Source organism: Desulfuromonas sp. (genome assembly GCF_002868845.1).
Classification (GTDB): domain Bacteria; phylum Desulfobacterota; class Desulfuromonadia; order Desulfuromonadales; family BM501; genus BM501.
In genome coordinates this window covers 230,687-281,199 of sequence record NZ_PKUB01000041.1, presented here as the reverse complement: position 1 = coordinate 281,199, position 50,513 = coordinate 230,687, and the positions used below count along the sequence as shown (strand labels likewise).

Genomic DNA, 50,513 nt, shown 5'->3' with positions numbered 1-50,513 from the left:
CAGCCGGATCGACGGCTTCGTCGAAGGTTTCGAAACCCAGGACCTGGGCTTGAAAGAAAAGGAACCCTCGCCGAGCATCCTTTCCGCCGGCGAGGGCGAGATATTGAAAGGGGCCGGGGCGAAAAAGAGGGGGACCTCCAAGGAGAATAAATGAAAAAGCACGCCCTTTCGGGCGCCTTGGGACCTTTTCCACAAAAACTGTGGAAAACTTGTGGAAAAGGGTGTTGGCTGGAGACTCCCCCCCGGTCATCAAAACCTTTCCAACAAAGTGATTATTTTTTAGGCAGAAACTTTCATCATAAAAATCAACTACTTGGAAAAACCTTCCAAACCGCCATGTCGGGCGAGCGCCCCTCGTCCCTTATCCTTGGTTTTTATTAAAAAAGAGAGCAAAAGTGTTTATAAAACTATTAGTTGTATTCATTGTAGTCCCTCTGGTGGAGTTGTTCGTCCTGCTGGAGGTTGGCTCTATGATCGGAGCATTTCCGACCATAGCATTAATCATTTTAACGGGAATTTAAGGGGCCTACCTGGCCCGAACCCAGGGATTCGATCTCCTGCGCCGAATTCAATCCGAGATGGAACAGGGGCGCCTGCCCACCGAGGATCTGCTCGATGGAGCAATGGTTCTGGCCGGCGGAATTGTTCTTCTCACCCCGGGGTTCTGCACCGACCTTCTGGGCTTCATCCTCCTGGTCCCCTTCACCCGCGCCCACGTCAAGCGCATCGCCCGCCTCTGGTTCCTGAAACAGGTGAATCGGGGCAACCTTACCATTCGGCGCTTTTAGCACCGCCTCAGCAGAGGGGACGCTCCCCCAGGGCCGGTCCAGGCTGTTGGAATGAAGTCGAAACCGGCGATCTCCTCCCGAAAAGACGCCAGCGCCTGAGCGGTGGCGTCCCACAAGAAATCGGCATGCCCCACCCTCTTGCGCTGCACGATCTTCATCGAATGGTCGACAATGGCCATGCAGCGGGTAGTCTCGGCAACGATCACAGCTCCCCCTGGCGGACCTTCTTTTGAACCAATCAAAGTGGAGGGAAGTGTCAATAAGACGATGGGAGGGGAAAGGGGCCGTGGAAAGGTCTTTCAGCCCCCCCTTCGGGTGCTGATTCCCCTGATCCCCATATCCGGAATGCCTCGGCGGAGCACTTCGGAAATCTCGCGGACCGGCAAGGGATGGCTGAACAGATAGCCCTGCATGAACTGACACCCTTCGTCCCCGAGCAGGACGGCTTGATCGTGCATCTCAACCCCCTCGGCGATGACATCGAGCTCAAGGCTATGAGCCAGGGCTACGATCGACCTTGCGATGGCTGCGTCCTTCCCCTCGGTAGCGATGTCCTTGATAAAGGCCCGATCGATCTTCAGAGTGTCGATGGGGAAGGATTTGAGATGGCTCAGGGAGGAATACCCCGTACCGAAATCGTCAACGGCGATGCGGATTCCCAAGTCCTTGAGCCTGCTCAGCAGTAATGCGGCGTCCTGCTCCTTTTTCATGACCAGGTTTTCCGAAAGTTCGATTTCCAGGACGTGGGAATCGATGCAGGACTCGCGCAGGACAGTCGAAACGGTCTCTATTATCCGTTCCAGGGCGTACTGCTCCCCCGAGAGGTTGACGGCCACGCGCTGCGGGCAGAGACCGGCTTCCTGCCAGGTCTTAATCTGGACACAGGCCGTTTGCAGAACCCATGCGTTTATGTCGAAGATCAACCCGGACTCTTCGGCGACGGAAATAAAAGCTCCGGGGGAGAGGAGCCCCCGCTCCGGATGATCCCAACGGATGAGCGCTTCTACCCCGAGAATGCTTCCGTTCAAGAAGTCGACCAGGGGCTGGTAAAAGAGTCGGAATTCATCGCCTGCGAGGCCTTTGCGAATTTCGCTCTCCAGGGTCAAGCGTCCTGCCGCGGCAAGGTTCATCGAATCGTTGAAGAACTGCAATTTGTTCCGACCCTCGTCCTTGGCCTGGTACATGGCGATATCGGCGTTCTTCATCAGGGTTTCGAGGTCCGTCCCGTCCTCGGGGAAAAGGCTGATTCCGATACTGGCGGTCACCAGGACCTCGCGCCCTTCGACGACGAGCGGCTGGGAAATCGCATCCAGGACCCTGGCTGCGACCCCTGCAGCATCCCGGGGTTGGGTTATTTCGGCCAGCAGGATGGTGAATTCATCCCCTCCCCTGCGGGACACGCAGGGCATCGCCCCTCCCCCAACGGGGCGGGAAATGGAGTCGCACTTTCTGACAACCCCCAGGATGCGCCGGGCGATTTCCGTCAGCACCGTGTCGCCAAACCGGTGCCCGAGATTGTCGTTGATCCTCTTGAAGCGGTCGAGGTCGAGAAAGAGCAGGGCCATGGACCGCTCGGACCGTTTGCAGGCGGCAATGGCCTGGTGGGTCCGATCGTTAAAGAGATGGCGATTGGCCAGTCCGGTCAAGCTGTCGTGATAGGCGAGAAACTTGACTTTTTCCTCGGCGCGCTTGAGTTCGGTGACGTCCTGCACCGTCCCGACGACGGCGCTGGGCCTCCCCCGGCCGTCGCAGACGACCTCCCCCAGGTGCTGAACGACCCTGTTGTCCGGGCCGGGGCCATTCAACCGATAAGTCAGAGAGTAGCTCTTGCGCTTTTCCAGAGCGTTTCCCATGACCCGGGTCACCATGCCCCGGTCCTCGGGGTGGGCCGACTCGAAAAAGAGACTCCAGTCCGGCGGTTCCTGCTGATCTTCGATTCCGAGGAGGGCGCCCAGCTCCGGCGAGCAATGAAAGGAGTCCCGCTCCAGGTCAAGTTCCCAACTGCCGAGTTGAGCGATGCGATGAGCTTCGGCAAGCCTGGCTTCGCTTTTGGCAAGGCGCAACATGGCTCCGTTGGCGCGCAGTACGTAGCGAGCCCGGTATCCGAGCATGGCCCAGTTGAACGGCTTGGTCAGGAAGTCGTCTGCCCCCACGTCGAAGGCCATGTGAACCGATTCGACATCCTCCAGTCCGGTCATGATGATCACAGGAGTGCGGCGGCCCCCCGGAAGTTCCTTGAGTGCCTCGCAGGTGGCAAACCCGTCCATTCCGGGCATGACCAGATCGAGGAAAACCAGGTCCGGGATGCTGCGCTCGAAGCTTTTCAGCGCCTCCCAGCCGTCCTCGGCCTCGTCCACGGCAAACCCTGCCTGCTCCAGCGATGCGCGCATCAGCAGGCGCATCGACATGTCGTCATCGACGATAAGGACTCTCGGTAGATCGCTCTTTTCGGCCTGCCGGGTCATTCCTTTGGGTTCCTAGCCTCGGTGAAGGGTGAAAGTGACGGTTGTTCCCCTGCCGGGTTCGCTCTCGACCCAGATCTTCCCATCGTGCGCCTCGACAATGTTCTTGGCGATAGTCATCCCCAGCCCGAGACCTTCGACCGCGGTGTTGGAGGCATCGGCGCGATAAAACTTTTCAAAGATTCGCGCCGCCTGGTCTGCAGACATCCCCAGCCCTTCGTCCTGCACCGCCACCTGCACGCGGTCCTCGGTGGCGTCCGCCTGAACCTTGATCGCGCCCCCCCCTGGAGAATACTTAATGGCGTTGCCGATCAGATTTTCCAAGACCTGTCCGATCTTGGCGTGGTCTGCATGCAGGGGCAGCGAGGCGTCGGGAAGTATACTCACCCACTCCCACCGGGGGTGCTGTTGTCGTAAGGGCTCGATCACGTTACGGATCAGCTCCCTCGAATCGAAGCGGGTCTTTTGAAGCAGGATCAGCTGCCCCGATTCAATGCGACTCAGGTCGAGAAGGTCGTCCACGATGCGCGAGAGTTTTTCCGCTTTCTCGTAAATACAACCCAGGTGGTCCTTCTGCTCCTGGGGGGCGAGATCCCCTCCTTCCAGAAGCAATTCCGTGAATCCCAGGACCGAGGTCAGGGGAGTCGTCAGTTCGTGGGCGGCGGTCGAGATAAATTCGCTTTTCAACTGATCGACTTCCCGCTCCCGGGTGATGTCGCGAAGAATCGTAATCGTCCCCCTGTGCCCTCCCTCGCAGTTGAGAACATCGCCGCTGCGCGCCTGAATGAACTGCTCTTTATCGCGACCCGGCAACCTGAGTTGAAATTCGAGGTCGGTTTTGCCGCCCCGCTCTTTTCGTTTTCCCAGAAGTTGATCTCGCAGGGCATCGATCCTTATCGCGTCGTTCACGCTGCAGTCGATAACGTCGCTCAGGCGCACGCCGAGCAGGTCCTCGGCCGCACGGTTCATGAGGACGATGCGGTAGCGGGCATCGGTCACCACCAGGCCGTCGACCACGGACTTCAGGATGCCGTCGATGCGATCCCGGGCCGCCTCGGCTTCGGCGAGGGCGATTTTGAGGTTAGCCTCGCTCTTCTCCAGCTCTCGGGTCATGGCGGAGGCGCGCAGCAGATAGCGCACCCGGTACCCGAGCACCGTCCAGTTGATGGGTTTGGCGATAAAATCGGTGGCGCCCACCTCGAAAGCCTGGTGAATCGCATCTATATCATCAAGCCCGGTCACCATGAGAATGGGCAGATGTTCCCCAGAATACCGTTCCCGAAGGGCCCGACAGGTGGCGAACCCGTCGAGTTCAGGCATCACGACATCGAGGACCACCAGGTCGGGACACCTCTCTTCAACGACAGCCAGTGCGACCCTGCCGTTATCAGCCTCGCACACCCGAAAACCGGCCTTTTCCAGGGCCGCAGCCATGACAAGCCTCATAGAGCTGTCATCGTCCACGATCAGAACCAGGGGGGGGGACATTTCGGGCATCTCTGTCATTGGCCGCCCTTCATCCTTCCGGATTCTCTCTGCGCTGCCCGGAGACAGCCCGGGGATCTTGATCCTTTCCGGCCATAGGCTCCAGGGCACAGCACACTCTCTCGTATTCGGTCCTGATTTCGGCGAACAGAACAGCAGCCTTGTCGATGGATCCGCTCCGCCCGCGCCCTTCCATGTCCCGACACAGGGCGGACAGTTTGAGCCCCCCCATATTGCCGCTACTCGATTTCAGGTTGTGAGCGGCCCTGTAGATTCCGTCAGCATCGCAACGGGTGACAGCCTCCTCAAGGGCCGCGAGAGTCTTGGGGCTTTCCTGGAAAAAGGCCGCGATCACCCGGCCCAGGATGTCTGGGGCCCCTTCCCTCTGCAGGGCGCGGATACTCCCGAGGACTTTGCCATCGATGGGTTCCTCCCCTTCCTTGCCCTCACCCAGATGGCCAGTTCCGGAATTCCCCCCGGTGTCGCCTGCCTGTATCGGTGGACTCCCCTTCGCTTTCCCCTGCCCCCGGGCCCAGCGCTTCAGAACCGACCGCAGGTGCCCCAACTGGAAGGGCTTGGTCAGGAAATCGTCCATTCCGGCCGACAGGCATTTTCTGCGATCTTCTTCGAGGACATGGGCGGTCAGGGCGATGATTGGCGTACGCCGGGCTTCCCCTCCTCGCGATTCCATGGTGCGCATTTGCTCCGTCGCTTCGTATCCGTCCATCTCCGGCATCTGGCAATCCATGAGGACCGTGTCGAAATGGCCGCGACCGAAAACCTGGAGAGCCTCCTTGCCGTTTCCGGCGACCTGGACCTGGCAGCCGATCTTCTCGAGCATCCCGAGGGCGACTTCCTGGTTGACGGGATTGTCTTCGACGAGAAGGACCCGGGCCGAAAGAAGATCTTCTGGCTCGTGCAGAGTGTAGCGGGTGACGAATTGGGGGCCGTCCGGATCGGTCGAGGTGCCCATAACGGTGCGCAGGCACTGAAGGAGTTCAGCCTGCCGGACCGGCTTGGTCAAATAAGCCCGGATTCCCGCCCTCCTGGCCCTCTGCGCATCCCCCCTGATACCGACGGAGGTCAGCATGATGAGACGCAGGGCGGCATAAGCGGGCTCCGACTGAATGGCCTCGGCCAACTCGATCCCGCTCATTCCCGGCATGTTGTTGTCCATAATGACCAGGTCGGGGAGGTTCCCTTCGGACGCGCTGTTTCTCAGGCAGTCGAGCGCCTCCTCGCCTCCCTTGGTCTTTTCGCAGTGAAGTTCCCAGATCTTGAGCTGGTGTTCGAGGATGGTGCGGTTGGTTTCCCTGTCGTCTACGATGAGGACCCGCAGCCCCTTCAATTCCTGGCGCGGGACAACCAGGGGCGGAACAACCGGGCTCCCCTTTTCCAGCAAAAGGCTGAACCAAAAGGTCGATCCTTTCCCGGGGACGCTCTGGAACCCGATCTCGCCCCCCATCATCTCGACAATCTCCTTGGAGATGGCCAAACCGAGTCCGGTGCCGCCGAAGTTGCGGGTGGTCGACTCGTCGGCCTGGGTGAAGGGCGTGAACAGCCGGGCCCCCTCCTCGGCGGAGATGCCGATGCCGGTATCGCGAACCGCGAAGTGAATTTTCGCCCTGTCTCCCGCGTCCTCCAGGATTTTCACCTCTACCACGACTTCACCCTCGCGGGTGAATTTGATGGCGTTGCTGAAGAGGTTGGACAGCACCTGCCTCAGGCGGCTTGGGTCGCCCTTCAGCCCGGGCGGCAGGCCGCCGGCGATGAGAACCCCGAGTTCGACGTCCTTGTCCTGAGCGTTGGCGGCGAACAGCTCGGCGACGTCTTCGACCATCTGCCGCAGGTCGAAAGGAACGCACTCGAGTTCCAGCTTCCCCGCCTCGATCTTGGAGAAATCGAGAATATCGTTGATGATGTTCAGCAGGGACTCGCCGGAGTTGCGAACCGTCTTCACCAGCTTGCGCTGCATGGAAGAGAGGTTGCTCTCAAGGAGGAGTTCCGACATGCCGAGCACCCCGTTCATGGGGGTGCGGATCTCGTGGCTCATGTTGGCCAGGAACTGGGATTTGGCCCGGCTCGCCTCCTCGGCTTGGTATGCGAGGGCATAAGCCTTGTCCATGGCCTCCTCCAGGTCCCGGGTCCGCTCCTCGACCTCCCGCTCCAGACGTTCCTGGTGCTCTTTTTCTATTCCTCGGTACTCCCTCAACTTTCCCAACATGTCGTTGAAGGTCTCGGAAAAGGAGGCGATTTCGTCCTGGCCTCGAATGTCGAGATGGTGATCCAGGGAGCCCAGGGAGACCTCGCGGGCGACGTCCTCCAGCTCCTTGATCGGGGATATGATCCGCCGGGTCATCAATACGGTCAGGCATGACCCGAGCAGCACCGCGAAGGAGGTAAAGAGCAGGGCGGAAAGGAAGTTTTTATGCAACCGGCGGTGCAAAAACTTCTGGGTCAGGCCGAGCTGCACGTACCCGAGAAACTCGGCGTCGATATCCCCCTCATCGGAAAAGAGTTCCTCTGCTTCGTCCCCCGATTGACTGAAAACGGGTGCCCAGAAATCGAAAATTTGCTCTCCGCTGTCTGGGTTCCGCAGTTCCTGGTGAAGGATTGTTTGCGAGGGTCCGGGGCCGGTCATGAGGCTCGGTCCGGGAATGAGGCCGGAGGAGGTTCCGGCCTTGGAGAAGACGAGCCGCCGGTCCTCGGTGAAGACGGCCAGGTAGGCGACCGCTTCATAGACGAACAGGCCCTCGGCGATGCTCTTCAGAGACTGGGGATCCTCCGTATAGAGGGCGTATTCGCTGTCCTGAGCAGCGGTAGCCGCAAGGGACTCCCCGAGTCCGATCAGCTCCCGAAACCCCTCTCTCCGGTCATGGTGCCGCTGGAAAAAGACAATCCCCATGGCAGTGACCAGGATGAGCAGGATGGTCAGAAGGTTGATCTTGGTGGCGAGGGTGATTCGCCATTTCCCCATGGTTTTGACCACGATTTCTCTTAAAACGTCTCTTGAGCCCCGTCGACAAGCGACGGAGGCAGTCCGATTTTCATCTTACGGGCGGTTTTCAGGTTCAGCGAATAGGTTATCTTTCGGGGCGATTCGACGGGCAGGCCCTCGGGCGCCTGCCCCTGGAGCGCCCTGAGGGCCAACTCTCCGCACTGACGGCCGATATCGCGGTAGTCGCGGTCTAGGGCGTAGAGGGCTCCGGCCTTGACCCAGGCCCGGGAGAGGCCGACAAAGGGGATCCGGTTGCGGAAGGAAAAGAGCAGGATGCTCTTGGCCGTCTGGGGGGTCAGCACCACTCGGTCGCTGATTCCCCATAGGACATCAGCCTCTTTGGCCAATCTTTCGAGCGCCTCCGGCAGATCCTGCGGATCGTCGACCTGCCGGGGAACGACCCTGAAACCATAGGTTGCGGCGATCTCGGAAGCCGCAGCCACCCCCTCCCCGTTCTCGGCGGAATTGTAAAGGACCCCGACGTTGAGCATTTTTGGGAACATCCTGCGCATCCACTCCATCTGGGTTTGAAGGGGGATATCGAGGACGACCCCGCCGACGTTGCGTTGCCGGGGGATGTCGCGCCGGTCCAAGACCATGCCGGCCACGATGGGAACATCACCACGCTGCGCGCATGCCGCGTTCAAGGCCGCCGTGCCGAGGGCGAGAATCAGGTCGGGTTTCCCCTTCTTCACCTTTGCAACGACAGCCATGGCCTCTTCTTCCGTCCCCACCAGGGTGTGGATAGACAGGTCGACTCCTCCGGCCTTCCCCTGCAGAAGTTCCCTCACCCCTTCCGTGGCCTCCCGAAAAGGCGCGCGCTCGGAGCTCACCAGCAGAGCCACCCTGGCGGGCGATGGCGAGGCGGCGAGGACAGGCGCGCTCCAGGCGAGGCAGAGCCAGGAGGCGAGCAAACCGAAGAAGATTGTTTTTCTTATCGACAGGATCATGGCCTGGGTTAAACCCTAAAAGAGATAAGTCACCTTGAAGCGGAATGTCCTCCCCTCCTGGGCGATGGCGTCCTGAATATGCTCTTCGGAGCCGGGGTCGCTATAGTCCTTGTCGAACAGGTTGTAAATGCTCGCCGAGAGTTCAAGCCCCTCAAGCACGTCCTGGCTTGAGAGGGTCAGGTTGGTCAGCGCGAAACCGCCGACCTCGCCGCCCTGCACCGTCTTCCGTGAACTGGTGTAGCGCTCCTCAACGGCGATAAAGACCTTGTCCCATACCAAGGGCAGAAGGAGGTTGAGCTTGGCCAGGTGCTTGGGGGAGTTGGAGAGAATGCTCCCTGTCTCCTTGTTTTCGGTCTCCTGGAAGGAATAGCTGATGCGCCCTTCGATCCCGTTCTCCCACTTCCCCTCGAGCTCCACCTCCGCTCCCAGGGCCCTCACCTCGTCGATATTTTCGAAGACCAGCAGGTCATCGGAAGGATCGGTCTTTAGGTTGATCAGATGATCGATCTGGTAGTAGAAGCCGCCAAGAACCCCCCGCAGGTGGTCTCCCAGGTACTGCTCCCAGACGATCTCGTAAGTGCGAATGGTCTCGGGATCCAGGTCCGGGTTGGCTTTCGTGGTCTCCCCGCCGTCGTGGTAGTAGAGTTCATAGGCGCTGGGGGCCCGAAAGGCCTCGCCGTAGAGCAGCTTGATCGCCGTCTTCTCCAAGGGGGTGAAGATGAGTGCCGTGCGGGGATTGAGAGTGCCGCCGAAGGTGCTGTAGTGGTCGTAGCGCAGGCCGACGTTCAGGCTCAGGTTGTCGAGGAGGCGCACGTCGTCCTGAGCGTAAAGAGCCCAATAATCGCTGTCCCGCCGATCGTCCAGGTAGACCTCTTCGTCGAAATTGGACTGGTCCTGACGGTAGTCTTTCTGGTACTCCCCGCCGAGAACCACCTGGTGCCGCTCCAGTACCCTCCGGGTGTACTGCGCCTCCGTCCCCACCCAGTGCCCGCCTGCATCATCCATGTTCACCACCAGGTAGGGGTCCTCTTCTTCGGTCTCCGCGTAGTCGTAGGCATAGTCGCCGTCGTAGCCGTAGTGGCCGTAGTGAACCCTGGCGTTGAGGTTGCCCCCGTCCGTGAAGGTGTGGTCGTACTGGAGAAAGAGGTAGGACTGCTCGTCGATGGTCCGGGTTCGGGGGTCGTTGAAGACCGTCTCCCAGGGTGCGGTGGGTATATCCTTGCTACTCTTGGCCAAAGCTCCCTCAAGGGTGAAATCACCCCAGGCGAGCTTGGCAAAGAGGTTGAAAAGCTCGAGCCCGTCGTTGTTTTCCGAGATACCGCCGTTTGTCTCAGGGTCGTCGAATTCAGGATAGTAGAGGTCGCCCTGGCCGTCGCTTTCGCCATAAGTGGCGGAAACGAGGGCCTCCAACCCGCCAGGGAAGCGCTGGCCATAGGTGGCCCGACCGTCCCAGCTGGCGTGGCTGCCCGCCTCGCCGGAGACCTCCACTCCCTGGACGTCGCGGCCCCGCCGGGTGATGACGTTGATTACACCGAAAAAGGCGCTGGTGCCGTAGAGGGAGGAGCTGGGACCGCGGATCACCTCGACCCGGTCGATCAGATCCACATCCAGGGGAAAGGACGGTCCGAGGCCGGCGCTGCTGTAGATGTTGTCGTTGAGCTTCTGCCCGTCCACGAGCAGAAGGATGCGGCTGTTGTAATCGCCGGGGCGGCCGAANCTGCCGAGGATTTCAGAAAGGCTGCGGTAACCGTAGCGCTTGATCTCGGCGGAGGTGACGATGCTCACCGACGAGGGGGCCTCGGTGACCTTCTGCTCGTACTTGGACGCGCCGAAGACCGACGGGATTTCCTCGAAGAGCATCATTTCGTCCCCCAGGGGGTCCGGAGACGCCAAACCGGCCGACGCCGTCAGCAGAAAACCCCAAACGATCAGCCCACAAAGGATAACCCTCTTGCCTCGCTGCATGAAACAGTCCCTCCATTGAAGTTTATTAACAGTCGTCAAAAGAAAACGCCCACCTTCTTCCAAAGGTGGGCGTAATCATAATTGATTCGCAGGATGACAATAATTACGCTCCCTTCGGCAGCCCGGCTGTCCTTTTTTGGCAAGGACCCGTGGCTTTGCGTCCCCCGATTGCTCGAGGTTTGCTTTTATCGAAGAGCTATTTCCTTATTTAAATACCATGCATACGAAATTCAGGTCAAATATAATCACTCAAAACTGCATATCGTCCATAATAAAAGTACGATCACTCCGCCTTTCTTGTTGTTTTGTTATTAAACAGCTCTTCCCAACAGAACGCTCCCAGGGTTTTGTTGTTTCGTTCCACAAAGACCCCCATGGTGTCCCTTGTCGAAGGCCTTTCGCGTGGACATGGCCAAGTCACAGACCAGCTGGGCCAGCATCTTCGCTTCTCGTCGGCCGTCCTGCAGATGCCGCTGTCCTTCACGGTCAGGGGCAGAGGTTGAAAGAAGGATCCTGACGGGTGTCGTCGGTTGGGGATGGTCCGGCCACCGGGTGGGCGTGCAGGGGATCTTCGACCCCGCTGGAAGCGGCAAGGGTCACGGTGGGCTTGGGCAATATGGGGCGGTCGTGAGGAAGGTCGATGGCGCCGAACCCGGCTACCCCGCGGCTGAAAAAGACGATGCCGAGGACCAGGGGCAGAGCTACGTTGGATATAAAGTGAAAGGCCAGGCCCCGGCTGCGCCCCCAAACTCTCTTCATGGCCGTCAGGCGGAAGTACTCTTTTTCGGCCAAGAGGCGGACCAGGGAAACTAAAACGACGTAGAGGGCAAAGAGCCCCATGGCGATGTACGGGTTTCCGAAATCATGGGCCGAACAGTCCACTGTCATCTCCTGCAGATCGTGGCACCCGGAATCCTATAGTTGAATTATAAGAAATTTTTACAGTTTATCAAGAGAATACAGCCCCCCTTTGTCGAATTTTAAAAAACCGTTCTACTTGTGGAGAGCGGATAAAAAAAGGCGCCGGTCAGAGGCCGGCGCCTTTGGGACGGGGAAAAGCCCTCCGGGGTCTACATCTCGTCCAGAAAGTGCTTTTCGTAGAGGTCTTCCAGTGCCTGCAGATGGCGGGTTTCATCGTTGAGCAGGTGGTCAAAAAGTTCGGCCATGGGAGCACCGGCACACCCCTGAGCCATCTTCTGGTAGAAATCGATGGCCCCCTTCTCGAGATGAATGGCGTAGGCCAGAGCTTCGCGCACCCCGGCATCGGCCTGCAGTTCCTCGACCCTCAGAACGTAGTAGAGGTTCATGGTCGGAACGGGCTTGGCCATCCCCTCCTCTCCCTCTACAAATCCCTCCACGAGGGCCTTTTCAAGCATATGCTTGTGCTGAAGTTCGTCGAGAGCGGCTTCCTTGAGAATGCCTATGGCGTGCTTGTCCTTGACCTTGCGGATGGCCCCCAGGTAATTCCTGAACCCCTCGCGCTCCATCTCGACAGCCTTTTCGATGGCCGCCTCAAAGGTGTAACATACCTGTCCTTCTGTGCTCATGGGAAATCTCCTTGGTTTTCAATAGATTACAATGTAGCCGTGTTGTTCGGCGATTTTCGATATTTCCAGCACATCGTCTATGTGGTAGTTCTTCCCTTCGAGGGTGAAGTCATAGCCACCGGCGGGATCTTCCTTGGCCATCCCGATGAGGTATTCAAAGCTTGCGGTCTTTACCGTCTCCATCGAACCCATCCTCCCAAAACTGGTCTTTTAGAGATCCTTTTTCTACCACATAGCCGGACGAACCTCAAGGGCCATGGTGGGCACGGTCGAACCGTCCCCCTCACGGGTTCGGCGATCCGCGGCCCGTTCAGGAATCACCCAATCCCTTGGCCCGAGCCAGTCCGGCGGCGCCGAGAATACCCGCGCGCTCCCCGAGCTCACCGCGAACCACCTGCAACCTCCGGCCTGTAACCTCGAAGGCTCGACAGCGCAATTCGGCATGAAGAGCCGGCCTCATGAGATCGATACTCTCGCTCGCCCCTCCGGCCAGCACCGCGCCGTCCAGGTTGAGCAGATTGGCAATGCCGGCCAGCGCTTGGCCCAGGCGTCTCCCGGCCTGCTCCAGGGCCTTCCGGGCGACCCGGTCACCGCATCTCGCTGCCTCCGCCACCCGGCGGCTCGTCAACGCCGAACCGGCCTCGCTCAGCTGTGACGCCTGCCCGGCGGCCAGGGCCTCCCTCACCGATCGCACGATCCCCGTAGCGCTGGCGTACTGTTCGAGGCACCCCCTGCTGCCGCAACCGCAGGGCCGGCCTTCCGGTTCGACCGTGACGTGCCCTGCCTCCCCGGCGGCCCCGTCCGCCCCGGTCCAGAGCCGGCCGCCAAGAACCAGGCCGCCGCCGACCCCCGTTCCCAGAGTCAGAACGATAAAGGAATCGAAGGCGCGGCCGGCCCCGTACAGATGTTCGCCCCAGGCGACGGCATTGGCATCGTTGGCCACGGAGACGGAAAGACCGAGGGCCTTTTCGAGGTCGGCGGCGAAGGGAATCCCGTTGAGCGGCGACAGGTTTGGGGAAACCCGCACCGTGCCGTCGAGCGAAATGGCACCGGGCACGCCGATCCCGACCCCCCGCACCCGCAGCCCCCCGGCGTTCCCAGCCTGTTGAAGGCTGCGACAGAAATCGACCAGCCGACCGAAGAAGACATCGAGGCCGTCGTCGATACGGGTCGCCATGCGGGATTCAAAGTGAAGTCTGTCGGAGTCGCAAACCAAAGCCCCCCGGCAGTTGGTCCCCCCCAGGTCGATCCCGATCAGGGTGTCGTTGCTCAAGGCTGCCTCGATCCCGCCTCGGTGGCGATGGCGAGCTTGCCGAACCCGGCCTGCTGCGCCGCGTCCATCAATTCAACTACCTTCCCGTGCCGGGCCTCCCGGTCGGCGAGGAGCAGGAATGTCGTTCCGGCGGCTCTCTCGCCGGCTTCGGCGAGCCTGGCGCGAAACTCGACCAGGGAAACCTTTTGGTCCTGAAGGTAAATGCCCCCCTCCCTGGAGAGGTAAACCTTGATTTCTTCCGGTTCCTTGGGAAGAGCCTGGGCCCCCGCCTCCGGAAGCTTGACGGATATCCCCGGGGTTTCGATGAAGGTGGTGGAGATCATGAAAAAGATCAGGAGGAGAAACACCACATCGACCATGGGAGTCAGTTCGACCCGGGGCTCGTCCCGGTTGCGCCTTCGAAACCCCATGTCAGCTCTCCTGCCGCCCCAACAGGTCGACCATCCGCAGGGAATATTCCTCCATCTCCAGGATGGTGCGGTCGACCCGGCTGGTCAGGTACTTGTGAAGCAGAATCGTGGGTATCGCGACGGAGAGCCCGGCGGCGGTCGTAATCAGGGCTTCGGAGATCCCTCCCCCGAGGGTGGCCGGGGTTCCGACCCCAGCGGTGGCGATAACCGTGAACGCCCGGATCATGCCGAGAACCGTGCCGAGCAGGCCGAGCAGAGGGGCAATGGTCGCGATGGTTCCGAGCAGGCCGAGATACCGTTCCAGCGGGGCGGCTTCCCTGGCCCCGACCTCCTCCACGGCAGTCTTGATCTGCTCCCGGCTCCGGCCGGCCGAATGAAGGGCGCCAATGAATATGCGGGCCAGGGGCGATCCGGTCCGCTGACACAGGACCAGTGCCTCTTCGAGATGATTTTTGATGACAAGCCCTTCCACTTCCCTGACCAGGGCGAGGCTGCCCCGCCGGACCTTGAAAAAGGTCCAAAAGCGCTCCAGGAATATGGCCAGGGCCAGCACGGAGCAGAACAGGATGGGATACATGAGGGGGCCGCCCTTGAGAAAAATCTCCATAGCTGCTGATTCCTTTGGCAAATAATAACTTACAGACCGGCGGGGAAAGACCCGTTGGAACGTTCTGGCTCAGTCGCCATCTCCGAAGGCGGGGTTGACGCCGTCTCCACCTGCTTGAGCATTTTTTGAAAAAGCGGGGGCAAGATAATCGTAGGTCGCCTGCAGGTGCTGGGGAATCACCCTCACGTCAGCGAAGACCGGCATAAAATTGGTATCCCCGCTCCAGCGAGGAACGATGTGCATGTGAAGGTGGTCAGTCACCCCTGCCCCTGCGATCTGACCGAGATTCATGCCGACATTGAACCCCTGGGGTGAGAATTTCTCCTGCAGGACATCCCGGGCCAGGTTAAGCAGGCGGTGCATCTCGAGGGCCTCGACGTCGGAGAGGACCCCGGGGTCGCAGGTGTGGCGATAGGGAGCGACCATGAGATGACCGTTGGAATAAGGGAACTTGTTCATCAATACAAAGGCGTGATCTCCGCGACGAAGGATCAGTCGCCCCGGATCGTTCGAAGGGTCGCCGAGGCCGCAAAAAACGCATCCCTCCCCTTTCTCCGCCTCACCTTGAATATATTCCATCCGCCACGGGGCCCAGAGTTGCTTCATCGACCGATCTCCCTTTGGAATGGCCTCACTTGTCGTCAATACAGAGAATCCGACCCGAGACGCCCTGGTCGACCTCAAGAACCCCCACCGAGTGAAACGGGGCCCCCCGCCGATCGGTGGGACTGCCCGGGTTGAACAACAGCAGGGACCCGAGGCGACGGCAGGTCGACTGGTGACTGTGTCCGTAGACAAGGCAGTCCAGGTCCTCGCCCAAAAATTCGCCCATGACCCTTTCCTCAAGGGTGTCGGCGGCTCCCCAACCGTGAATCAGGCCGATCCGCGCACCCCCAACGGAAATCACCTTTTTAAAGGGAAGCCCGTACCCAGGGGGATCCATGTTCCCCTGCACGGCATGGACCGGGAGCGGCGCGAAGGCTCCCAGCACGTTCGGATCCACAAGGTCACCGGCATGAAAAACCATGTCGACGTCGGCAAGGAATCGCTCCGCCAACCGGGCCAGAAAAGCAACCCCTTCTTTTCTGTCTTTCAAATGGGTGTCCGAGAGCACCCCTATCTTGATCATGGCATCTCTTCCCTTGATCCTGGCTGGGAGTGGCAAACTTTCGATTTTCTTCAGGATATCCCATCTTTTACTCTCTGGGAAGGGGGAGTGTCAACTCCCTCGCTCCCCCCCCGCCCCGAGCCCCCCCCGATCTGGCTGAAATTCGCCTATTTTTCGACTTCCCGCCGCATCCCGCGGCAAGGGGATCATGGGCCTTTCGCCTCGATTTCCTTGACGATGCCTGAATAGACGATATTTTTGGCATAATAAAAATCATTTTATCTCACTTTGTTCTTTTGGCACCGGCGTTGCTTGGTACGAAAGGGACGTGACCTTTTTAAACATGGTTTTCCTGCTTCCGCCACCGTCATTTAAGCTTGACAAACCCCCAAGGAGAGAACTATTTTACCTTTTATTCTGCTTAAAATTTTGCTTCACTTTCCCTGTCAAGCATCCCTTATGATGCCGAAAACATAAAGCCGTCTCGTTCTCAATAATTTTTACCAGGTCTGGTTTTTTACGGAAACTAAAAATCTCTTTCCAGGAGGATTAGGACTTATGAGCAACAAACAAGACGCCCTCGATTATCACAGCAAGGGCCGCAAAGGAAAAATCGAGGTCATTACCACCAAACCCTGCGCCACCAGCAGGGACCTCTCCCTCGCTTACAGCCCTGGTGTCGCCGAGCCCTGCCTCGAAATCGAAAAGAACCCCAACGACGCGTATAAATATACGGCCAAGGGCAACCTGGTCGCCGTCGTCTCCAACGGCACCGCCGTTCTTGGCCTCGGTGACATCGGCGCCCTCGCCGGCAAGCCGGTCATGGAGGGCAAGGGCGTTCTGTTCAAGAGCTTCGCCGACGTCGACGTCTTCGACATCGAACTCGACACCAAAGACAGCGACGAACTGATCCGCACCGTCAAGCTGCTCGAACCGACTTTCGGCGGCATCAACCTCGAGGACATCAAGGGGCCTGAGTGCTTCTACATCGAGGAGGAGCTGCAAAAAATCATGAGCATCCCGGTCTTTCACGACGACCAGCACGGCACTGCCATCATCTCCGCCGCCGGAATGCTCAACGCCCTGGAGATCATCGGCAAGAAGGTCGAAGAGGCCAAGATCGTCGTCAACGGCGCCGGCGCCGCCGGCATCGCCTGCGCGAACCTCGCCATCACCATGGGCATCGACAAAAACAACGTCATCCTCTGCGACACCAAGGGCGTCATCTACAAGGGGCGCACCGCAGGGATGAACGAGTACAAGGAGCGCCTGGCCGCCGAAACCGACGCCCGCACCCTCGAAGACGCCATGGTGGACGCCGATATCTTCTTCGGCGTCTCCGCCAAGGGGGCCCTCACTCCCGAAATGCTGAAAACGATGGCCAAGGACCCGATCGTCTTCGCCATGGCCAACCCTGACCCGGAGATCACCCCGCCCGATGCGAAAGCCGTGCGCGAAGACGTGATCATCGGCACCGGCCGCTCCGACTACAACAACCAGGTCAACAACGTACTCTGTTTCCCCTTCCTCTTCCGCGGGGCCCTCGACACCCATGCCAGCGCGATCAACGACGAAATGAAACTGGCCTGCGTGAAGGCCCTGGCCGAACTGGCCAAGGAGGACGTGCCCGATTCGGTGCGCAAGGCCTACGCCGGCGAAGAGATCAAGTTCGGCCGCGAATACCTGATCCCCAAACCGTTCGATCCCCGGGTGCTGCTGCACGTCGCCCCCGCCGTGGCCCAGGCCGCCATGGACAGCGGGGTCGCCCGCCGCCCCATCGAGGACATGGACAAGTACAGGGAGCGCCTCGAGGCGATGCAGGGCCGCTCCAAGGAGATCATGCGCACCCTGATCAACAAGGCGAAGGCGGCACCCAAGCGGGTGGTCTTCCCCGAGGGGGAGGAGGAAAAGGTTCTCCGGGCGTGCCAGGTCCTGGTCGACGAAGGGATCGCCAAACCGGTCCTGCTCGGCAACGAAGAGGAGATCCGCGCCAGGATCAAGTTTCTGAACCTCGATCTGGACGACATAGACATCATCGACCCCATGAACTCCACCAAGCGCGCCGAATACATCGACGCCTTCTTCGAGATGCGCCAGCGCAAGGGAGCCACCCGCGCCGAGGCCAAGCGCCTGATCAAGAAAAACCGCAACTACTACGGAGCCATGATGGTCCACAGGGGCGACGGCGACGCCCTGCTCTCCGGCGTCGACCACCACTACCCGGAAACGATCCGCCCGGCACTGGAGATCATCGGCAAGAAAGAGGGACTCTCCAAGGTCCATGGCGCTTACATGATGGTCACCAAGAAAAACGTCACCTTTTTTGCAGATACCACGGTGACCATCGAACCGACCGCCGAGGAACTCGCAGAGACGGCGATCCTCACCGCCGAGAAGGCGACCCATTTTGAAATCGAGCCGAGGGTGGCCATGCTCTCCTTCTCGAACTTCGGAAGCGCCCTTCACCCGCTCACCCTCAAGGTCAAACGGGCCACGGCGCTCGTGAACGAGTGGGCACCCGACTTGGTGGTGGACGGCGAAATGCAGGCCAACGTCGCCCTCGACCCTGACTTGATGGAAAAGCAGTATCCCTTCTCAAAGCTCAAAGGAAACGCCAACGTCTTCGTATTCCCTGATCTGCAGTCGGGCAACATTTCCTACAAGTTGCTCAACAAACTGGGCGGAGCCGAGTCGGTCGGCCCCATCCTGATGGGAATGAAAAAGCCGGTCCATGTCCTGCAGCGCGGGGACGACGTGGCGGACATCGTCAACATGGCCGCGGTGGCCGTTGTCGATGCCCAGGAGGCGCAGGCCTGACCCGGTCCGCCTTTCCCGCATACCGATTTCTTCACACCCAAAGGGGGAGCGCAGGCGCTCCCCCTTTGCCTTTCCCCCTTCCCACCCAGCCCCAATCCTGCTAATATGTCGCCTCGCGCGCAGGCGGCCTCGCTGCACTTGCCCTCGCGGGAAAAGAACGCCGCCCCCGGACAGGGGGCCCAACACCCGAAGGAGCCCTTTTCGTTATGCGTTATATGAGCACCCGCGGCGGAGTCAGCGACATCGCCTTCAAGGACGCTGTCATGATGGGCCTTGCCGACGACGGCGGCCTGCTGTTGCCCGAATCGATCCCCTCCCTGAGTCCCGGGGACATCGAGGCCACGGGGAAACTTGCCTACCCCGAACTCGCCTTCCGGATCATTTCCCTCTTCGCCACAGACATTCCGTCAGCGGACCTCAAGGAACTGATCGACCGCAGCTATGCGAGCTTCTCCCACCCCGAGACCACCCCGGTGGTCCACCGGGACGGCATCTACATCCTCGAGCTTTTCCACGGCCCGACCCTCGCTTTCAAAGATGTGGCCTTGCAGTTTCTCGGCAACCTCTTCGAATACCTCCTGCAGGAGCGTGGAGAGACCATGAACATCCTCGGGGCCACCTCCGGGGACACGGGAAGCGCCGCCATTCATGGCGTCCGGGGGAAGAAGAACATCAATATCTTCATCCTCCACCCCCGGGGCAAGGTATCACCGGTGCAGGAAATGCAGATGACGACGGTCACCGACCCCAACGTCTTCAACCTTGCCGTTGAGGGGACATTCGACGATTGCCAGTCGATGGTCAAAGCCATTTTCGGCGACCTGGAGTTCAAGAGCCGCTACAACCTCGGCGCCGTCAACTCCATCAACTGGGCCCGCGTGCTGGCCCAGGTGGTCTACTACTTTTACGCATTCGGCCGCGTCAGCGCCGAGACGGGGTGCCGGCAGATCGACTTCTCCATCCCCACGGGGAATTTCGGTGACATCTTCGCCGGCTATATCGCCAAGCGCATGGGCCTCCCCGTCCGCAACCTGGTCCTGGCCACCAACGAAAACGACATCCTCTCCCGCTTCGTCACCAGGGCTGATTACACAAAGGCCGAAGTCAGGCAGACATTGTCGCCAAGCATGGACATCCAGATGGCCAGCAACCTTGAGCGCTACCTCTTCTACCTCTTCGGCGGGAACCCGGCCGAGACCCTCGGGGCCATGGAATCCTTCCGGCTGACGGGGCGGATCACCTTCTCCGCCGAGCAGGCCCGCCGCATCGCCAAAGACTTCCTTTCCGCCTCCGGAAACACCGATCAGACCCTCGCCACGATCCGCGACTTCCACAATTAGACCGGGTACATCCTCGACCCCCACACGGCCGTCGGCGTCTACGCCGGCAAACGCCTCTGCGGAGGGGACTATCCCATGGTCTGCCTGGCCACCGCCCACCCGGCCAAGTTCGGCGAAGCCGTCGCCAGGGCTCTCGGCAGGGGCCCCGACATTCCCCCTTCGGTCACCGCCCTCGAATCGCTTGAGCGCCGTTGCGAAACGGTCCCCAACGACCTCGAAGCGGTAAAGACCTTCCTCAGCACAACTGTTTCCTGATCATCAAAGCCTCTCAAGAAACCCTTTGAGGCCATCAACGAAAAAAGCCCCCGGCAGACGCCGGGGGCTTTTTTCGTTGATGCAGAAACCGCTCTAGCAGTCGAAGTACAGAGCGAACTCCTCAGGACAGGGGCGCATGCGCACGGGATCGACCTCGGCCTCGCGCTTGTAGCTGATCCACATGTCGATGACGTCCTCGGTGAAGACATCGCCCTTGAGCAGGAACTCGTGGTCGGCCTCGAGAGCGGTGAGGGCTTCGTCAAGGGTGCCGGCGACGCTGGGGATGTCCTTCAGCTCCTCGGGAGAGAGGCCGTAGATGTCCTTGTCCAGCGGCTGGCCGGGATCGATCTTGTTCTCGATGCCGTCGAGACCGGCCATCATCAGCGCCGCGAAGGCCAGGTAGCCGTTGGCGGAGGGGTCGGGCGTGCGGTACTCGACGCGCTTGGCCTTCTCGTTGTCCGTGACCGGAATGCGAAGGGACGCCGAACGGTTGCGGTTGGAGTAGGCGAGGTTGACAGGGGCCTCGAAGCCGGGGACCAGGCGCTTGTAGGAGTTGGTGGAGGGGGTGGTAAAGGCGCACAGGGCCTTGGCGTGCTTGATGATGCCGCCGATGTAGTACATGGCCATCTTGGAGAGGCCGCCGTAACCGTCGCCGGCGAAGAGGTTCTTGCCTTCTTTCCACAGGGACATGTGGCAATGCATGCCGGATCCGTTGTCATTGAAAATCGGCTTGGGCATAAAGGTGACGGTCTTGCCGTTGCGCACGGCGACGTTCTTGATGACGTACTTGAACCACTGCAGGTGATCGCCCATGGCGAGGAGCGAATCGAAACGCATGTCGATCTCGCACTGGCCGCCGGTGGCGACTTCGTGGTGGGCGCACTCGATATGCAGGCCGACCTCCTGAAGGGCCAGGACCATCTCGTTGCGCAGGTCGATCATCGAGTCGGTCGGGGCGCAGGGAAAGTAGCCTTCCTTGTGCCGGGGCTTGTAGCCGAGGTTAGGCATCTCGTCGGCGCCGGTGTTCCAGATCCCTTCCTTGGAGTCGACGGAGTAGAAGGACTCGTTGGCGGTGGAGGCGTAGCGCACGTCGTCGAAGATGAAGCACTCGGGCTCGGGACCGAAGTAGGCGGTGTCAGCAAGGCCGGTCGACTTCAGGTAGGCCTCGGCCTTCTGGGCGATAAAACGAGGATCGCGGCTGTAGCCTTCCTTGGTGATCGGGTCGATGATATTGCAGATCAGGCTCAGGGTCGGGGCCTTGACGAAGGGGTCGATCTTGGCCGTCGTCGGGTCGGGCATGATCAGCATGTCGCTGTTGTGGATCGGCTGCCAGCCGCGGATGGAGGAGCCGTCAAAGCCGATGCCCTCCTCGAAGATGTCTTCGCTGAACTCGCAGATGGGGGTGGAAAAGTGCTGCCAGATGCCGACGAAGTCGAGGAACTTGAAATCGACGAACTGGACGCCATTATCTTCGGCAAATTTTACAACTTCTTTCGGGGTCATCGAATGTCTCCTTGATGGTAAGATTTCGCTCTTGCGAGCGGATGAAAACAACCTGTTGACGGATACTATCTAAAGGGCATCCTCCCCACGCTCGCCAGTACGAATGCGCACCGCCTCGTCGATAGGGGTGACGAAAATCTTGCCGTCGCCGATTCGCCCGGTCTTGGCGGCTTCGGCAATCGTATCGACCACTTTGGTTACGAGGTCGTCATGAACGACGATTTCCATTTTGATTTTGGGGATGAAATCGACCACATATTCGGCTCCGCGGTAGAGTTCGGTGTGCCCCTTCTGGCGCCCGAAACCCTTGACCTCCAGGACGGTAATGCCCTGAATACCGATTTCGTTCAAGGCTTCCTTGACTTCATCGAGCTTGAAAGGCTTGATAATGGCCTCAATTTTTCGCATAACGCGCTACCTCCCGAAGATGAGTTCTTTCCTTGAAAAAACGAACGCTCAGTATATCCACCCCCCAGCGCCCGTTCAAGTAGTTTCGATGGGTGTTTTTCGCATCAATTGTTAAACTTGTAGCAAATTGTTTGCCTAAAATCTGTCCCGACAGAAATTACAGCCCAAGATACTGTTTTTATTGATATATTGCCCTCGCCACCCGAACCTGAAGGACCGCCCTCTTTGCTGGCCCGCCCCCTGAAGCCCAAAAATTATGCATCACCATTGTTTTCTGTCAATTATTTATGCAAAGATGACATTTTCACCGCGTCCCAAACTCTAAATCGCAATGGGGATTGACCGGCAGATCAATGGATAGTATCTTTTCACAATATTTGTTTTATCATATTCAACAAGGTCCTCCCCATCTATGAATAATGCCTTCACCATCCTCATTGTCGATGACAGTCAGACCCAACTCGCGGTCCTCGAGGATGCACTTGAGCAGCAACATTACCGGGTTTTGACGGCCAGCAACGGAAGAGAGGCCATCACCCGGGTCTACCAGTCCCATCCCGACCTGGTCCTCTCAGACGTCATGATGCCGGAGCTGAACGGTTATTCCCTCTGCCGCCTCCTGAAAAACGATCCCGCCACCAGCACCATCCCCGTCATTCTGCTCACCAATCTCAAAGAACGCCATGACCGATTCTTGGGGGAACATGCCGGCGCCGATTGCTACCTGGAGAAACAAAGCGACCTGACCCCGATCCTCGAAGCCATCCCGTCCCTTCTCCCCCCGTCGCCAGGCGAATCAGCCCCGGCCCCGTCGAGGCCGCACCGGCCACTCGGCAGCGAAGAGATCCAGAACCGCCTTACCACCATTCTGGACCGCCTCCTCTACGAGTCGACAATCTCCAATGAGGTCCTGAAACTGACCGGGCTCGCCCACGACATAGACGCGCTGGCAGCGGAGTTCCTGGGGTTCCTGTCCGCCATCAGACAGTTCAGCGCAGCCAGCCTGCTCCTGCGCGACGGGCGGGACAAGTACGTGCTGGCGGTTCTCCTCTGCGAACCGGTTTCCCGCCCGTTCCTCGACCGGGTCCGGCACGAAACCCTGCGCAAGGCCGGGCTCGGCTCCGTCCCGGAAAACCAGGTCCGGACCCTTCTTCTGGGGGACGAAAAGGCCAGGGATGATAGCCCCGAGGAGGACTTTCAAGTCTTCCAGGCGCTCCCCATCGTCGACAACGGCCTTCAGGCCCTGGTTGCCCTGTTCAACACCAGGCCCCGAACCCTTTCCGAAGGGAGCCGCCATGCCCTGCTCCAAGCCGTGGACCGCTTCCTGATCGTGGCGCGCTATCTGCGAAACTTCAAGAAGACCGAGGAGGTCAAGACCGACTTCGTGTCGATGCTGATTCACGACATGCGTTCGCCCCTGACCAGCATCTCCGGTTTTACCGACGTCCTCTCCGAAGGCATCCTGGGGCCGGTCTCCGGGGAGCAGAAGTCTGCACTGAACAACATTCGCAACGGATGCGAGCGCCTGCTCCTCCTTATCGACGACATCATGGATTTTTCCAAACTGGAAGCGGGCAAGATGCAGCTCTCGACCGTCCCCGTGAAGATCCTGCCCCTGGCTGAACAGGTTGTGGGCGACCTGGCGGGCCTGTTCCGTGAAAAAGACATGAATGTCCATATCGACATCCCCGAGGACCTCCCGCCTGTAAATGGAGACCCCAAGCAGCTCGCCCGGGTCTTTTCCAACCTGCTGTCCAATGCCGTCAAATTCACCCCGGCCGGCGGGAAGATCGTCTTGTCTGCCGCCAAGCCCCTGTTCTGCCCCACCAAACGCCTCAAGGACTGCCTGGAGATAAGCCTTTCCGACACGGGCTCGGGAATACCTCCCGAACAGCAGCAGAATTTATTCCAAAGGTATCAGCAACTCTCCTCGACCAGCGTCTTCCGCAAGGGAACCGGCCTCGGCCTGGCCATCTGCAAGGAAATCGTCACCCTGCACGGTGGCGAGATCTGGGCCGAAAGCCCGGTCGCCGAAGGCAGGGGCAGCCGCTTTGCCTTCACCCTCCCCCTGGCCCCGGCCTGAGGCCGACCCGTCTATCCCTCCGGGTCCTTCCCCCTCAGCTCGCCGAACAGGTCGGGAAAGGCATCCCCGGCGCATAGTGCCGTCCGCCCCCGGGCGTTCGTGGCATAGATGCGGTTCCATTGGCGCCAGCGCACCCACTCTTCTTCAAAGTTGGGGGTGAATATTTCGCCGCCCAAGCCCTCTTCGATTTCCTCCGCACTCCAGAAACGAACTTCGTCAATCTCGTCCCGGGCAAACTCCACACGCCCGTCGTAACGCGCCAGGAACGTAACCACGTTCTCCGACTCGAAGCCGTTGCGGATCCGGGAGGGATAAAGGCGGGTCAGGGCAACCCCCTTCACCCCCAACTCCTCGGCCATTTCCCGACAGGCCGCTGCGAGGTAATCCTCCCCGGGATCGAGGTGGCCGCCGACGCTGGTGTCCCAGCGCCCTGGCTGTACGTCCTTGTCCATGGAGCGCTTTTGGAGCAGCAACCGGTCCCGGCTGTCGAAGAGGAGGACATGGGCCGCGCGGTGGACCAGGGAGGGGTCTCCGTGACACAGCGTACGGGGAGCCTGGCCGATGACCCGGTCTTCCTCGTCGACGATATCGAAGGTTTCGGATTTTCTGGCTACCATCGCGAAACGATCCTCCCCGCAAACTCATCCACGGTCGAAAAAGGGGCTCTTCCCCGTGGCTGAAAGGGGAATGCCGTAAGCGATGGCGACATCGGGCCCCAGCAGTCCGAGTTCAAGAGCAGCCTTGCCGGCACTGTACATGATCCGGTTGTCGACGCGAAGGTCGGCCGCCCGACTGACCGCCGAACCGAGGGCGATCCCCAGGTCCCCGGTATTGAATGAACAGGTGGCCCCGGCCTTCTGCATCGCCCCGCAGTCGGTGAAACCGCAGAACCCGCAATGAGGCAGCCCCAAGGGTTCCTTGCGCGTGCCGAGCAGCACCAGCACCACAACCCCCTCGACATTCCCCGCGTCCCTGGAGAAAAACGCCACCCCGTCGCGCTCGGCGATCTCCCGCATCTTCTCAGTCAGCCTGTCCTTGTCCTCCCCGTCAACGACCGCGGTCACCAGAAGATCCATCCCTTTGCCCTTCGGGGCGGTGCGGGCGGCAAGGCACAACTGTTCAGCGGCCCTGAACAGGCCCTTGGCTTCCACCTCTTCATTGAGAAGCAGCATGTCATCCCCCTATCGTTTGATTTGAGACTTGGGATTACCACGGGTCGGACAGGGTGGTCAAGGGCCGGATGCCCTCGCCCGAAAAGGATCTCTTTATTCATCCTGGACAGGCCAGAACCACCGGGCTCCCACTCACGGTTCGCCCCGGCCGGAAGCGCCTTCAATCGAAATCGATCTGCGCTCTTTGCAAGCGCCCGGAGAAATCCCTGAAAACGGTCTTTATCCGGGAGAAGAAATCGATGGATCCCATCCGCCCACCGACCTCGGGATGCCCCGACCCGGAGTGCTTGAAGCCTCCGAAGGGAAGCTGGATTTCGGCGCCGATGGTGCTGGAGTTGATATAGACGAGCCCGCTCTCCAAATCCCGCTCGGCCCGAGCCGCCCGGTTCACGTCCCGGGTGTAGATGGCCGAGGAGAGACCGAACCGGGTCCCGTTGGCGATTTCGACGCCCTCCTCGAAACTGCCGCAACGCATGACGGCCACAACCGGGCCGAAAATCTCCTCGTTGGCGATGCGCATCGCCGGTGTGACACTGGAGAAGACCGTCGGCTCCACGAAGAACCCACGGCCCATCGCCCCGTCGGTGATCCGGTTTCCCCCGGTGTGCAGATGAGCCCGTTCGTTTTGCCCGATACGGATGTAGTTGAGAACCTTGTTAAGACCCTTCTCGTTGACCAGGGGGCCGATATCGATGCCCTCTTTAAGCCCGTCGCCCATGCGCAAATTGCGGGTGGCCTTGACCAGCCGGTCGAGGAAAGCATCGTGAATCTCCCCATGAACGATGATCCGGCTTGCGGCGGTGCAGCGCTGGCCGGCGGTGCCAAAAGCCCCCCACAGGACCCCCTCCAGAGCAAGGTCCAGATCGGCGTCCTCCATCACCAGGATGGGGTTCTTCCCCCCCATCTCCAGAGCCATGGGGCGGTGCAGCATCGCGGCCTGACGCTCGAGGCCCTCCCCTGTGGTGCATGAGCCGGTAAAGGAGATCCCGTCCACATCCGGGTGCAGAGCAAGGGTTTCGCCCACCACCTCACCGGCTCCCATCACCAGGTTGACAACCCCCGGGGGGACACCGGCCTCTTCGAGGACCTCCACCAGCTTGACGGCGCACAGGGGGGAATCGCTGGAGGGTTTGAGCACCGCCACGTTGCCGCAGACCAAGGCGGCGAAGAGTTTCCACGAGGGGATGGCGACGGGGAAATTCCAGGGAGTGATCAGGGCGAAAACGCCCAGAGGGACGCGAATCGATTTGCAGTCCTTGTCCAGCAACTCGGAGGGAACCGTCTCGCCGGCCAGTCGCCTCCCCTCCCCCGCCATGTAATATGCAAGGTCGGCGGCCTCTTGAATATCGCCGAGCCCCTCGGAGAGGACTTTTCCCATCTCCCGCGTCACAAGCCTTCCGAGTTCTTCCTTGCGCCGCAGCAGAAGGTCGGCCGCGCGAAACAGGATCTCTCCACGACGGGGCGCCGGTGTCCTCCGCCAGGAGGGATAGGCCTCGCGAGCGGCGGCGACGGCCGAATCGACATCCGCGACTCCGGATAGAGGATATTGGGCGAGGCAGTCACGGACGTCGGTGGGGCTTCGGCTGTCACCGTATTTTCCCGTGGACGGAGGGACCCATTTCCCGCCGATAAAGTTCTTCAGTTTCGGTGCCATAGCGACTCCTGGGGGGGGTTACTTTCAGGATAGCAGGAACCCACATCCTTTCAATGACCGGCCCGACCCTGGAATATCCTTGAATCGACCGCCGGGATTATGCATCATGTGGCGTATCCAACCTCGTCAGAGATCCGTTCCAAGGGAGAAGTCCATGACCGACATCCATGCAGCCGCCTTTATTCACCCCTCCGCGAAAATCGCCGAAGACGTCGTCATCGGCCCGGGAGCGTTCATCGACGCCGACGTCGTCATCGGCCGGGGGAGCAGGATCATGCACGGGGCCCATGTCTCGCGCTGGACCACCATGGGAGCGGAAAACCTCGTCTACCCCGGTGCGGTCATCGGCCACGATCCCCAGGACCTCGGCTACGGCGGGGAAGAGGCCTACACGGTCATCGGCGACGGCAACGTCATGCGCGAAGGCTTCACTGTCCACCGCGGCAACCGGGAGGGAACCACGACCGTCATCGGCGACGGCAACTACTTCATGGCCAACAGCCACGTTGCCCACAATTGCGCCGTCGGGGACAATGTCATCCTTGTCAACGGTTCGCTGCTGGCCGGCCACGTGGAGGTCGGCGACCGGGCCATCATCTCGGGCAACTGCCAGGTTCACCAGTTCGTGCGCATCGGCCCCCTCGCCATGATGCGGGGCGGCTCCGGGGCGGCGAAGGACGTCCCGCCCTTCTGCGTCAACGACGACATCAGCCGGATCCGCTCCCTCAACCTTGTCGGCCTTCGCCGAAACGGCTTCGACGCCCAGCGGATTCGCGCCATCAAAGAGGCCTTCAAGGTCATCTTCCGATCAGGCATGGGCCTCAAGGAGGCCGTCGCCCGGGTGGAGGAGGATTTCGACGTCACCCAGGACGTCAGGCAGATGCTCGACTTCATCGCCGCCAGCAAGCGGGGAATCGGCAGCGGACGGGGTACGGGGCGGGACTAGCGGCAGGGGGATATCTCGAGGGCTGAACGCATCGCTGTGCAGAGATGAAAAAAGGGGTTAGCCGAAATCGGCTAACCCCTTGAATTTATGGTGGGCGTTACTGGGATTGAACCAGTGACCCCTGCCGTGTGAAGGCAGTGCTCTCCCGCTGAGCTAAACGCCCTGATGCGAAGCTGGTTTATATCAACAGGCGACTTTCCTGTCAACAGATTTCTTGCCGCCCGGGCTCAGTCCCCATCCTTCAGGATGGCCTCGACGGCGGTGTAGGGGTCCAGCTCCCGGCGGGCGATGGCCTCCACGATCCGCGTCAGACGGTCGCCATGGCTGATGCGCCGGTGGACCTGGCGAAAGAGCTGCTCCTTGAGCAGTTCCTCGAAACGCAGGGCGCTCTTGTTCTCCTCGAAGCGGGCAAGAGCCTCGCCGCTCCCAAGGTGTTCACGGTGGGCCTCGATCTTGGCGACCAGTTCCTCGATCCCTTCCTGCTTCTGGGCCACGGTCTTCACCACCGGGGGCCACCACTCCCCCTCAGGAGGGTGGTTCATTTCGATCATCACCTCCAGGTCCCGCACGGCTCGCTCGACGTCGGGGCGGTCGGCCTTGTTGACGACGAAGACATCCCCGATCTCGAGAATGCCCGCCTTGATCGCCTGGATATCGTCCCCGAGCCCAGGGACCATCACCACGAGGGAGGTATGGGCGGTGCGCACGATCTCCACCTCGTCCTGCCCCACGCCCACGGTCTCGACGATGACCACATCCCATCCCATGGCGTCAAAGACGCTGACGATGTCGTTGGTGGAGCGGGAGAGCCCGCCGAGGTGCCCCCGGGTCCCGAGAGAGCGGATGAAAACCCCCTCGTCGGTGGCGTGGCGGTTCATGCGGATGCGGTCGCCGAGGATCGCCCCGCCGGAGAAGGGACTCGTCGGGTCGATGGCCACCACTGCGACGGTCTTTCCCTTCCTGCGGTATGCCTCGATGAGCTTGTCGGTGAGGGTCGACTTGCCGGCCCCCGGGGGGCCCGTCACCCCGATGATGTAGGCCCGGCCGGTATGGGGAAACAGGGCCTTGAGCTCCTCCACCGCGGTCGGCATGCCGTCGTCGATGTCCCGCATCAGCCGCGCCGCCGCCCGGACCTCGCCGCGTAGTATCTTTTCCGCCAGGGTCATTGCCGATCACTTCCTTTCCTGCGATTCAATGCTAGCCCTTCAGGATATCCCTGCCGATTACCAGGCGCTGCACCTCGCTGGTCCCCTCGCCGATCTCGCACAGCTTGACGTCCCTCAGGTACCGCTCCACGGGGGAACTCCGCAGATAACCGTAGCCGCCGTGGACCTGCACCGCCTTGTTGGCGACCCGGCTCGCAGTTTCGGCCGCGAAGAGTTTGGCCATCGCCGCTTCCCGCGTTTTCACCCGCCCCTGTCCGATCCCTGCGGCCGCACGGTGGACCAGCAGGCGAGCGGCGTCTGTCTCGGTGGCCATGTCCGCGAGCATCCAGCCGATGGCCTGGTGCTGGCCGATGGGACGGCCGAACTGCCGCCTCTTGCGGGCGAAGGAGGTCGCCTCCTCCAGACAGCCGCGGGCCAGACCGACGGCCATGGCCCCCATAACGACGCGCCCAACGTCGAGAAGACGCATCGCGTCGCGAAACCCCCCGTTGAGTTCGCCGAGCAGGGCTTCGCTTCCTACCTCCACGCCGTGGAGTCCGACAGGGGCGGTCTCGGTTGCGCGGCAGCCCATCTTGTGCAGGGGCTTTCCGATCCGCAGCCCTGCGGCGCCGGCCTCGACCAGAAATGCGCTGATGCCGTTGTGACGGGCCCCGCCCCCGGTCATGGCGAGGACGATAAAGATGTCGGCCAGGGGGGCCTGGGTCACGAACATCTTCGATCCCCAAAGGCTCCACACGGCCTCCGTTGAACGCGCCTCGGTCTTGATGGAGGAGGCGTCGCTGCCGGCCTGTCCCTCGGCGAGGGCCCAGGCTCCGACCGCGCCCCCTGTCAGGCGCGGCAGCCAGGAATCTTTCTGGGCCTCGGTCCCGGACAGGAGCAGGTGGCCGCAGACGATCGAATGGTGGGCCGCCAGGGCCAGAGCCAGGGACCCGTCGTACCGGGCGATCTCTTCGATGGCCAGGACCAGGTGGAAGAGATCGAGCCCCTGCCCTCCCCAGGCCCTCGGCACGGTGACCCCGAGAAGACCAGCATCGCCGAGCAAAGGAAGGATCTCCCGGGGGAAGGTCTCTTCCTCGTCCCATCGGGCTGCAAGGGGCGCCACGTGCTTTCGCGCGAAGGAGCGGACCTTGTCACGATAGGCAGACTGTTCGGAACTGAGGGTAAAATCCATCTTCAGCCCCCTCCTCTTCCGGGGCAGGCCTCGACCTCGCGGGGAAAGTGCGGAACAGGAGCCATGCGGCGGACGCTGCCTCTGCAAAAGGGTGAGCCCTCCGGGGAGGGCTCATGGGTAGCGAGGACGCGTTCGGCTCAAAAGCAGATCAAGCCCGGGGGTGGATGTTATCCCGAACCCAGTCGTTGACCGTCTCGGTGCTGGTTCCAGGAGTGAAAATCTCCCGGGCGCCGGCGGCCTTGAGCCCGGGAATGTCGTCCTCGGGAATGATCCCTCCGCCGAAGACGGGAATGTCCCCGGCATCCTTCTCCCGAAGCAGGTCGATGATCTTGGGAAAAAGCGTGTTGTGAGCCCCCGAAAGAATCGAAAGACTCACCGCGTCGACGTCCTCCTGGATGGCGGTATTGACGATCTGCTCGGGGGTCTGCCGCAGCCCTGTATAGATCACCTCGAAGCCGGCGTCACGGAAGGACCTGGCAATGATCTTGGCCCCCCGGTCATGGCCGTCGAGGCCCGGCTTGGCAACCAGAATTCGTAATTTCCTCTCGCTCATATCGGCTCTCCTTGAATACGTTTGCGCCCCGAGGGCAAAACCTGAAAAGAGTTATATTTCTTGTTGTTGCAGGGGAACTCTTAAACCGAAATATCAGTGTTCGATCCCGGTTCGCGCATGCTGCCCTGAATTGTAGTAATGTTTGACCTCCCGCATCTCCGTGACCAGGTCGGCCAATTCCATGATGTCGGGGTGGGCGCCCCGGCCGGTGAGCACCAGTTCTGTAAGCGGGGCCTTTTCCTGGATCATCTCCTTGACCCCGTCGAGGGGCACCAGGCCGAAGTCGACCGCGCAGTTCAGCTCGTCGAGTACGATCAGGTCGAATTCGCCAGAGGCCACCATCTTCCTCGCCCTCGCGAACCCTTCCCTGGCCATGCGACAGTCCTCCTCGGCGGGATGGCTCCGGGAGACGAAGGTGTCCCGCCCCACCTGCTCGATGGTCAACTCCGGTGCAAGGCGGCGGGCAGCGGCCAGTTCGCCATAGACCGTGCTGCCCTTCATGAATTGCATGACGTAAACCCTGAACCCGTGGCCGGATGCCCGAAAGGCCAGTCCGAGAGAGGCCGTTGTCTTCCCCTTGCCGTTGCCGGTGTAGACCTGCACCATGCCCCGAGTCAGGCTTTTTTCTTCAGTTGTCATCAGATTACCCGTTCCCAAAGTCTTCGGGATAAAAAGTGCGGCCCTGACGGCTGACCCTGTCCCCCTGGTCTTCACGACCGGTTCGGGAGGCGAAAAACGGCGGTTTACCCCGGGCCAACCCTTTTATCGGGACTAAAAAGATTTAGCAGGCCGAAAATATAGCAACACCCTCCCGAGAGTGTCAAGAATGTTCCCAGCGACTATAACACTTTTTTATTTTTTCCTGCGGTGCGCAGGGAGATCGGAAGACCGGCTTCACTCTCGTAGATAGACAGTGCGGCCCCGGCGCAAGCCGGCATCGGTTGCGAAGCTCTTTTCCAGGACGGCGTTCACCTGCCCTGCAGTCTTGCCCGGCAGGACCTCGGCGAGATTGACCAGGGCATCGGCATCCCAGAGAATTTGGAATTCGGGCGAATCGATGGCCTCCGGGGTGTGATGATTTCCGACCAACTCGCAGACCTTTTCGATAAAGGCCTCGGAAGCTCCCAGTTTCTTCAGGATGTCGCTGGCGACCGGGGGGCCTTCCACCTCCTGATGGCGCCCCGCGCTCGATCCGTACTTGCGCTCAGCCGCGGGAATCCCGATATCGTGCAGGTAGGCAGCCGCCAGTGTCACGGTCCGGTCGGCGGCGATCTCGTCAAGAAGCCGGCGGGCATGCTCCGCCACCTGCCGGGCGTGCTCGATGCGCCGCCGATCTGTGCGGAAATAATCCGTCATGGCCTGCTCGACCCGGCCGATAAAATCGTCCATAATCTCATTTCCCCGGCCGAAGGGTGCGTTGCCCTAATCGGCGGACACGCGTCCGTACCGCTCCCGGTGGACCTTTTCAAGAGAAAGGCTTTCCGCGGGATGGCCCTCCATCTGATCGGCAGGGTAGCCGATCCCGATGATCGCGAGGACCTCAAGTCGGGAAGGGATTCCCAGGGTCTGAAGAACATGCTCTCTCGCGGTCCGCCCGTCACCTTTCATCCGCTGGCGGATCTGGACCCAGCAGCTGCCGAGTCCCATGGCCTGGGCCTGGAGTTGGGCCATGATCGAAACGATAGCGCAGTCCTCCGTCCAGACGTCGGAACGCTACGGGTCGGCACACACCACGATCGCCAAAGGGACCCCGGCGAGAAAGGCCGAACCGTGCTCCTTGGCCCGCGACAGTTCCTCCAGGGGCTCCCTCTCGGTGACGAGGACGAACTCCCAGGGGTTCAATCCCCGCGACGAGGGAGAGCGAAGCATGGCCTGGAGGATCTTATCCGTCTTCTCCCCCTCGACCGGACGGGAGCTGAATTTGCGAACGCTGCGCCTCTTTTCAAGTAAAGACAAAATCAACGATCCAGCCTCCTTCTCCCCTCAAATGCCGCCTGCTCCGCAAAAAGAAAAGATGCCGGTTGCACCCCGGAAAAACCGTGTTAACCTTAACTCCACCGTAAGAACCCTATAACCATCAAACAATGGTCGGCATTTTAACATACTCAAGGAGGACGTCACCATGAGAAAAAAGATACTCTTGGTTGACGATGTCAAACTGTTCCTGGAAATGGAAAAGGACTTTTTCCGCAGGGAAAACTTCACCATTCTAGAGGCCGGCAGCGGCCGGGAAGCCGCGGAGAAAATCGTCCAGCACCGCCCGGACCTGGTCTTCATGGACCTTTATATGCCGGGAGGCAACGGCGACGAGGCCTGCCGCACGGTGCGCGAGAACCCCGATGTGCGTTTCACCCCCATCGTAATCGTCACCAACAGCAAGGACCCCAACGACCTGGAGCGCTGTCGCAAGGCCGGATGCGACGCTTTCTTGACCAAGCCGATCAACAGGGAGCACTTCCTGGCCACGGCCTTTCGCATCCTCGGTGCCTCGAGTGCCGACTCGACCCGAGTCAACATCCGCCTTCCGGTCCATTACGGATCCGATTCCCACATGAAGGACATCGGCCACTCGGTCGATCTGAGTTGCGGAGGGATATTCATCACCTCGGAAACCCCCCATCCCGCCGGAACCTCCCTGTCGCTTGAATTCACCCTCCCCGGCCAACTGGCCCCCGTCCACTCCCAGGGCCGGGTGGCCTGGGTCAATCCGTCAGACTGGCGAAAGAAGAAGGATCTTCCGACGGGAATGGCCGTGAAGTTTCTCCATCTCAACAATGAGGCCGGAGACCACATCCGCGAATACATTAAAAAATGGCATTCCCAGCGAACCGAGAAAGCCCCGGGACACCATTCCCCGCCGCCGCCCTTGAGCTAGACCAGACCGATTCCCCAAAAACCACCCAAAAGGACGGATCTCTCCCCCCCCCCTCCCAAACCCCGCAATCGTTCCTGTCGGCAGCCTCTCAACTTCACTCCCGATTCCGTTTCGTCCTCGTGATTGCATTTTGTTCGCTTTCCCCCCCCCCAAACACGTGCAATGCCCACCGGATGGATGCAGGGTCGCCAGCACCGGCCTCCCTCCTGCCCCTGACATGCAATCCCCTGCCCGATCTGCGAGAACGGGTTGGACCGGCCCGGATGACAAGGATCCCACGGGGTCTCGGGCATGCACTCCCCTCAGACGGGAACGACGTAGTAGTAGATGGCGAGGTAGTGACTGATGCTGCCGCCGAGGACGAAAAAGTGCCAGATGGCATGGTTGTAGGGTATTTTTTGCCAGGCGTAAAAGACGACTCCGAGGGTGTAGGCCACCCCGCCGCAGAGCAGCCATAGAAAACCGTTCCAAGGCAATGCATCCAGCAGGGGACGGATTGCAATGACGATCAGCCAACCCATGGCAAGGTAAAACATGGGAGCCAGCATGCGCAGACGATGAACCATAAACGCCTTGAAAACCGCACCGACAAGGGCCATCCCCCAGACGATCCCGAACAGGGTCCAGCCCCAGGCCCCGCGCAGAGTAATCAGGGTGAACGGGGTGTAGGTCCCAGCGATAAGAAAGAAAATGCTCACGTGGTCGAGGATGCGGAACAGGTTCCGTAGCTTCGGCCTGCGCAGGCTATGGTAAAGGGTCGAAATCGTGTAAAACAGGACCAAGGTCGAGCCGTAGATGGCGCAACTGGTCAGGCGCCAGGGATCCCCCTGGGCCGTAGCTCTCCAAAGCAGGAAAACCATGCCGGCGACACCAAGGACCGCTCCGAGGCCGTGGGTGAGGCGATTTACGAGCTCCTCTTCCTCCGAATAGATAACGAGTTGATTTTCCTTACCCTGCCCCATAGCCCTTTCCTGCGCAGCTAAGAAACTGATTTTAATTACGAAATAATTTTCCTATTTACCCGCACACGTAAACGGGTAAATATATACCCACCGAGCCGCAGCCCATTCCTTTCCATTCAGCGAGGAGCCATCATGAGCCGCTCAGGCGACGACGAGCAGATTTCCCTTTTCGGGACACCACACCCCCCCGAGGTGCAACCAGCAACCGAGGAGCGGAAAGCGAAAAATACCGCTTCACCGAAGAGGCCGAAGCGCAAGACCTCCGCGCCTTCTCCACCCCGGCGCAAGTCCGCAGCGAAAAAGGGCTCCGGCCAAGTCCCCGAAGGCGACGTGCGGCTGACCGCAAACATCCGGGAAGACCTCCATCTCCGGCTCAAAATCACCGCCGCAACCCGCAGGACGACGATCGGGGAACTGATCGAGGAACTGGTCGAGCTTCACCTGTAATCGGCCTTGTTTTGACCCATTGCCGTCGGCGGTGCCGGGGCCCAAAAAGGGAAAGGGCTTCCTGACGCGCCCTGGTCTCGCTCAGGCCGTTGCGGCTCATTCTCAGTGGGTCAAGATGGGGATCTTTCGCGGCCGGGCCGCCAGGGCCTTGGGCAGACTCAGGGTCAACACGCCGTCCTTGAACTCGGCGGAGACGCTTTTCAAATCGATCTCGTCGGGAATCTCGAATTGGCGAAAATAGGTTCCGAGGGCGAATTCACGGTGAAGATCTTCGCCTGTCGCCATCCCCTCGGCATGCCCTCGCAGGGTCAGGACCCCCTTGTCGATATCGACATTGAGATGTTCCTTGGCCACGCCGGGCATGTCGGCAACAAGGGTCAATCCCTCGGCGGTCTCGTAAATATCGACGGCTGGGCGAACATAGTCCTGAAGGTCCCGGGTCTCTTCCCGACCGCTCCCTTCGCCGCCCTCCTTGGCCAATATACTCTTTTTCACAGCCATGACCCCCTCCCGGCCCAACGCCTTTGACGGAAGTCCTCCCCCGAAGGATCGCGCCTAATCGATCTTGACAGGGACCTTTTTTCGGCTTGACCGCCTCGGCTTTCGGCAGGGTCACCGTAAGCACCCCGTTGCTGCACACGGCTTCCACCCAGGCCGCACCCACCTCATGAGGCAACTCCACGCTTCTAAGGAACTCACCACCGCCCCGCTCCCTTCGGTGCCAGGTGATGTTTTCCCCTCTGAGGCCCTGCGCTGGGTCAGTATCCTCCGCATAACGCTCAGCCCCCCCTGGGGATCGATGCCCGGGACGAGTGCAGAGACATAGATGTTGTTCTCGTCTTCGCAGATGTTGACCTGGGGATAACGCCCCCGGCCCAAACCGGGCAGGTATCCGGGTTCCAGAAATCGGCCCCGTGTCAAATCGCTCAGGGTGTGGTCGATCTCCCGCCTCAGATGCTCCATCTCCCGAAAATGCCCCAACCGGCCAGGCATTCCTCCTTTCGGGGACGTAATTCGACCCCTTTGAGATCAACATTACCAAACCCGAACCCGTTTGCAACGGCTCCTTTTTCCTTAATGATTTCGGCTAACTCCAGGCCATGTCGAGACGGACCTGGACCCGCTGGTTCTCACAAGAAAAAAGGTGGGGCGTGCCGCTCGGTCGGAATCAAAAGGCGCCGCGCCGACGAGGAAGGCAACCGTTTAGGCTCGAATGCATGATGGGGGAAGAAGAGGGAATGAGAGGCTGTCAGGCCGAGCGGGCCGCAGAATGAAGGGGGATGGTGAAATGAACGGTTGTTCCCTGGCCGGCGGTGCTCTCCAGCCAGATCTCCCCGTTGTGGGACTCGATGATGCTCCTGGCGATGCTCAGACCGATACCGGTCCCGCTCGGCGCGGTGTCCGACGTGTCGGCCCGGTAGAACTTTTCAAAGGCACGCTCCTGCTGCGCCGGGGTCATGCCTATGCCCTGGTCGGAGACCGTGACCCGGCACATGTCCCCGTCTCTTTCCCCGGCAACCAGCACCCTTCCCCCCCGGGGGGAGTACTTGAAAGCATTGGACAAGAGGTTTTCCATCACCTGCTCGATCTTTCCGCGGTCCGCCTGCAAGACCGCGAGGTCCGGGGCCAGTTCCACTTCGAGGCGGACCGACTTCGAGCGTGTCCTGAAGGGACGGACGGCTCTCTCCATCACCTCCTCGAGAGTGCAGGGTTTCAGGTTCAGGTCGAGCCCCCTCCCCTCGTCGATGCGGGTGACATCCAGCAGCTGATCGACCAGACTGGAGAGATCCTCGCTCTTCTCGTAGATGTAGGTGAGGTATTCCCTTTGATCCTCGGCAGAGACCTCCTCCAGGGACAGGAGCAGTTCGGCAAAGCCGAAAATTGATGCGAGGGGCGTGCGGAACTCGTGGGCGGCAGTGGACAGCAGTTCGATGCGGAGCCTGTCGATTTCCTTCTCCCGGGTAATGTCCTCGACCACCTCGATAAAACCGGAGGCCTGCCCCTGCCCGTCCTTCAGGGGGAATGCGTGGATGCGCAGGGTGATGTCCCTGCCGTCGGGGTGCTTCCGCAGGCGCTCGATGGTGTGCGGCTCCAGAACGGTCATGGCCACCGTACCCGGGCAGTCGGAACAGGGCGAGTCATTGTTCCACAGAGCCTGGTAACAGACCTTGCCGGAGAGGTTCTCGGTGGGAACCCCCGTCAGCCGGCCCAGGGCCGTATTGGTCGTCACGAAACGGTGCCTGCGGTCCTTGAGGGAGATGCCCAGGTCGATGTTCTCCACCAGGGAGCGGTAGCGTCCCTCGCTCTCCTTGAGGGCGACCTCGGCCAGCTGCCGCTCTTCAATCTCTTTCTCCAGGAGCCGGTTGCGCTCGGCCAGGGCCCTTGTCTTGGCCCGCACCTGGACCCGCAGCAGCAGGCTAAGGGTTCCCAGAAGGAGCAGCAGGGCGGCAGCGATAAAGAGGCCCCACTTGACCCACTTGGAAAACACCCTGCTTTCGGTGTTTCCGAGATAACGGTCAATCACCCCATAGTAGCGGGAGCTTTTGTCCTGTTTCAACTCCCGCAGACGAGCGTCGAGGGTCGCCAGAAGCCTATCTCCCCCCCCCTTGGGTGCGGCGTAGCGCACATCGATGGGAAGAAAGACAATGGAGCTGCGCCTCACCCCGTAGCGGTTCTCGAACTGCCGGCCGAACAGCCGGTTGACCACACCGGCGTCGACACGTTGGTCGCGGAGCAGGCTGAAGACCTCGTGATAATCCACGACCTGGACGATCTCGCAGCGGATATTGAACCTTTCGAGCAGGTCGAGGAAGTGGCGTTCATAGATGTCGTTGCCGAGAACGGCGATGCGCTTGCCGGCCAGGTCGAGAATCGTGTCGATGGCCGAGTCGGAAGGGAGATATACCTGGCCCCAGTTGTTGATAAGGGTCTCTTTGTTGAAGTCGAACCTTTTGGCGCGCTCTTCGGAATAGGCGATGGGGGAGAGCAGGTCGATATTTCCATGTTCCAGGCGCTCCAGGGCCTGTGCCCAGGTACCCGGGACGTATTCCAGCCGCCACCCCTCCTGGCGGGCGACATGCTCGAGCAGATCAACCGTGATGCCCTTATATGCTCCGCCTGGCCCGACAAAGGACAGGGGTCGGTTGTCGTAAAAACCGACCCTCACGACTGTCTCCCCCCAGGCCGCTGCAACCGGAACCAGCATCAGGGCGGAAGTCGCCAGCAGGGCAAGGGCGAGTCTCAAGACAGAGGCTGTTCGCAATATCCCCTTTTTCATCCCAACCTTTCTTTTCGGGTTTACCAAACCCTTATAACACACCGCCCTTCCCTCTCCAATGCATTTCAAACTCCCCTGCCAGCGGTTTTTATGCTATTAAAGGGGTAACCGGGCCGGGGTCATCAATGCAATTTTCCAAGTATTTCAAACCGAACCAAACCGTTTACCTGAGAACCCTCACGCCCGAGCCCGTTCCCGAGGGGCTCGAGGCGTTCACGGCCCACCTGGTCGAACTCCGGTCCGACTGTTTCGTCCTCGCCCTGCCCTACCCCCGCGGCTCCGACGCCTCCCCGCCCTGCCTGCCCGGGCAGGATCTGGAACTCTGTTCCGAGACCTTCGGCCTCGGCCTCCGGGTCACCGGCCGCTATCTGGGATCGGAGGACAACGGACAAATCCGCATCGCCCCCCACCAGAACCTGGAACTCTTTCAGAAGCGCGAGTATCCCCGCGCCGATCTCACGGTGGGACTCGCCATCCTCAGGAAGGGCTGGCCCCTTACCGTGTTTCAGGAAAAGTGGGAGGCCTTTCAGGGCCGCCTGACGAGCCTGGCAGACGGCTCCGCACCGGACCTGCGACCCACCCTGGTCAACCTCAGCGCCGGGGGGGTGCGCATGGACCTTCCGATGCCGATCGCCCCCAACGACCTGACCCTGCTCTGCCTCGGCCTCTCCAGTGAGGAACCGCCCATCGCCGCCCTGGCCGAAGTGGTTCGCGCCATGGACCCCGCCCCGGGGGGGAAACAGACGGCGGCCCTGCGCTTCATCCGCATTCTCGATGCGGACCAGGCCCGCATCGACAACTTTATCCGCAATCACTTCCGCGATCAGGGCCAGGAGGTTGTAGCCAAACCATTCCGGGGCCAGTCCTACTACCACCTCCCTTAGTGTCCCGTGCAGCCGTTCCTGGCTCTTTTGATTGATATCTGCGTTCCGCCTTCACGGCCAAGCTCAGGCTTGGCCGGCGTCGGCGCGGCTTGACAACAACCAAAACACCTCAGAATCAATTGCCACGACCAACCCAGCTGGACACTATCGCCCCTCGGGGGTTTCGAGCAGCCCCCTGAGTTTGTCGAGTTTGGACTTTATGGCCTGCTCGACTTTCTCCTCCCCGAGCATGTAACTGAGTTGCCCGATCATCAGGGTCACGTCAGCCAACTCGTCAATGACCGCGTCACTCCCCACCTTGTTTCGACGAAAGTGCTTCAGCACCGCGATCAGTTCAGCGCATTCCTCAACCGCCTGGTCGTACTGGGCCTCCGCTCCCCATTTTTCAATGGTGGCCCGGTAGATGTCGTGGTATTTCGTGTTCAAAACAGCCATCCTTTTCCCTATAAAAACCTGCCGGAACGTCCCCTCACCCCTCGTCGGCGGGATAGGCCTCAACGACCCTGGCACGAACTCCCTGAAGGGCCTTTCCGACGCCACTCTCCCTATCGATGGGGGGCCTGATGCGGGTTTTCAAAAGGGCCTGTCCCCCAGGAACGATCCCTCCGGGCAGAACCATCGTGACCTGCCGCCAGCCTTCGCCAGAATCACCATAGGAAACCTTCACCGCAACCCGGTCCACGGCGAGGGGGCTGCCGTTGACCACATCCATGACGAGGTAACCGTCCCTGTCGAGCGCGGTCCGGACTGTCAGGAACCGTTCGGGATGGTGAGGCAGGTCAAGACGGGCGAGGGATAGGGCGGCGCGCCTGCCAGCTTCGGAAGGGGACCCGGCCGCCTGGGCGAAAAAAACCCTCGCCCCCTCGACGTCACCGCCCTGAAGGGCGAGATCCCCGAGGGCGTTCAGGCCGGGGGCGGTTGGCAGGAGCGCGACGCTGGCCTTCAAGTCGGCGGCCGCCCCGTCCCTGTCGCCCAGTTCCCGCCGAACCGTGCCCCGCTGGAGGTAGAAGTCGAAGAACCCGTCGTTGCGCGACAGGGCCCTGTCGTAATTGATCAAGGCGTCCCTGTAGCGACTTTGCCGAAGACGGACATCCCCCCTCAGGCCGTGAAACAGGGCTTCGCCGGGCTCGGCGGCCAGTGCCTTTTCAGCCAGGGCCAGAGCCCCGTCCAGGTCGCCTTCGGCGAGGGCCTTGCGACCTTCGTCGTAGGCCCCGTAGGCTTCCCGGGTCTCAAGAATCCGGGCAATCTTCCTGCGATACCGCTCTTCGGCGGTTTCTCCGCCGGGTGGAAGCCTACGGGCGGTCGCCTCGTTGGCCGCCACCCGTTCGGCCGAAGGAGGATGACTGGAGAAGAGTCCCTCCAGCCAGTTCGATTCCCGCCCGTCGGCAAGGCTCGCGAAATATTCCTGCAGGGTGACCGCGGCCCGGGGATCGTAGTTGGCCCGGGCCAGGTATTCCATCCCGTACAGGTCGGCCTCGAGTTCGTCCTCGCGACTGTACCTCTGTCCGAGAAGGCCGGCCGCCAGTTGCGCGCCCCCGACGGCGAGGGCGGCATAGCCCTCTCCTTCGAGGGCCAGGCCCGCAGCGAGCACCGCTCCCTGCATCAGCAGGCCACGCTGCATCCCCTTGGCGCCGTGGCGGGCGGCGGAATGGACGATCTCGTGCCCGAGGACCGCGGCAAGCTCCGCTTCGCTGTTCAACTCGGAGAGAAGGCCGCGATTGATGGCGATCTTCCCGCCGGGCAGGGCCCAGGCGTTGGGGGTGGAGTCGTTGATCACCACGAACTCGTAGGGAAGGCCTCTGTCGCTGACCGCCGCGAGACGCCGCCCTACGCCGACGACGTAGTCGCCGAGTTCAGGGTCGAGGACGAAATCGCCGCCCTGCATCTGCCGGGCCGGACCGTACTGTTCCGCCCCGACCTGAAGTTCCCAAACCTCCGAGACAAGGGAAAGTTCTCGCTTCCCGGTCACGGGGTTGGTCGCGCAACCGCCCATAAAAGCAGCCGCCACAACCCAGACCAGCCAAAAGCCGATATGCATAATGCCTCCTCCTCGCCCGGAAGCGACCATGCCCCCCTCCCTTTCAGCCCTCACCCTGCCACAGGGGCAGCCCGGTGGTCTCGTCGACCCCCCTGTGGAGTTCCCCCCTTGAAGAGAGCGAACACATACTCGCAGGCGAACACGGTCTTACCGACCCGGCTCGATTCAGGCCCGAATGCCATCCTCCCGGGCGACGGCGGTCAGGGCCTCCAGCAGATCGTCCCCCCGTTCAAGCCGCCCGACAATGCGATGAGATCCGGTTCGGATGCGCATGGGGTTTCCCCCTTTGCTGCGTCTATCGATCAGGATGAACTCCGGCGAGGTGAATCAGGTAGGGGAGATTCAGCCCTCTGTCCTCGAGAAATTCAACGGTCGCCTCGTACCCTTCCAGAACGACTTCGCTCAGGCGATGCTCTCTCTCCAGGGCCACCAGGTAGGGCAGATTGCCGGTGACGGCAACCCCGAACCTCTGCCCCATCAGGGCGGCCGACTCCTCCTCCAGCTGCCGCGCCAGTTCCTGAGTGGAGGCGAGGTAATGGGTCGGGAAGGCCACGGCCCTCCGGTCGAGTCCGCTCATAAAAACCTGTCTCTCGATCTCGGGAAGGTCGCCGAAATCGACACCGCACCAGTCGCCAGGCCGGGTGGCCAGCAGGGAACGGCAGGACAGGGGCCTGTGCCCGTAGACGCCGCAGGAACCGGCCCCGTCGAGAAAGGGGCAAACGCCGAGGTCCCTGCGGTGCAGGCGCAGAAAGGTTTTCAAGTCGGGGGATCGGGCCACGAGCTCCCGGGTCCGGCAGGAGCGCAGGGCGACCGCTTCGACCTGCCCTGGGGAGAGAGCCTCGGCGAGGAGGAGGGCCTCGGTGAAGACGGTGTTGACCGCAAGGGTGCAGCAGTTGCCGCACCCCTTGCGGCAGTAGATGTGGCCCCCCTCTTCCCGGTAGGCCTCCACCTTCTCGCTGCAGACGGCGTCGAAATGGGTCCTCTGCCGGAGGACCATGTCCTTCAGTCCCTGCCACATGGAGCGAAACCTACATCTCCTTGATCAGGGCCGAGACCGCTTTGAATTCGGGGGTGCCGGCAGCGCGCAGCATCTGGAACAGGGCCATCTCCGCAGTGGTGACCGTGGCCCCGGCGCGGGCCGCGTTTTCCACCCCGGTCAGGAAGTCGGTCTTGCCTCGGGAGCAGATGGCGTCGCGCACAAGGTGGACATTGTAGCCCCCCTCCAGCAGGCCGAGCACCGTCTGGTAAACGCAGACGTGGGCCTCCATCCCGGTGACGATCACCTGGGGCCGGTCCAGCGCCCCCAGGCGGTCGACGAATCCGCCGTCACCGCAACAGCCGAAGCTGACCTTTTCGACAGCTCCGTCCCTGCAGGCGGCGGCCAGTTCCGGCACCGTGTGCCCAAGCCCCCTGGGGTACTGCTCGGTGGCGATCACCGGCACCTGGAGGATCTCGGCGCCCTGAAGGAGCAGGCCGATGCTCTTGCGCACCCTGGCGTACACGATGGCGTCCATAGCGGGAACGAGACGCTCCTGAACGTCCACCACCACCAGGACGGCCTTTTCAGCGGAAAGCCAGAATTTGGACAGGTCTTCGGTCATGGTTTCTCCTCCTTTCGGGCAGGGCCGGCGCGGAGCCGCCCGGTGCCCCTACAGGTATTTCACCAGTTTGCCGATCCTTCCGGACCAGGCGCAGCCACAGCATGAGATGGTGGAAAATCGAGACCCTTCAGACCGGCCCCGGATTCCTCGGTCGGGAACGGCTCTCCGTCATGGTCCACGTGAAAACAGACACGTTCGGCGCCGTTTTGGTCGAGGTAATATCGATGGGCCCCGCATTGGGGGCAGAGGAGGTATTTTTTCTTGAGCATGAGCGAATTCCCTCGAAAGGTCGTCATCGCCCCCTCGGTGTGCAAGGGGCAAGACTTGCCGGCTGCAAGATTAGCACACCACCATGCAGGTTCGCATCCCTAAACCGTAGCCCCTCCGTCCCCCCCCCGGAAGACCGGAGGCAGTTCGGGCCTCGGCACCGCGGGTACAAAATGGCGCTCTTCTCTCGAACCGACCGCGGCCCCCTGCCCTTCGATAATATATATCTCAGAACCAATGCCAGCCGGGCCCATCGGGCTACAATAGAAGGGCAACCCACAAAACCGAGGGACCCCGTGATCATCCTATTCGTCGGCATCGCCGTGATGTTGCTGCTGGGAGCGGCCTGTTTCTCCAGGCGCTACGGGGCGGGACGGGCGAGGCGCGACTTGCCGGCCGCCGCAGGGCAGGACATGGCGCCCCTGCGGCAAAGCCTCGAAGCTCATGTGAGCTTCCTGGCCGGGGTGATCGGGGAACGCCACATGGGACGTTTTGAACATCTGGAGAAAGCGGCGGGCTATATCGAGGAAGGAATGACCAAGGCGGGCCTGGCCCTCTCGATCCAGGGCTACGAGGTGGGCAACCGGGTGGCCCGGAACCTGTTGGGGGAGATCCCCGGGTCAGTCAGGTCGGAGGAGGTCGTGCTGGTGGGGGCGCACTACGATTCGGTCGGCGGCTCGCCGGGGGCCAACGACAACGCCTCGGGAGTCGCGGCCCTGCTGGAATTGGCACGACTCCTTGCACAGAGGCGCCCGGAGAGAACCGTGCGTCTGGCGGCCTTCGTCAACGAGGAGCCGCCCTTCTTCAAGACCGGTTCCATGGGGAGCCGCCTCTACGCCCGGCGCTGCCGCCAGGAAGGAGAGCAGATCGCCGCGATGATCTGCCTGGAGACGATCGGCTTCTATACCGAGGCGCCGGGCAGCCAGGAGTTCCCCTTTACCCCTTTGCGGTTTTTCTACCCGAGCAAGGGGAACTTCCTCGCCTTCGTCGGCAACTTCGCCTCCCGGCAGCTGCTGGGCGAGTCCCTGGGTGCTTTCCGCAGCGCCAGCCACTTTCCGGCAGAGGGCCTGACCGCCCCGGCCTGGTTGGTCGGCGTCGACTGGTCGGATCACTGGTCCTTCTGGCAAGCCGGCTACCCGGCGATCATGGTCACCGATACCGCCCCTTTCCGCTATCCCCACTACCACCGCCCGAGCGACACCCCGGACAAGTTCTGCTACCCGGAGATGGCCCGGGCCGTCGCAGGGCTGGCCGAGATGGTCGCGACGCTGGCGGGAGGCGAGAAGATGGGGGGGCCTTAGCATCGCCCCGTGCGAGGTGCGACCGGCTCACCAATGGAATACCGGTCCTGGGCCGCGAGGCGGCCCAGGGCATGGGGAATTATCAGGCATGCGCCCTGGCGGGCCGGGACGTTGCCTCCTCAATGACGAGAATGCTGCGGCGCACCAGGGTGGAAATGCTGACATTGCTCTTTCTGGCCAGGTCCATGAGGAGTTCCATCTCCTCTTCATTGACCCTGCAGGAAACGATGTGTCTCTTGGGGTTGGTTACTTTCTTTCCCATGGTTGACTCCTTCTTCATACCTGATCTTTTCGCACCGAACCAAAGGGGCGCGATCCTGAGGTATACACTATGCAAAGGCCTGACCAATTTTGGGACTTGCCCTGAATTTTCCACTGGGCCTGCCATTCCAGGCCTTCTCCTTCCCGCCGGGCGGAACTTCCCCACCGGCGAACCTGTTTCGAATTGTCCCAAATGGGGTCAGCATGCCACGATTTTCCTCAGACGATCGAAACCGAAAAGGACAGGCCTCTCTTTGTAAGATTGCCGCGGTGATGGGTTGACATTCCAAAAGGCTTTGGCAAACTCTCTAGGCATGCCCCCCCCAAAGGAGATCAGAGAGATGCTCTACCGCTACCGCTCACCGGCGGGCACATTCGTCATTGCCCCCCAGCACGGCGGCTGTTACGAACTCTACTTCCACGACCGGGTCCTCGGGAGTCATCCGACCCCCGAGCAGGCCGCTGAGCATGCCTTTGAGCACCTCGCATCGCCGCCGGTGCGGACGGGACAATTTCTGCCCGAACCGATGGATCTGGCCAAATGGGAACAATGGTCCCTCAGCCACTGATCCCCGGCAACCGTGATCCATCTTAAAAAAGGCCACCGCTTTCGAGCGGTGGCCTTTTATTGCCCTGCGATTCTTCTATCGATAAGAGAGGGAGTTACTTGCGGTCTCCCTGGATGCCGATGCGAACCGTTTCCAGGGGAACGTCCTTGCCGCTGGCCGCGAGAGCCTGCTTCACCAGGGCGACGAGACCGGAGCAACAGGGAACCTCCATGTGCAGTACGGTTATGCTGCGGATGTCGTTGAGCCGCACCATCTCGGTCAGTTTGGCCGCGTAGGCCTGGGCGTCGTCGAGTTTGGGGCACCCGACCAACAGGGCCTTGCCGCGCAGGAAGTCCCGGTGAAAATCGGGATAGGCGAAAGGGACGCAGTCGGCGGCGAAGACCAGGTCGGCCCCTCGCAGGAATGGGGCCGTAGGGGGCACGAGGTGCATCTGCACCGGCCACTGGCGCAGTTCGGACGAAGCCTGGACCGCGGGCGCCCCGTCGCCGCCCGACTCGGGAACCGGGGCGAAATTTCTCACCGCGCTTCCCGGACAGCCCCCGCCGGCCGGCCGCGCCAGATCCATGACCCGGGCCGAGGGGCACCCGCCTGCCGCAGCGGGCTGCGCGGCCGGGGCCGCCTTCCCTTCGGCGTGCAGGTGTTTCTCCACGGCCTCCTCGTCGAACTCGTCGGAATCCCGGCGCTCGATGACGATTGCGTCCATGGGGCAGTGCCCCAGGCAGGCGCCGAGTCCGTCGCAAAGGTTGTCCGCGATCAGCCTGGCCTTGCCGTCGACGATTTTAATCGCCCCCTCGGCACATGTGGGGACGCAATCACCGCAACCGTTGCATTTCTCTTCGTCTATTTTAACGATTTCACGAATCATCTCTCTGTCCTCCCCTTATCGGTTTCCGGTTCATTTCGGTTCACTTTACCCCGGGCCAGGGTCGGCCGCCTTGACGAAGGTCAAAACCCGTTCCGGGAAATTCTTCGCGGTTCAATCGTGCTGATTTTGCAAATCCCGCCGCCGGCGCGCCGCCCGTATGGGGCAGAAGGCCAGCGCGGCAAATGAGAACCAGAGAGCGGCCAGGGCCAATGCAAACGCTGTGATCATCGGTATCTCCCTCAGAAGAAGTAGTGCCAGAGCAGATCGAGCCGCCCCCGCAGGATCAGGTGCCGGCCGGAGAAGCGCATGATCTCGCGCACCTTCTCCCGGTGCCCCGCGCGGTAGCAGTGGATATGGCAGTGCTTGCAAACCGGCTTCGGCTCCAGGGGGCAACGCAGGCGCTTCTCAAAGGCATAGGCGAGGATGTCCCGGCACTCTCCGCACACCGCTCGGGGAGCCAACCCCTCCAGGTCATGCTCCGTGACCCCCAGGGGGGCCTTCTCCCCGCGATGGTGCTCCCGACAGTACACCGCGACAAAGAGGGCGAGCACCTTCAGGTCCTTGCGCTCTTTGGGGGTCAGGGTTCCGGTTTTTTCGCCTTCGGCCAGGGCCATCGATCAGTCTCCTTGCTCATCTCTTGCCTGCACCCTACGCTGAATTGTGGCACGCCCCCTTGATGCAGGTCAAACGATACAAAAAAACCCCTCCGGTCATGGACCGTCGGGGTCGGCTTCGCCTTCCTTTGGTACCCGCTCACTCTTTGTAGGTGTGAGCCAGGTCCTCGAGCCGGTCGCGGTCGAGAATGACGATCACCTTGCCCTTGACCTCGATGATGGCTTCGTCGGAAAGCTTGCGAAAAGTGCGGGAGAGGGTCTCGCTGACCGTCCCGAGGTTGGAGGCCAGCTGGCTCTTGGTCACGGGAAGCTCAACGCTGGCGGCGTCCTCCGTCCCGAGATCGAGGAGGTGACGGGCCAACCGTGCCGGAACGTCCTTGAAAGTGAGTTCCTCGACCTGGGTGGCGAACTGACGGAGGAACCGGGCCAGGCCGCCGATCATGTTGATAGCGATCTGGCCGTGGTCGAGAAGAAGGCGCTGAAAGTCGTTCTTGGGAAAGAAGACCAGCCGCGAGCGATAGAGCGGTTCGGCGTAGGCGGGATAGAAGCCGTCGCCGAAAATGGCAGCCTCGGCGAAGGTGTTGACCGGGTGAACGATGTGAAGGATGCGCTCCTTGCCTTCGGGGGAGAGCTTGTAGATCTTCACCTTGCCGCTTGCGACGAGGTAGAAGCCCCGGGCCGGGTCCCCCTCGGAGAAGAGCAGTTCCCCCTTGGAGTATTCCCGGGCGACGCAGATCCCGGCGAGGTAATCGAGATCCTCGTCTGTGACGCCCGCAAAGAGAGGGCACTTGCGTATGACGGTCAGGCTGTCCATGGGGGGGAGTCTAGCAGAAGCGGCGAGGGGTGACAAGAGACTGAAAACAGTGGACGAAATCAGTTCGGATCGTCGCTGCGCCGGAAAGGCAGGACCTTGCTGCTGGCCCGGTTTTCCTCCCGCTCCTCCACCACCTGCCCCGGGTTGGAGACCGCATCCTGGAAGCGATTGAACCCTTCCCAGAACATCTCGACCATGCGGTTGAGGCGGGACGTGGCGTCGTTGTACCGGTCCAACTCGGCGTCGATGCGGAACTGCAGCCCGTGGGCCCGGGCCCGGTGGCGCTCGGGAAAGCCTTCGATGGCGTCCCGGATCAGGGCCTTGCTCAGCCGTTCGAACTCCTCCGGGTCCTTCTGGTACAGCCCGCTAAGCTGCTCCAGAACCTCGTCTATGCGATCTCCATCACCTGCCATACCTCTGCTCTCCCGGTTCCGAAACTCTCCCACCGCAGGGGGGGGGGAATCATCGGCCCTATCGCCGCTCAAGCGCGTCCCCGAGGGTCAGAGGATACCTGCCGACGTTGAAATTAGGATATCTGAATGTATCACTTTTTGTCACACATTGCCACCCCTAAGCCGGGGAGCTGGAATCGTGACGGCTTTCCGACCCAGGGCTCGAACGGCGCCCCCATGTCCCCGAAAACAGAGAGGCGCCCCGTGCCGGGCGCCCCTCCCTTGAAAGAGGAATGGGAAGCGATCAGTGGATTTCGACCCTTTTGTGGTGCCTGATAGCGTCCGGGGATTTGGGCAGACGGATGGTCAACAGTCCTTTCTTGTAGACAGCCTTCACCTTCTTGTCGTCGATTTCGCAAGGCAGGGGTATCGCCCGATGGAATGCCCCGTAACTCCTTTCGGCACGGTAAATGTGCTTTCCCTTCTCTTCCTTCTCTGCCTGCTTGTGGCCACGGACCACGAGATGGTCCCTCTCAAGGGAGACCTCGATATCCTTTTCATCGAGGCCCGGCATCTCTGCCGTCACCGTTATCTCCTTGTCCGTTTCTGCAAGATCGATGCGGGGAGAGAGGAAATCAGTCTCTGTCTCCATCGGTCCGCCTATGCGGTCCATAAAGTCGTCGAACAACCGGTCGATGCTGCCATGGATTCTGTTCAACGGATGTTCGGTATCCCGCTCACCGGAAAGCTCCCTATGACGACCCCACGGAATCATGTCACGGAAAGTCACAGCTTCTCACCCCCTTTCTCTGGATTGATCAAGCCGACGCGATTTCGATACGCCGGGGCTTGGCCGCTTCGGCCTTGGGAAGGTCCAGGGTCAGAACGCCATTTTTCAGATCGGCCGAAACCTTGCCGGCATCGATTTCATCAGGTAACTGGAACTGGCGGAAGTAGCCGCGCAACTCGAACTCTTTCCGGATCGCCTCTCCCTTGGGTTGGGGTTTTGTTTCCGCCTTCAAGGTCAGGAGGTCGCGGTCGATATCGATTGTCAGATCCTCCTTGTTCACGCCGGGAAGGTCGGCCTTCATGGTCAGCCCCTCGTTGGTCTCAAAGATGTCCACGGCAGGTCGGGTGAATCTGGTAGGGGTCTGCTCCCCCCCTTCCATTTCCCCGCCGGTTAGCGAAATATCTCTCTGTCCCATGACGTCACCTCCAGTGCTGGATTCATGATTTTCAGTTATTGCGCCGTGACGCTGATCTTCTTCGGCCTTTCCGCCTCATGCTTTGGCAGGGTGACCGTGAGCACACCATTCCTATACTCCGCGGAGACCCTTTCGGCGTTCACCTCGCACGGCAGTTCGACGGTGCGCATGAATTTTCCAAGACCGCGCTCGCGGCGATGCCAGGTTTTGTTTTCCTGGGAACTTCCCTTGCGCTCACCGGAGAGGGTCAGAACGCCGCGAATGACGGTCAGTTCGAGATCCTTCGGCTCGATCCCGGGAACCAGGGCCGCGATGTAAAGGTTGTTCTCGTCCTGGGAGGAATTGATTTGGGGGTAGCCCAGGGTGCTGGGTCCCGGCAGAAAAGAGGGTTCCATAAGCCGCCCCAGCCCGAGGCCTCGGAAGGCCCCATCGATTTCCCGACGAAGATTTTCCATCTCTCTGAAAATGTCCAATGCCATTGTCCCGTCCTCCTTTTCCGGTAGGTTCGAGTGACCGAAAAGCTGCCTGATATGTCTTTTCAATGTCCAGACTATCACCGTCCCGACCAAATTCAACCTGGCGGGAAACCGACACTATTTCATTGGGTTGTCGTCCCCTGAGCCATGCTTTAGAGCTTTAACGGAGTCGCTGGCGACACCAAAAACCTGGCAAAAATTAAAGACAGGCCCGGGACACTCTTCTGGCCCCGAGGCGATATTTTTTTCACAAGGCAGAGAAGTGTCGAAACGGCCAACAAACAGAGGACGCAAGGAGTCAGAAAAAGTGGCGCCACCCTTCGAGAGATAATGAAAACAAGGGGTGGCTTGGTATAATTTCCCTGAACGCCGGCGCTCTCCGCTGGCTGCGAAAACGGGTTTGCCGGGACAGAGATCGTTTGACAGACGTTATCGATACTCAGGGGAAGACCATTCCCATCCCAGTGAGACGGGCAAGCGCCGCTCCCGGCGACTTGGTTCAGTAAAAACATGCAAAAGATGCCCTTGTTTGGGACCCATTTTTTGAACCGCCGTCTTCAGGCCGGAACGGGAGGGTGATTACGGGCACAGCTGGGTTTTGAATTCCCTTCAAGTGCGGAGGGTCGTTTTTAAGAGAAAGCTCACGAGAGGAGGGGAAAGATCGTGCCCAATTGCCTAATGGTCATCGGCCGACTGCTAGGGTTCATGTTGTTGCTGCTGAGCCTTGTCCCCCCGGTCATCGCCGGAGAAGGGAATGGAACGGCACAGGGCCCCTCGCCGGAGAAGATCGCAGCCCTGATTCAAACCCTGGAGGATCCTCAGGCCCGCCAGGAGCTGATCGCCCAGTTGGAGATCCTGGCCCTGGCCCAGGCCCCTCCCGAGAAACCCCGGGTCAAGAGCGCCGCCTCGCAGCTTCTCCTTGGCATATCGTCCCGGTTGGATGTTATTTCGAAAACCTTTCTTTCGGCGGCCGGGGCAATCAACGAACTTCCCCTGGCGTGGCA

51 protein-coding genes, 1 tRNA gene, 3 pseudogenes and 1 riboswitch (1 of these 56 cut by a window edge) are annotated in these 50,513 nt (G+C 60.9%); of the genes and pseudogenes, 12 read left to right on the top strand and 43 right to left on the bottom strand.

All coding sequences use genetic code 11. The features are described from left to right. Positions 1-150 precede the first annotated feature (150 nt). The gene (locus C0617_RS13050; protein WP_291317469.1) at positions 151-381 is read left to right on the top strand and encodes a hypothetical protein; all 231 of its coding nucleotides are present in this window, start codon (positions 151-153) and stop codon (positions 379-381) included. A gap of 14 nt (positions 382-395) precedes the next feature. Then, positions 396-788, top strand: a pseudogene (locus C0617_RS13045) (FxsA family protein). Here the strand turns inward: C0617_RS13045 and C0617_RS13040 are convergent. The 14 genes from C0617_RS13040 to C0617_RS12980 form a co-directional block, all read right to left on the bottom strand. After that, positions 785-994 (bottom strand): hypothetical protein, encoded by a 210-nt coding sequence (locus C0617_RS13040; protein WP_291317468.1) that lies wholly within the window; start codon positions 992-994, stop codon positions 785-787. The pseudogene C0617_RS13045 and the gene C0617_RS13040 overlap by 4 nt on opposite strands. A 93-nt stretch (positions 995-1,087) precedes the next feature. After that, positions 1,088-3,253, bottom strand: a complete 2,166-nt coding sequence (locus tag C0617_RS13035; protein WP_291317467.1) for an EAL domain-containing protein — start codon at positions 3,251-3,253, stop codon at positions 1,088-1,090. Between the two features lie 12 nt (positions 3,254-3,265). After that, entirely contained in the window at positions 3,266-4,756 is a 1,491-nt protein-coding gene (locus C0617_RS13030) for an ATP-binding protein (RefSeq protein ID WP_291317466.1), read from the bottom strand. A 10-nt stretch (positions 4,757-4,766) separates the two neighbouring features. Beyond that, positions 4,767-7,724, bottom strand: a complete 2,958-nt coding sequence (locus tag C0617_RS13025; RefSeq protein ID WP_291317465.1) for a response regulator — start codon at positions 7,722-7,724, stop codon at positions 4,767-4,769. An 8-nt stretch (positions 7,725-7,732) separates the two neighbouring features. Further along, a complete protein-coding gene (locus C0617_RS13020; protein ID WP_291317464.1) occupies positions 7,733-8,683 on the bottom strand; it encodes an ABC transporter substrate-binding protein in 951 nt (316 codons plus the stop codon). A gap of 15 nt (positions 8,684-8,698) precedes the next feature. Then, positions 8,699-10,363, bottom strand: coding sequence for a TonB-dependent receptor (locus tag C0617_RS17195; RefSeq protein WP_365889322.1), 1,665 nt, complete (start codon positions 10,361-10,363; stop codon positions 8,699-8,701). A 398-nt stretch (positions 10,364-10,761) separates the two neighbouring features. Beyond that, positions 10,762-10,842, bottom strand: a riboswitch (cyclic di-GMP riboswitch). A 292-nt stretch (positions 10,843-11,134) separates the two neighbouring features. Further along, entirely contained in the window at positions 11,135-11,530 is a 396-nt protein-coding gene (locus C0617_RS13015) for a hypothetical protein (protein ID WP_291317463.1), read from the bottom strand. 188 nt (positions 11,531-11,718) lie between these two features. After that, positions 11,719-12,195: a ferritin family protein gene (locus C0617_RS13010; protein WP_291317462.1), complete on the bottom strand. Its 477-nt coding sequence runs from the start codon at positions 12,193-12,195 to the stop codon at positions 11,719-11,721. 18 nt (positions 12,196-12,213) lie between these two features. Then, the gene (locus tag C0617_RS13005) at positions 12,214-12,378 is read right to left on the bottom strand and encodes a hypothetical protein (protein ID WP_291317461.1); all 165 of its coding nucleotides are present in this window, start codon (positions 12,376-12,378) and stop codon (positions 12,214-12,216) included. A gap of 127 nt (positions 12,379-12,505) precedes the next feature. Further along, positions 12,506-13,468 (bottom strand): ROK family protein, encoded by a 963-nt coding sequence (locus C0617_RS13000; protein WP_291317460.1) that lies wholly within the window; start codon positions 13,466-13,468, stop codon positions 12,506-12,508. Next, positions 13,465-13,878, bottom strand: coding sequence for a biopolymer transporter ExbD (locus C0617_RS12995; protein WP_291317459.1), 414 nt, complete (start codon positions 13,876-13,878; stop codon positions 13,465-13,467). The genes C0617_RS13000 and C0617_RS12995 overlap by 4 nt, the downstream gene beginning before the upstream one ends. 1 nt (position 13,879) lies before the next feature. Then, on the bottom strand, positions 13,880-14,485 hold the full coding sequence (locus C0617_RS12990) for a MotA/TolQ/ExbB proton channel family protein (protein WP_291317458.1): 606 nt from the start codon (positions 14,483-14,485) through the stop codon (positions 13,880-13,882). A gap of 69 nt (positions 14,486-14,554) precedes the next feature. After that, positions 14,555-15,091, bottom strand: coding sequence for an HIT domain-containing protein (locus C0617_RS12985; RefSeq protein WP_291317457.1), 537 nt, complete (start codon positions 15,089-15,091; stop codon positions 14,555-14,557). Between the two features lie 25 nt (positions 15,092-15,116). Further along, positions 15,117-15,614, bottom strand: coding sequence for a metallophosphoesterase family protein (locus C0617_RS12980; RefSeq protein WP_291317456.1), 498 nt, complete (start codon positions 15,612-15,614; stop codon positions 15,117-15,119). A gap of 537 nt (positions 15,615-16,151) precedes the next feature. Here C0617_RS12980 and C0617_RS12975 point away from each other — a divergent pair. After that, positions 16,152-18,410, top strand: a complete 2,259-nt coding sequence (locus C0617_RS12975) for an NADP-dependent malic enzyme (protein ID WP_291317455.1) — start codon at positions 16,152-16,154, stop codon at positions 18,408-18,410. A 206-nt stretch (positions 18,411-18,616) separates the two neighbouring features. Further along, positions 18,617-20,005, top strand: a pseudogene (thrC, locus tag C0617_RS12970) (threonine synthase). Positions 20,006-20,098: 93 nt separating this feature from the next. On the opposite strand, the gene glnA reads toward thrC, so the two are convergent. Further along, positions 20,099-21,508: a type I glutamate--ammonia ligase gene (gene glnA / locus C0617_RS12960; protein ID WP_291317452.1), complete on the bottom strand. Its 1,410-nt coding sequence runs from the start codon at positions 21,506-21,508 to the stop codon at positions 20,099-20,101. A 69-nt stretch (positions 21,509-21,577) separates the two neighbouring features. Further along, complete coding sequence (locus C0617_RS12955) at positions 21,578-21,916, bottom strand: P-II family nitrogen regulator (protein WP_291317451.1); 339 nt, start codon at positions 21,914-21,916, stop codon at positions 21,578-21,580. Positions 21,917-22,328: 412 nt separating this feature from the next. Between C0617_RS12955 and C0617_RS12950 the strand changes: the two genes are divergently transcribed. Beyond that, a complete protein-coding gene (locus tag C0617_RS12950; protein ID WP_291317450.1) occupies positions 22,329-23,999 on the top strand; it encodes a hybrid sensor histidine kinase/response regulator in 1,671 nt (556 codons plus the stop codon). 11 nt (positions 24,000-24,010) lie between these two features. Here the strand turns inward: C0617_RS12950 and C0617_RS12945 are convergent, their stop codons facing one another. The 3 genes from C0617_RS12945 to C0617_RS12935 form a co-directional block, all read right to left on the bottom strand. After that, a complete protein-coding gene (locus C0617_RS12945; protein ID WP_291317449.1) occupies positions 24,011-24,616 on the bottom strand; it encodes an NUDIX domain-containing protein in 606 nt (201 codons plus the stop codon). Positions 24,617-24,640: 24 nt separating this feature from the next. Then, the gene (locus tag C0617_RS12940; protein WP_291317448.1) at positions 24,641-25,171 is read right to left on the bottom strand and encodes a DUF2148 domain-containing protein; all 531 of its coding nucleotides are present in this window, start codon (positions 25,169-25,171) and stop codon (positions 24,641-24,643) included. 160 nt (positions 25,172-25,331) lie between these two features. Then, positions 25,332-26,825 carry an aldehyde dehydrogenase family protein gene (locus C0617_RS12935; RefSeq protein ID WP_291317447.1) on the bottom strand — a complete coding sequence of 498 codons (1,494 nt, stop codon included), beginning with the start codon at positions 26,823-26,825 and terminating at the stop codon, positions 25,332-25,334. Positions 26,826-26,979: 154 nt separating this feature from the next. Here C0617_RS12935 and lpxA point away from each other — a divergent pair, with 154 nt between their 5' ends. Continuing rightward, positions 26,980-27,771: an acyl-ACP--UDP-N-acetylglucosamine O-acyltransferase gene (lpxA, locus tag C0617_RS12930; RefSeq protein ID WP_291317446.1), complete on the top strand. Its 792-nt coding sequence runs from the start codon at positions 26,980-26,982 to the stop codon at positions 27,769-27,771. A gap of 88 nt (positions 27,772-27,859) precedes the next feature. Here lpxA and C0617_RS12925 read toward each other — a convergent pair. The 8 genes from C0617_RS12925 to C0617_RS12890 all read right to left on the bottom strand — a co-directional run bounded on the left by C0617_RS12925 (position 27,860) and on the right by C0617_RS12890 (position 32,623). Next, positions 27,860-27,934 (bottom strand) — tRNA-Val (locus tag C0617_RS12925). 64 nt (positions 27,935-27,998) lie between these two features. Further along, complete coding sequence (gene meaB, locus C0617_RS12920) at positions 27,999-28,937, bottom strand: methylmalonyl Co-A mutase-associated GTPase MeaB (RefSeq protein ID WP_291317445.1); 939 nt, start codon at positions 28,935-28,937, stop codon at positions 27,999-28,001. 31 nt (positions 28,938-28,968) lie between these two features. Further along, positions 28,969-30,108 (bottom strand): acyl-CoA dehydrogenase family protein, encoded by a 1,140-nt coding sequence (locus C0617_RS12915; RefSeq protein WP_291317444.1) that lies wholly within the window; start codon positions 30,106-30,108, stop codon positions 28,969-28,971. 148 nt (positions 30,109-30,256) lie between these two features. Continuing rightward, the gene (locus tag C0617_RS12910) at positions 30,257-30,661 is read right to left on the bottom strand and encodes a cobalamin B12-binding domain-containing protein (protein WP_291317443.1); all 405 of its coding nucleotides are present in this window, start codon (positions 30,659-30,661) and stop codon (positions 30,257-30,259) included. A gap of 93 nt (positions 30,662-30,754) precedes the next feature. Continuing rightward, positions 30,755-31,300: a cob(I)yrinic acid a,c-diamide adenosyltransferase gene (gene cobO, locus C0617_RS12905; protein ID WP_291317442.1), complete on the bottom strand. Its 546-nt coding sequence runs from the start codon at positions 31,298-31,300 to the stop codon at positions 30,755-30,757. A 255-nt stretch (positions 31,301-31,555) separates the two neighbouring features. Next, positions 31,556-32,050 (bottom strand): HD domain-containing protein, encoded by a 495-nt coding sequence (locus C0617_RS12900; protein ID WP_291317441.1) that lies wholly within the window; start codon positions 32,048-32,050, stop codon positions 31,556-31,558. A 33-nt stretch (positions 32,051-32,083) separates the two neighbouring features. After that, positions 32,084-32,344, bottom strand: coding sequence for a nitroreductase family protein (locus C0617_RS12895; RefSeq protein ID WP_291317473.1), 261 nt, complete (start codon positions 32,342-32,344; stop codon positions 32,084-32,086). Between the two features lie 30 nt (positions 32,345-32,374). Next, on the bottom strand, positions 32,375-32,623 hold the full coding sequence (locus C0617_RS12890; RefSeq protein WP_291317440.1) for a nitroreductase family protein: 249 nt from the start codon (positions 32,621-32,623) through the stop codon (positions 32,375-32,377). Positions 32,624-32,783: 160 nt separating this feature from the next. On the opposite strand from C0617_RS12890, the gene C0617_RS12885 reads away from it, so the two are divergent. After that, positions 32,784-33,536, top strand: a complete 753-nt coding sequence (locus C0617_RS12885; protein WP_291317439.1) for a TIGR02266 family protein — start codon at positions 32,784-32,786, stop codon at positions 33,534-33,536. A gap of 302 nt (positions 33,537-33,838) precedes the next feature. On the opposite strand, the gene C0617_RS12880 is transcribed toward C0617_RS12885, so the two are convergent. After that, positions 33,839-34,498, bottom strand: coding sequence for a hemolysin III family protein (locus C0617_RS12880; RefSeq protein WP_291317438.1), 660 nt, complete (start codon positions 34,496-34,498; stop codon positions 33,839-33,841). A gap of 132 nt (positions 34,499-34,630) precedes the next feature. Here C0617_RS12880 and C0617_RS12875 point away from each other — a divergent pair, with 132 nt between their 5' ends. After that, positions 34,631-34,945 carry a hypothetical protein gene (locus C0617_RS12875; RefSeq protein WP_291317437.1) on the top strand — a complete coding sequence of 105 codons (315 nt, stop codon included), beginning with the start codon at positions 34,631-34,633 and terminating at the stop codon, positions 34,943-34,945. Positions 34,946-35,047: 102 nt separating this feature from the next. On the opposite strand, the gene C0617_RS12870 is transcribed toward C0617_RS12875, so the two are convergent. The 3 genes and pseudogenes from C0617_RS12870 to C0617_RS12865 form a co-directional block, all read right to left on the bottom strand. Continuing rightward, entirely contained in the window at positions 35,048-35,446 is a 399-nt protein-coding gene (locus C0617_RS12870; protein ID WP_291317436.1) for an Hsp20/alpha crystallin family protein, read from the bottom strand. A 91-nt stretch (positions 35,447-35,537) separates the two neighbouring features. After that, positions 35,538-35,981 (bottom strand): annotated as a pseudogene (locus C0617_RS17190) (Hsp20/alpha crystallin family protein); the annotation flags it as partial. A gap of 213 nt (positions 35,982-36,194) precedes the next feature. Further along, on the bottom strand, positions 36,195-38,189 hold the full coding sequence (locus tag C0617_RS12865; RefSeq protein ID WP_291317435.1) for an ATP-binding protein: 1,995 nt from the start codon (positions 38,187-38,189) through the stop codon (positions 36,195-36,197). A 158-nt stretch (positions 38,190-38,347) separates the two neighbouring features. Between C0617_RS12865 and C0617_RS12860 the strand changes: the two genes are divergently transcribed. After that, on the top strand, positions 38,348-39,106 hold the full coding sequence (locus C0617_RS12860; RefSeq protein WP_291317434.1) for a PilZ domain-containing protein: 759 nt from the start codon (positions 38,348-38,350) through the stop codon (positions 39,104-39,106). A gap of 144 nt (positions 39,107-39,250) precedes the next feature. On the opposite strand, the gene C0617_RS12855 is transcribed toward C0617_RS12860, so the two are convergent. The 4 genes from C0617_RS12855 to C0617_RS12840 all read right to left on the bottom strand — a co-directional run bounded on the left by C0617_RS12855 (position 39,251) and on the right by C0617_RS12840 (position 42,745). After that, positions 39,251-39,532, bottom strand: a complete 282-nt coding sequence (locus tag C0617_RS12855) for an antitoxin (RefSeq protein ID WP_291317433.1) — start codon at positions 39,530-39,532, stop codon at positions 39,251-39,253. A 43-nt stretch (positions 39,533-39,575) separates the two neighbouring features. Beyond that, a complete protein-coding gene (locus C0617_RS12850; RefSeq protein ID WP_291317432.1) occupies positions 39,576-41,144 on the bottom strand; it encodes a M48 family metalloprotease in 1,569 nt (522 codons plus the stop codon). A gap of 295 nt (positions 41,145-41,439) precedes the next feature. Further along, positions 41,440-42,162 carry a YkgJ family cysteine cluster protein gene (locus C0617_RS12845; protein WP_291317431.1) on the bottom strand — a complete coding sequence of 241 codons (723 nt, stop codon included), beginning with the start codon at positions 42,160-42,162 and terminating at the stop codon, positions 41,440-41,442. Between the two features lie 10 nt (positions 42,163-42,172). Beyond that, on the bottom strand, positions 42,173-42,745 hold the full coding sequence (locus C0617_RS12840) for an isochorismatase family protein (RefSeq protein WP_291317430.1): 573 nt from the start codon (positions 42,743-42,745) through the stop codon (positions 42,173-42,175). 563 nt (positions 42,746-43,308) lie between these two features. Here C0617_RS12840 and C0617_RS12835 point away from each other — a divergent pair. Continuing rightward, positions 43,309-44,313 carry a M28 family peptidase gene (locus tag C0617_RS12835; RefSeq protein WP_291317429.1) on the top strand — a complete coding sequence of 335 codons (1,005 nt, stop codon included), beginning with the start codon at positions 43,309-43,311 and terminating at the stop codon, positions 44,311-44,313. Between the two features lie 82 nt (positions 44,314-44,395). On the opposite strand, the gene C0617_RS12830 is transcribed toward C0617_RS12835, so the two are convergent. Further along, positions 44,396-44,575: a hydrogen-dependent growth transcriptional repressor gene (locus tag C0617_RS12830; RefSeq protein WP_291317428.1), complete on the bottom strand. Its 180-nt coding sequence runs from the start codon at positions 44,573-44,575 to the stop codon at positions 44,396-44,398. Positions 44,576-44,915: 340 nt separating this feature from the next. Between C0617_RS12830 and C0617_RS12825 the strand changes: the two genes are divergently transcribed. Then, positions 44,916-45,143 (top strand): hypothetical protein, encoded by a 228-nt coding sequence (locus C0617_RS12825; protein ID WP_291317427.1) that lies wholly within the window; start codon positions 44,916-44,918, stop codon positions 45,141-45,143. A 94-nt stretch (positions 45,144-45,237) separates the two neighbouring features. Here the strand turns inward: C0617_RS12825 and C0617_RS12820 are convergent, their stop codons facing one another. The 7 genes from C0617_RS12820 to C0617_RS12790 form a co-directional block, all read right to left on the bottom strand. Then, positions 45,238-46,008: a 4Fe-4S binding protein gene (locus tag C0617_RS12820; protein ID WP_291317426.1), complete on the bottom strand. Its 771-nt coding sequence runs from the start codon at positions 46,006-46,008 to the stop codon at positions 45,238-45,240. Positions 46,009-46,247: 239 nt separating this feature from the next. Next, positions 46,248-46,622 (bottom strand): nitrous oxide-stimulated promoter family protein, encoded by a 375-nt coding sequence (locus tag C0617_RS12815; protein ID WP_291317425.1) that lies wholly within the window; start codon positions 46,620-46,622, stop codon positions 46,248-46,250. Between the two features lie 139 nt (positions 46,623-46,761). Continuing rightward, positions 46,762-47,436: a Crp/Fnr family transcriptional regulator gene (locus C0617_RS12810; RefSeq protein ID WP_291317424.1), complete on the bottom strand. Its 675-nt coding sequence runs from the start codon at positions 47,434-47,436 to the stop codon at positions 46,762-46,764. Positions 47,437-47,495: 59 nt separating this feature from the next. Next, complete coding sequence (locus C0617_RS12805) at positions 47,496-47,849, bottom strand: DUF3135 domain-containing protein (protein ID WP_291317423.1); 354 nt, start codon at positions 47,847-47,849, stop codon at positions 47,496-47,498. A 283-nt stretch (positions 47,850-48,132) separates the two neighbouring features. Next, on the bottom strand, positions 48,133-48,618 hold the full coding sequence (locus C0617_RS12800) for an Hsp20/alpha crystallin family protein (RefSeq protein WP_291317422.1): 486 nt from the start codon (positions 48,616-48,618) through the stop codon (positions 48,133-48,135). Between the two features lie 28 nt (positions 48,619-48,646). Continuing rightward, positions 48,647-48,997, bottom strand: a complete 351-nt coding sequence (locus C0617_RS12795; protein ID WP_291317472.1) for an Hsp20/alpha crystallin family protein — start codon at positions 48,995-48,997, stop codon at positions 48,647-48,649. A 71-nt stretch (positions 48,998-49,068) separates the two neighbouring features. Next, on the bottom strand, positions 49,069-49,512 hold the full coding sequence (locus C0617_RS12790; RefSeq protein ID WP_291317421.1) for an Hsp20/alpha crystallin family protein: 444 nt from the start codon (positions 49,510-49,512) through the stop codon (positions 49,069-49,071). A gap of 660 nt (positions 49,513-50,172) precedes the next feature. On the opposite strand from C0617_RS12790, the gene C0617_RS12785 reads away from it, so the two are divergent. Continuing rightward, a protein-coding gene (locus C0617_RS12785) for a mechanosensitive ion channel domain-containing protein (RefSeq protein ID WP_291317420.1) crosses the window boundary here: on the top strand, positions 50,173-50,513 show its 5' end (the start). The gene runs 1,891 nt beyond the window's last position; 341 of the gene's 2,232 nt are visible here — the first part of the coding sequence; its start codon is at positions 50,173-50,175; its stop codon lies beyond the right edge, outside the window.

Excerpts from the sequence above, each read along its gene's own strand:
- C0617_RS12805 (WP_291317423.1), bottom strand. The coding sequence starts at position 47,849 with ATGGCAGGTGATGGAGATCGCATAGACGAGGTTCTGGAGCAGCTTAGC.
- C0617_RS12935 (WP_291317447.1), bottom strand. The coding sequence starts at position 26,825 with ATGGCACCGAAACTGAAGAACTTTATCGGCGGGAAATGGGTCCCTCCG.
- C0617_RS12980 (WP_291317456.1), bottom strand. The coding sequence starts at position 15,614 with ATGATCAAGATAGGGGTGCTCTCGGACACCCATTTGAAAGACAGAAAA.
- C0617_RS13030 (WP_291317466.1), bottom strand. The coding sequence starts at position 4,756 with ATGACAGAGATGCCCGAAATGTCCCCCCCCCTGGTTCTGATCGTGGAC.
- C0617_RS12910 (WP_291317443.1), bottom strand. The coding sequence starts at position 30,661 with ATGAGCGAGAGGAAATTACGAATTCTGGTTGCCAAGCCGGGCCTCGAC.
- C0617_RS12975 (WP_291317455.1), top strand. The coding sequence starts at position 16,152 with ATGAGCAACAAACAAGACGCCCTCGATTATCACAGCAAGGGCCGCAAA.
- C0617_RS12900 (WP_291317441.1), bottom strand. The coding sequence starts at position 32,050 with ATGGACGATTTTATCGGCCGGGTCGAGCAGGCCATGACGGATTATTTC.
- C0617_RS13035 (WP_291317467.1), bottom strand. The coding sequence starts at position 3,253 with ATGACCCGGCAGGCCGAAAAGAGCGATCTACCGAGAGTCCTTATCGTC.
- C0617_RS12860 (WP_291317434.1), top strand. The coding sequence starts at position 38,348 with ATGCAATTTTCCAAGTATTTCAAACCGAACCAAACCGTTTACCTGAGA.
- C0617_RS13050 (WP_291317469.1), top strand. The coding sequence starts at position 151 with ATGAAAAAGCACGCCCTTTCGGGCGCCTTGGGACCTTTTCCACAAAAA.
- C0617_RS12790 (WP_291317421.1), bottom strand. The coding sequence starts at position 49,512 with ATGGCATTGGACATTTTCAGAGAGATGGAAAATCTTCGTCGGGAAATC.
- C0617_RS12995 (WP_291317459.1), bottom strand. The coding sequence starts at position 13,878 with ATGGGGTTTCGAAGGCGCAACCGGGACGAGCCCCGGGTCGAACTGACT.
- C0617_RS12845 (WP_291317431.1), bottom strand. The coding sequence starts at position 42,162 with ATGTGGCAGGGACTGAAGGACATGGTCCTCCGGCAGAGGACCCATTTC.
- C0617_RS12815 (WP_291317425.1), bottom strand. The coding sequence starts at position 46,622 with ATGGCCCTGGCCGAAGGCGAAAAAACCGGAACCCTGACCCCCAAAGAG.
- C0617_RS12875 (WP_291317437.1), top strand. The coding sequence starts at position 34,631 with ATGAGCCGCTCAGGCGACGACGAGCAGATTTCCCTTTTCGGGACACCA.
- C0617_RS13010 (WP_291317462.1), bottom strand. The coding sequence starts at position 12,195 with ATGAGCACAGAAGGACAGGTATGTTACACCTTTGAGGCGGCCATCGAA.
- C0617_RS12825 (WP_291317427.1), top strand. The coding sequence starts at position 44,916 with ATGCTCTACCGCTACCGCTCACCGGCGGGCACATTCGTCATTGCCCCC.
- C0617_RS12955 (WP_291317451.1), bottom strand. The coding sequence starts at position 21,916 with ATGCGAAAAATTGAGGCCATTATCAAGCCTTTCAAGCTCGATGAAGTC.
- C0617_RS12950 (WP_291317450.1), top strand. The coding sequence starts at position 22,329 with ATGAATAATGCCTTCACCATCCTCATTGTCGATGACAGTCAGACCCAA.
- C0617_RS12870 (WP_291317436.1), bottom strand. The coding sequence starts at position 35,446 with ATGGCTGTGAAAAAGAGTATATTGGCCAAGGAGGGCGGCGAAGGGAGC.
- C0617_RS12840 (WP_291317430.1), bottom strand. The coding sequence starts at position 42,745 with ATGACCGAAGACCTGTCCAAATTCTGGCTTTCCGCTGAAAAGGCCGTC.
- C0617_RS12880 (WP_291317438.1), bottom strand. The coding sequence starts at position 34,498 with ATGGGGCAGGGTAAGGAAAATCAACTCGTTATCTATTCGGAGGAAGAG.
- lpxA (WP_291317446.1), top strand. The coding sequence starts at position 26,980 with ATGACCGACATCCATGCAGCCGCCTTTATTCACCCCTCCGCGAAAATC.
- C0617_RS13020 (WP_291317464.1), bottom strand. The coding sequence starts at position 8,683 with ATGATCCTGTCGATAAGAAAAACAATCTTCTTCGGTTTGCTCGCCTCC.
- C0617_RS12940 (WP_291317448.1), bottom strand. The coding sequence starts at position 25,171 with ATGCTGCTTCTCAATGAAGAGGTGGAAGCCAAGGGCCTGTTCAGGGCC.
- C0617_RS12945 (WP_291317449.1), bottom strand. The coding sequence starts at position 24,616 with ATGGTAGCCAGAAAATCCGAAACCTTCGATATCGTCGACGAGGAAGAC.
- C0617_RS12830 (WP_291317428.1), bottom strand. The coding sequence starts at position 44,575 with ATGGGAAAGAAAGTAACCAACCCCAAGAGACACATCGTTTCCTGCAGG.
- C0617_RS13005 (WP_291317461.1), bottom strand. The coding sequence starts at position 12,378 with ATGGAGACGGTAAAGACCGCAAGCTTTGAATACCTCATCGGGATGGCC.
- C0617_RS12885 (WP_291317439.1), top strand. The coding sequence starts at position 32,784 with ATGAGAAAAAAGATACTCTTGGTTGACGATGTCAAACTGTTCCTGGAA.
- glnA (WP_291317452.1), bottom strand. The coding sequence starts at position 21,508 with ATGACCCCGAAAGAAGTTGTAAAATTTGCCGAAGATAATGGCGTCCAG.
- C0617_RS12915 (WP_291317444.1), bottom strand. The coding sequence starts at position 30,108 with ATGGATTTTACCCTCAGTTCCGAACAGTCTGCCTATCGTGACAAGGTC.
- cobO (WP_291317442.1), bottom strand. The coding sequence starts at position 31,300 with ATGACAACTGAAGAAAAAAGCCTGACTCGGGGCATGGTGCAGGTCTAC.
- C0617_RS12990 (WP_291317458.1), bottom strand. The coding sequence starts at position 14,485 with ATGGAGATTTTTCTCAAGGGCGGCCCCCTCATGTATCCCATCCTGTTC.
- meaB (WP_291317445.1), bottom strand. The coding sequence starts at position 28,937 with ATGACCCTGGCGGAAAAGATACTACGCGGCGAGGTCCGGGCGGCGGCG.
- C0617_RS12985 (WP_291317457.1), bottom strand. The coding sequence starts at position 15,091 with ATGAAGCAACTCTGGGCCCCGTGGCGGATGGAATATATTCAAGGTGAG.
- C0617_RS12795 (WP_291317472.1), bottom strand. The coding sequence starts at position 48,997 with ATGGAAGGGGGGGAGCAGACCCCTACCAGATTCACCCGACCTGCCGTG.
- C0617_RS12850 (WP_291317432.1), bottom strand. The coding sequence starts at position 41,144 with ATGCATATCGGCTTTTGGCTGGTCTGGGTTGTGGCGGCTGCTTTTATG.
- C0617_RS12820 (WP_291317426.1), bottom strand. The coding sequence starts at position 46,008 with ATGATTCGTGAAATCGTTAAAATAGACGAAGAGAAATGCAACGGTTGC.
- C0617_RS12810 (WP_291317424.1), bottom strand. The coding sequence starts at position 47,436 with ATGGACAGCCTGACCGTCATACGCAAGTGCCCTCTCTTTGCGGGCGTC.